This window comes from Streptomyces sp. NPDC058741, from assembly GCF_042746715.1.
GTDB lineage: Bacteria > Actinomycetota > Actinomycetes > Streptomycetales > Streptomycetaceae > Streptomyces.
Map to the genome: position 1 here is coordinate 18,589 of NZ_JBHYQH010000001.1, position 56,368 is coordinate 74,956.

50 protein-coding genes and 4 pseudogenes are annotated in these 56,368 nt (G+C 72.9%); 31 read left to right on the plus strand and 23 right to left on the minus strand.

Going from position 1 to position 56,368, the window contains the following annotated elements:
- Window positions 1-271 precede the first annotated feature (271 nt).
- Both ACFW6P_RS00080 and ACFW6P_RS00085 read right to left on the minus strand, forming a co-directional pair.
- A complete protein-coding gene (locus ACFW6P_RS00080) occupies window positions 272-1,072 on the minus strand; it encodes a DUF3097 domain-containing protein (RefSeq protein WP_386349987.1) in 801 nt (266 codons plus the stop codon).
- Between the two features lie 31 nt (window positions 1,073-1,103).
- The gene (locus ACFW6P_RS00085; RefSeq protein ID WP_386349990.1) at window positions 1,104-1,835 is read right to left on the minus strand and encodes an MBL fold metallo-hydrolase; all 732 of its coding nucleotides are present in this window, start codon (window positions 1,833-1,835) and stop codon (window positions 1,104-1,106) included.
- Between the two features lie 171 nt (window positions 1,836-2,006).
- Here ACFW6P_RS00085 and hrcA point away from each other — a divergent pair, with 171 nt between their 5' ends.
- From hrcA to ACFW6P_RS00135, 10 genes are all read left to right on the plus strand, one after another.
- Window positions 2,007-3,023: a heat-inducible transcriptional repressor HrcA gene (hrcA, locus tag ACFW6P_RS00090; RefSeq protein ID WP_386349993.1), complete on the plus strand. Its 1,017-nt coding sequence runs from the start codon at window positions 2,007-2,009 to the stop codon at window positions 3,021-3,023.
- Window positions 3,023-4,156: a molecular chaperone DnaJ gene (gene dnaJ, locus ACFW6P_RS00095; RefSeq protein WP_386349996.1), complete on the plus strand. Its 1,134-nt coding sequence runs from the start codon at window positions 3,023-3,025 to the stop codon at window positions 4,154-4,156. Before hrcA ends, dnaJ begins: the two co-directional genes overlap by 1 nt.
- Before the next feature lie 246 nt (window positions 4,157-4,402).
- On the plus strand, window positions 4,403-5,476 hold the full coding sequence (locus tag ACFW6P_RS00100) for a nitronate monooxygenase (RefSeq protein WP_386422415.1): 1,074 nt from the start codon (window positions 4,403-4,405) through the stop codon (window positions 5,474-5,476).
- Window positions 5,473-6,213, plus strand: coding sequence for a 16S rRNA (uracil(1498)-N(3))-methyltransferase (locus tag ACFW6P_RS00105; protein WP_386350001.1), 741 nt, complete (start codon window positions 5,473-5,475; stop codon window positions 6,211-6,213). The genes ACFW6P_RS00100 and ACFW6P_RS00105 overlap by 4 nt, the downstream gene beginning before the upstream one ends.
- Before the next feature lie 16 nt (window positions 6,214-6,229).
- Entirely contained in the window at window positions 6,230-6,622 is a 393-nt protein-coding gene (locus ACFW6P_RS00110; RefSeq protein ID WP_386422418.1) for a VOC family protein, read from the plus strand.
- A gap of 49 nt (window positions 6,623-6,671) precedes the next feature.
- Complete coding sequence (locus ACFW6P_RS00115; protein ID WP_386422421.1) at window positions 6,672-7,226, plus strand: hypothetical protein; 555 nt, start codon at window positions 6,672-6,674, stop codon at window positions 7,224-7,226.
- A 90-nt stretch (window positions 7,227-7,316) separates the two neighbouring features.
- Window positions 7,317-10,463 carry a S41 family peptidase gene (locus tag ACFW6P_RS00120; protein ID WP_386350347.1) on the plus strand — a complete coding sequence of 1,049 codons (3,147 nt, stop codon included), beginning with the start codon at window positions 7,317-7,319 and terminating at the stop codon, window positions 10,461-10,463.
- A 121-nt stretch (window positions 10,464-10,584) separates the two neighbouring features.
- The gene (locus tag ACFW6P_RS00125; RefSeq protein ID WP_386350009.1) at window positions 10,585-10,938 is read left to right on the plus strand and encodes a histidine triad nucleotide-binding protein; all 354 of its coding nucleotides are present in this window, start codon (window positions 10,585-10,587) and stop codon (window positions 10,936-10,938) included.
- A gap of 5 nt (window positions 10,939-10,943) precedes the next feature.
- Complete coding sequence (locus tag ACFW6P_RS00130) at window positions 10,944-11,876, plus strand: ribonuclease Z (protein WP_386350012.1); 933 nt, start codon at window positions 10,944-10,946, stop codon at window positions 11,874-11,876.
- Between the two features lie 20 nt (window positions 11,877-11,896).
- Window positions 11,897-12,889, plus strand: coding sequence for an adenosine deaminase (locus tag ACFW6P_RS00135; protein ID WP_386350015.1), 993 nt, complete (start codon window positions 11,897-11,899; stop codon window positions 12,887-12,889).
- Window positions 12,890-12,909: 20 nt separating this feature from the next.
- Here ACFW6P_RS00135 and ACFW6P_RS00140 read toward each other — a convergent pair.
- Window positions 12,910-13,278: pseudogene (locus tag ACFW6P_RS00140) on the minus strand (MFS transporter); the annotation flags it as partial.
- A 7-nt stretch (window positions 13,279-13,285) separates the two neighbouring features.
- Here ACFW6P_RS00140 and ACFW6P_RS00145 point away from each other — a divergent pair.
- The 7 genes and pseudogenes from ACFW6P_RS00145 to ACFW6P_RS00175 form a co-directional block, all read left to right on the plus strand.
- Window positions 13,286-13,648, plus strand: a pseudogene (locus ACFW6P_RS00145) (enolase C-terminal domain-like protein); the annotation flags it as partial.
- A gap of 172 nt (window positions 13,649-13,820) precedes the next feature.
- Window positions 13,821-14,960, plus strand: coding sequence for a carbohydrate kinase family protein (locus tag ACFW6P_RS00150; protein ID WP_386350018.1), 1,140 nt, complete (start codon window positions 13,821-13,823; stop codon window positions 14,958-14,960).
- Between the two features lie 155 nt (window positions 14,961-15,115).
- Entirely contained in the window at window positions 15,116-17,263 is a 2,148-nt protein-coding gene (locus ACFW6P_RS00155) for a PhoH family protein (RefSeq protein ID WP_386350021.1), read from the plus strand.
- Between the two features lie 14 nt (window positions 17,264-17,277).
- Complete coding sequence (gene ybeY, locus ACFW6P_RS00160; protein WP_386350024.1) at window positions 17,278-17,775, plus strand: rRNA maturation RNase YbeY; 498 nt, start codon at window positions 17,278-17,280, stop codon at window positions 17,773-17,775.
- A gap of 8 nt (window positions 17,776-17,783) precedes the next feature.
- Complete coding sequence (locus ACFW6P_RS00165; RefSeq protein WP_386350026.1) at window positions 17,784-19,088, plus strand: hemolysin family protein; 1,305 nt, start codon at window positions 17,784-17,786, stop codon at window positions 19,086-19,088.
- Window positions 19,085-19,444 (plus strand): MmcQ/YjbR family DNA-binding protein, encoded by a 360-nt coding sequence (locus ACFW6P_RS00170; protein WP_386350029.1) that lies wholly within the window; start codon window positions 19,085-19,087, stop codon window positions 19,442-19,444. Before ACFW6P_RS00165 ends, ACFW6P_RS00170 begins: the two co-directional genes overlap by 4 nt.
- A 20-nt stretch (window positions 19,445-19,464) precedes the next feature.
- Window positions 19,465-19,818 carry a cytidine deaminase gene (locus ACFW6P_RS00175; protein ID WP_386350032.1) on the plus strand — a complete coding sequence of 118 codons (354 nt, stop codon included), beginning with the start codon at window positions 19,465-19,467 and terminating at the stop codon, window positions 19,816-19,818.
- 86 nt (window positions 19,819-19,904) lie between these two features.
- On the opposite strand, the gene ACFW6P_RS00180 is transcribed toward ACFW6P_RS00175, so the two are convergent.
- The gene (locus tag ACFW6P_RS00180) at window positions 19,905-20,243 is read right to left on the minus strand and encodes a P-II family nitrogen regulator (RefSeq protein ID WP_386350035.1); all 339 of its coding nucleotides are present in this window, start codon (window positions 20,241-20,243) and stop codon (window positions 19,905-19,907) included.
- Entirely contained in the window at window positions 20,240-21,550 is a 1,311-nt protein-coding gene (locus tag ACFW6P_RS00185; RefSeq protein WP_386350037.1) for an ammonium transporter, read from the minus strand. The genes ACFW6P_RS00180 and ACFW6P_RS00185 overlap by 4 nt, the downstream gene beginning before the upstream one ends.
- Before the next feature lie 172 nt (window positions 21,551-21,722).
- On the opposite strand from ACFW6P_RS00185, the gene era reads away from it, so the two are divergent.
- Entirely contained in the window at window positions 21,723-22,682 is a 960-nt protein-coding gene (era, locus tag ACFW6P_RS00190) for a GTPase Era (RefSeq protein WP_386350040.1), read from the plus strand.
- A gap of 167 nt (window positions 22,683-22,849) precedes the next feature.
- On the opposite strand, the gene ACFW6P_RS00195 is transcribed toward era, so the two are convergent.
- The 4 genes from ACFW6P_RS00195 to ACFW6P_RS00210 form a co-directional block, all read right to left on the minus strand.
- Window positions 22,850-23,293 (minus strand): ATP-binding protein, encoded by a 444-nt coding sequence (locus ACFW6P_RS00195; protein ID WP_386350043.1) that lies wholly within the window; start codon window positions 23,291-23,293, stop codon window positions 22,850-22,852.
- Between the two features lie 213 nt (window positions 23,294-23,506).
- Complete coding sequence (locus ACFW6P_RS00200; RefSeq protein WP_386422423.1) at window positions 23,507-24,922, minus strand: family 1 glycosylhydrolase; 1,416 nt, start codon at window positions 24,920-24,922, stop codon at window positions 23,507-23,509.
- A 58-nt stretch (window positions 24,923-24,980) separates the two neighbouring features.
- Entirely contained in the window at window positions 24,981-25,247 is a 267-nt protein-coding gene (locus tag ACFW6P_RS00205; protein WP_386350048.1) for a protealysin inhibitor emfourin, read from the minus strand.
- 20 nt (window positions 25,248-25,267) lie between these two features.
- A complete protein-coding gene (locus ACFW6P_RS00210; RefSeq protein WP_386350050.1) occupies window positions 25,268-26,329 on the minus strand; it encodes a M4 family metallopeptidase in 1,062 nt (353 codons plus the stop codon).
- 320 nt (window positions 26,330-26,649) lie between these two features.
- On the opposite strand from ACFW6P_RS00210, the gene leuA reads away from it, so the two are divergent.
- On the plus strand, window positions 26,650-28,371 hold the full coding sequence (gene leuA, locus ACFW6P_RS00215) for a 2-isopropylmalate synthase (protein WP_386350053.1): 1,722 nt from the start codon (window positions 26,650-26,652) through the stop codon (window positions 28,369-28,371).
- 186 nt (window positions 28,372-28,557) lie between these two features.
- Window positions 28,558-29,256, plus strand: a complete 699-nt coding sequence (locus ACFW6P_RS00220) for a TerB family tellurite resistance protein (protein WP_386350056.1) — start codon at window positions 28,558-28,560, stop codon at window positions 29,254-29,256.
- 162 nt (window positions 29,257-29,418) lie between these two features.
- Here ACFW6P_RS00220 and ACFW6P_RS00225 read toward each other — a convergent pair whose 3' ends face one another.
- Complete coding sequence (locus tag ACFW6P_RS00225; protein WP_386422426.1) at window positions 29,419-30,600, minus strand: IS110 family transposase; 1,182 nt, start codon at window positions 30,598-30,600, stop codon at window positions 29,419-29,421.
- 231 nt (window positions 30,601-30,831) lie between these two features.
- Between ACFW6P_RS00225 and ACFW6P_RS00230 the strand changes: the two genes are divergently transcribed.
- Window positions 30,832-31,095, plus strand: a complete 264-nt coding sequence (locus ACFW6P_RS00230; protein ID WP_386350061.1) for a metal-sensitive transcriptional regulator — start codon at window positions 30,832-30,834, stop codon at window positions 31,093-31,095.
- A 152-nt stretch (window positions 31,096-31,247) separates the two neighbouring features.
- Here ACFW6P_RS00230 and ACFW6P_RS00235 read toward each other — a convergent pair whose 3' ends face one another.
- The 5 genes from ACFW6P_RS00235 to ACFW6P_RS00255 are packed head-to-tail and all read right to left on the minus strand — an operon-like array spanning window position 31,248 to window position 37,779.
- Entirely contained in the window at window positions 31,248-32,180 is a 933-nt protein-coding gene (locus ACFW6P_RS00235; protein ID WP_386350064.1) for a dihydrodipicolinate synthase family protein, read from the minus strand.
- On the minus strand, window positions 32,177-33,220 hold the full coding sequence (locus ACFW6P_RS00240; RefSeq protein ID WP_386422429.1) for an oligopeptide/dipeptide ABC transporter ATP-binding protein: 1,044 nt from the start codon (window positions 33,218-33,220) through the stop codon (window positions 32,177-32,179). The genes ACFW6P_RS00235 and ACFW6P_RS00240 overlap by 4 nt, the downstream gene beginning before the upstream one ends.
- The gene (locus tag ACFW6P_RS00245) at window positions 33,217-35,190 is read right to left on the minus strand and encodes a dipeptide/oligopeptide/nickel ABC transporter permease/ATP-binding protein (protein WP_386350069.1); all 1,974 of its coding nucleotides are present in this window, start codon (window positions 35,188-35,190) and stop codon (window positions 33,217-33,219) included. Before ACFW6P_RS00245 ends, ACFW6P_RS00240 begins: the two co-directional genes overlap by 4 nt.
- The gene (locus tag ACFW6P_RS00250; RefSeq protein WP_386350072.1) at window positions 35,187-36,149 is read right to left on the minus strand and encodes an ABC transporter permease; all 963 of its coding nucleotides are present in this window, start codon (window positions 36,147-36,149) and stop codon (window positions 35,187-35,189) included. Before ACFW6P_RS00250 ends, ACFW6P_RS00245 begins: the two co-directional genes overlap by 4 nt.
- Before the next feature lie 4 nt (window positions 36,150-36,153).
- Window positions 36,154-37,779: an ABC transporter substrate-binding protein gene (locus ACFW6P_RS00255; RefSeq protein WP_386350074.1), complete on the minus strand. Its 1,626-nt coding sequence runs from the start codon at window positions 37,777-37,779 to the stop codon at window positions 36,154-36,156.
- Window positions 37,780-37,994: 215 nt separating this feature from the next.
- On the opposite strand from ACFW6P_RS00255, the pseudogene ACFW6P_RS00260 reads away from it, so the two are divergent.
- From ACFW6P_RS00260 to ACFW6P_RS00275, 4 genes and pseudogenes are all read left to right on the plus strand, one after another.
- A pseudogene (locus ACFW6P_RS00260) lies at window positions 37,995-38,439 on the plus strand (protein phosphatase).
- 298 nt (window positions 38,440-38,737) lie between these two features.
- Complete coding sequence (locus ACFW6P_RS00265) at window positions 38,738-38,953, plus strand: hypothetical protein (protein WP_386350350.1); 216 nt, start codon at window positions 38,738-38,740, stop codon at window positions 38,951-38,953.
- Window positions 38,954-38,979: 26 nt separating this feature from the next.
- Entirely contained in the window at window positions 38,980-39,726 is a 747-nt protein-coding gene (gene recO / locus ACFW6P_RS00270) for a DNA repair protein RecO (protein ID WP_386422432.1), read from the plus strand.
- Window positions 39,727-39,767: 41 nt separating this feature from the next.
- The gene (locus ACFW6P_RS00275) at window positions 39,768-40,601 is read left to right on the plus strand and encodes an isoprenyl transferase (RefSeq protein WP_386422435.1); all 834 of its coding nucleotides are present in this window, start codon (window positions 39,768-39,770) and stop codon (window positions 40,599-40,601) included.
- A gap of 116 nt (window positions 40,602-40,717) precedes the next feature.
- On the opposite strand, the gene ACFW6P_RS00280 is transcribed toward ACFW6P_RS00275, so the two are convergent.
- Genes ACFW6P_RS00280 through ACFW6P_RS00295 form a run of 4 tightly spaced genes read right to left on the minus strand, consistent with a single transcriptional unit; the run spans window position 40,718 to window position 43,848 of the window.
- Window positions 40,718-41,137 carry a Fur family transcriptional regulator gene (locus ACFW6P_RS00280; RefSeq protein ID WP_386350085.1) on the minus strand — a complete coding sequence of 140 codons (420 nt, stop codon included), beginning with the start codon at window positions 41,135-41,137 and terminating at the stop codon, window positions 40,718-40,720.
- 58 nt (window positions 41,138-41,195) lie between these two features.
- Window positions 41,196-42,098 (minus strand): metal ABC transporter permease, encoded by a 903-nt coding sequence (locus tag ACFW6P_RS00285; RefSeq protein ID WP_386350087.1) that lies wholly within the window; start codon window positions 42,096-42,098, stop codon window positions 41,196-41,198.
- Complete coding sequence (locus ACFW6P_RS00290) at window positions 42,098-42,865, minus strand: metal ABC transporter ATP-binding protein (protein ID WP_386350090.1); 768 nt, start codon at window positions 42,863-42,865, stop codon at window positions 42,098-42,100. Before ACFW6P_RS00290 ends, ACFW6P_RS00285 begins: the two co-directional genes overlap by 1 nt.
- A gap of 20 nt (window positions 42,866-42,885) precedes the next feature.
- Window positions 42,886-43,848: a metal ABC transporter substrate-binding protein gene (locus ACFW6P_RS00295; protein WP_386350093.1), complete on the minus strand. Its 963-nt coding sequence runs from the start codon at window positions 43,846-43,848 to the stop codon at window positions 42,886-42,888.
- 236 nt (window positions 43,849-44,084) lie between these two features.
- Between ACFW6P_RS00295 and ACFW6P_RS00300 the strand changes: the two genes are divergently transcribed.
- The 4 genes from ACFW6P_RS00300 to ACFW6P_RS00315 all read left to right on the plus strand — a co-directional run bounded on the left by ACFW6P_RS00300 (window position 44,085) and on the right by ACFW6P_RS00315 (window position 47,936).
- Window positions 44,085-45,467, plus strand: coding sequence for a glycine--tRNA ligase (locus tag ACFW6P_RS00300; protein WP_386350096.1), 1,383 nt, complete (start codon window positions 44,085-44,087; stop codon window positions 45,465-45,467).
- A gap of 143 nt (window positions 45,468-45,610) precedes the next feature.
- Complete coding sequence (locus ACFW6P_RS00305) at window positions 45,611-46,228, plus strand: LysE family translocator (RefSeq protein WP_386350098.1); 618 nt, start codon at window positions 45,611-45,613, stop codon at window positions 46,226-46,228.
- A gap of 87 nt (window positions 46,229-46,315) precedes the next feature.
- Window positions 46,316-47,320 carry an aldo/keto reductase gene (locus tag ACFW6P_RS00310; RefSeq protein ID WP_386350101.1) on the plus strand — a complete coding sequence of 335 codons (1,005 nt, stop codon included), beginning with the start codon at window positions 46,316-46,318 and terminating at the stop codon, window positions 47,318-47,320.
- A 25-nt stretch (window positions 47,321-47,345) separates the two neighbouring features.
- Complete coding sequence (locus ACFW6P_RS00315) at window positions 47,346-47,936, plus strand: TetR family transcriptional regulator (RefSeq protein WP_386350104.1); 591 nt, start codon at window positions 47,346-47,348, stop codon at window positions 47,934-47,936.
- A 186-nt stretch (window positions 47,937-48,122) separates the two neighbouring features.
- Here ACFW6P_RS00315 and ACFW6P_RS00320 read toward each other — a convergent pair.
- Window positions 48,123-48,316 (minus strand): annotated as a pseudogene (locus ACFW6P_RS00320) (hypothetical protein); the annotation flags it as partial.
- Window positions 48,317-48,343: 27 nt separating this feature from the next.
- Between ACFW6P_RS00320 and dusB the strand changes: the two are divergent.
- Window positions 48,344-49,477, plus strand: coding sequence for a tRNA dihydrouridine synthase DusB (dusB, locus tag ACFW6P_RS00325; RefSeq protein ID WP_386350107.1), 1,134 nt, complete (start codon window positions 48,344-48,346; stop codon window positions 49,475-49,477).
- Here dusB and ACFW6P_RS00330 read toward each other — a convergent pair whose 3' ends face one another.
- The 3 genes from ACFW6P_RS00330 to ACFW6P_RS00340 all read right to left on the minus strand — a co-directional run bounded on the left by ACFW6P_RS00330 (window position 49,478) and on the right by ACFW6P_RS00340 (window position 54,834).
- Window positions 49,478-51,253, minus strand: a complete 1,776-nt coding sequence (locus ACFW6P_RS00330; protein ID WP_386350110.1) for a CDP-alcohol phosphatidyltransferase — start codon at window positions 51,251-51,253, stop codon at window positions 49,478-49,480.
- 201 nt (window positions 51,254-51,454) lie between these two features.
- A complete protein-coding gene (locus ACFW6P_RS00335) occupies window positions 51,455-53,392 on the minus strand; it encodes a glycogen debranching N-terminal domain-containing protein (RefSeq protein WP_386350113.1) in 1,938 nt (645 codons plus the stop codon).
- Entirely contained in the window at window positions 53,392-54,834 is a 1,443-nt protein-coding gene (locus tag ACFW6P_RS00340) for a hypothetical protein (protein ID WP_386350116.1), read from the minus strand. The genes ACFW6P_RS00335 and ACFW6P_RS00340 overlap by 1 nt, the downstream gene beginning before the upstream one ends.
- A gap of 120 nt (window positions 54,835-54,954) precedes the next feature.
- Here ACFW6P_RS00340 and ACFW6P_RS00345 point away from each other — a divergent pair, with 120 nt between their 5' ends.
- On the plus strand, window positions 54,955-56,181 hold the full coding sequence (locus ACFW6P_RS00345) for an ROK family protein (protein WP_386350120.1): 1,227 nt from the start codon (window positions 54,955-54,957) through the stop codon (window positions 56,179-56,181).
- Window positions 56,182-56,368 lie beyond the last annotated feature (187 nt).

The window sequence follows — 56,368 nt, forward strand, 5'->3', positions numbered from 1 at the left end:
GGCAGCTGCGCCCGGGGGCGGGTGGTTCACGCCGGGCGGCGTGGTTGCCGGGGCCGGGGTGTCGCGGAGCCCGGCGGAGCGGGGTGCCGCTGCGCCCACTCGTGCCGCACCTGGCGGCAGCTGCGCCCGGGGGCGGGTGGTTCACGCCGGGCGGCGTGGTTGCCGGGGCCGGGGTGTCGCGGAGCCCGGCGGAGCGGGGTGCCGCTGCGCTCACCCGTGCCGCACCTGGCGGCACGATCGCCCGCAGCTGCGTCCGGGGGACGCCTGGGGCTCACGCCGTCACGAAGTCGATCAGTTCCTCCACGCGCCCCAGCAGCTCCGGCTCCAGGTCCTTGTAGGACCGCACCCCGGAGAGGATCCGCTGCCAGGCGGCGCCCGTGTTATCCGGCCAGCCCAGGGCCCTGCACACGCCCGTCTTCCAGTCCTGGCCGCGGGGGACCCGGGGCCAGGACTCGATGCCCACGGAGGCCGGTTTCACCGCTTCCCAGATGTCGATGTAGGGGTGCCCGACCACCAGGGCGTGGTCGCTGGTCACCGACTGGGCGATCCGCCACTCCTTGCTGCCGGGGACCAGGTGGTCGACCAGGACCCCGAGGCGGGCGTCGGGGCCGGGGGCGAAGGAGCCGACGATCGAGGGCAGGTCGTCGACGCCCTCCAGGTACTCCACGACCACGCCCTCGATGCGCAGGTCGTCGCCCCACACCTTCTCGACCAGCTCGGCATCGTGCCGGCCCTCGACGTAGATCCGGCCGGCGCGGGCGACGCGGGCGCGTGCGCCGGGGACGGCCACCGAGCCGGAGGCGGTGCGGGTGGGGCGTGCCGGGCCGCCGGACGAGGGACGGACCAGCGTCACGGCCCTGCCCTCCAGCAGGAAACCGCGCGGCTCCATCGGGAACACCCGGTGCTTGCCGAAGCGGTCCTCCAGCGTGACCGTGCCCGCCTCGCAGCGGATCACCGCGCCGCAGAAGCCCGTCCCGGACTCCTCGACCACCAGGCCCGGATCCGCAGGGACCTCGGGGACCGGCGTCGGCTTCTTCCACGGCGGGGTCAGGTCCGGAGAGTACTGGCGCATTCGGATGACGATAGGAGAAGCGGCGGGGCGATCACGGAGACACGCCGAAACGGGCCGCCAGCGCGTCCCGCTGGGCCCGGACGAACGCCGCGTCCACCACCGCTCCGTGACCGGGCACGTACACCGCGTCCTCGCCGCCCAGGGCGAGCAGCCGGTCCAGCGCGTCCGGCCACCGCGACGGCACGGCGTCCGGGCCCGCCTGCGGCTCGCCGGACTCCTCGACCAGATCGCCGCAGAACACCACCTCGGGATCGCCCGGCACCAGCACCGCCAGGTCGTACGGGGTGTGGCCCGGGCCCACGTTCGCCAGCAGCACCCGGCATCCCGCGCCCAGGTCGAGGGTCCACTCGCCGGAGACCGGATGGCGGGGCGCGGCCAGCCGCTCGGCCGCCTCCCGCGCCACGTCCGCCGCCAGGCCGTGGCGTACCGCGTCCGCGCGCAGCTCCTCGCGGTCGCGGGGTCCCGTCAGCGCCGCGGCCGCGCCCACCGCCGCGAACACCTCCGCCTCCGGGAAGGCCGCAGCCCCGAAGACATGATCGAAGTGGGGGTGCGTCAGAGCGAGATGTGTCACACGGCGGCCGGTGAGCGACCGGGCCTGCTCCCGCAGCCGCGCCCCCTCGGCCGGGCTGGATCCCGCGTCGATCAGCAGGACCGCGTCCGCACCGGAGACCAGCCCCGCCGTGCAGTCCCACACCGGCAGCCTGCACCGCCCGACCCCGGCGGCCACGCGCTCCCACCCGAGCTCTTCCCAAGTCACCGTCATACCGCGACGCTAGCGGTGACCCCCGCCGCGGGCGCGGCGCCGCACGACCAGCCTTGCCGACGGTGTACCCCACCGCCGTACACTGGGCCGGGGAACGCTGGCACTCGCCTGCGCAGAGTGCCAGGCCGCCAACGGCGGGCAACGGGCGGACGACTTCTGGAGGTGTGCGCGATGCTCAGTGAACGCAGACTGCAAGTGCTACGCGCCATCGTCCAGGACTACGTCGGCACCGAGGAGCCGGTCGGTTCCAAGGCCCTCACCGAGCGGCACAACCTCGGCGTCTCCCCGGCGACCGTCCGCAACGACATGTCGGCCCTCGAGGACGAGGGGTACATCGCCCAGCCGCACACCAGCGCCGGGCGCATCCCCACCGACAAGGGCTACCGCCTGTTCGTGGACAAGCTCGCCGGCGTCAAGCCCATGACCGCGCCCGAGCGGCGCGCCATCCAGAACTTCCTGGAGGGCGCCGTCGACCTCGACGACGTCGTGGCGCGCACGGTGCGGCTGCTGGCGCAGCTCACCCGCCAGGTCGCCGTCGTGCAGTACCCGTCGCTGACCCGGTCCACCGTGCGGCACGTGGAGCTGCTCTCCCTGGCGCCCGCGCGCGTGATGCTCGTGCTGATCACGGACACCGGGCGCGTCGAGCAGCGGGTGGTCGACTGCCCGGCCCCCTTCGGCGAGGCCTCGCTCGCGGATCTGCGCGCGCGCCTCAACAGCCGTGTGGCGAACCGCCGTTTCGCGGATGTGCCGAGTCTGGTGGAAGATCTCCCGGAGGCGTTCGAGCACGAGGACCGGGGTACGGTCTCCACGGTGCTCTCCACACTCCTGGAGACGCTCGTCGAGGAGAACGAGGAGCGGCTGATGATCGGCGGCACCGCCAACCTGACGCGCTTCGGTCATGACTTCCCCCTCACGATCCGGCCGGTGCTGGAGGCGCTCGAGGAGCAGGTCGTGCTCCTCAAGCTGCTCGGTGAGGCGAAGGATCCGGGCGTGACCGTCCGTATCGGTCACGAGAACGCCCACGAAGGACTCAACTCCACGTCCGTCGTGTCGGTCGGCTACGGTTCGGGCGGCGAGGCAGTAGCCAAGCTCGGCGTGGTCGGACCGACCCGCATGGACTACCCGGGAACGATGGGAGCGGTACGCGCAGTGGCACGGTACGTCGGACAGATCCTGGCGGAGTCGTAGTGGCCACGGACTACTACGCCGTACTCGGCGTGCGCCGCGACGCGTCGCAGGAAGAGATCAAGAAGGCCTTCCGGCGGCTCGCCCGCGAGCTGCACCCGGACGTCAATCCGGATCCGAAGACCCAGGAGCGGTTCAAGGAGATCAACGCCGCCTACGAGGTGCTGTCGGACCCGCAGAAGAAGCAGGTCTACGACCTCGGCGGCGACCCCCTCTCGCAGGCAGGAGGCGGCGCGGGCGGCTTCGGGGCCGGTGGCTTCGGCAACTTCTCGGACATCATGGACGCCTTCTTCGGCACGGCGTCGCAGCGCGGACCGCGCTCACGCACCCGCCGCGGCCAGGACGCCATGATCCGCATCGAGGTGGAGCTCGACGAGGCTGCCTTCGGCACCACGAAGGACATCCAGGTCGACACGGCCGTCGTCTGCAACACCTGCAACGGCGAGGGCGCCGCGCCGGGCACCTCCGCGCAGACGTGCGACATGTGCCGCGGCCGCGGTGAGGTGTCGCAGGTGACCCGGTCCTTCCTGGGCCAGGTCATGACGTCCCGCCCGTGCCCGCAGTGCCAGGGCTTCGGCACGGTCGTGCCGACGCCCTGCCCGGAGTGCGCCGGTGACGGCCGCGTGCGGTCCCGCCGTACGCTCACGGTCAAGATCCCGGCCGGTGTCGACAACGGCACGCGCATCCAGCTCGCCGGCGAGGGCGAGGTCGGCCCCGGCGGCGGTCCGGCCGGCGACCTCTACGTCGAGATCCACGAGCTGCCGCACGCCACCTTCCAGCGGCGGGGCGACGACCTGCACTGCACGGTGACGATCCCCATGACGGCGGCGGCCCTGGGCACGAAGGTGCCGCTGGAGACGCTCGACGGCATGGAGGAGGTCGACATCCGCCCGGGCACCCAGTCCGGCCAGTCGATCCCGCTGCACGGCCGGGGCGTCACGCACCTGCGCGGCGGCGGACGCGGCGACCTCATCGTCCACGTCGAGGTGCAGACCCCGACCAAGCTCGACCCCGAGCAGGAGCGGCTGCTGCGCGAGCTGTCGAAACTGCGCGGCGAGGAGCGCCCCACGGGGCAGTTCCAGCCGGGGCAGCAGGGGTTGTTCTCGCGGTTGAAGGATGCGTTCAACGGGCGCTGACGGGGGCGGTCCGGTCTCTGCCGGGGGTCCGGGGGTCGTCTCTCGGGCGGGCGCGGTCAGCCGGGGCAGCAGGGGTTGTTCTCGCGGTTGAAGGATGCGTTCAACGGGCGCTGACGGGGGCCGTCCGGAGGCGCTTCGAGGCGCCCCGGGCGTGCCGTCCGGCCAAGAGGAAGGGCATGTTCCTCTGGTCTATGCCGCCGGAAGGCCGGATTCGGACTCGTGCGGAGGACGTGACACCATGCCGTCATGTCCTCCGCACTGACCGATCTGTTCCCCCTGCCGATCGTGCAGGCGCCCATGGCGGGCGGCGTCTCGGTGCCGCAGCTCGCGGCGGCCGTGTGCGAGGCGGGCGGGCTCGGGTTCCTCGCCGCCGGTTACAAGACCGCCGACGGGATGTACCAGGAGATCAAGCAGATCCGGAGCCTCACCACCAGGCCCTTCGGCGTCAACGTCTTCCTGCCCCAGCCGGAGTACGCCGACCCCGCTGCCGTCGACGTCTACGCCCACCAGCTGGCCGGCGAGGCCACCTGGTACGAGACCGAGCTCGGTGATCCGGAGAGCGGCCGCGACGACGGCTTCGAGGCGAAGCTCGTGGTGCTGCGCGACAACCCCGTTCCGGTGGTCTCCTTCCACTTCGGCGTGCCGAGCCGTGAGGTGGTCGACGCGCTGCACCGCGTCGGCACCTTCGTCCTGGCCGCCGCGACCACCCCCGACGAGGCCCGGGCCGTCGAGCGGGCCGGGGCGGACGCGGTCATCGCGCAGGGCGTCGAGGCGGGCGGCCATCAGGGCACGCACCGGGACGTCCCCGAGACGGACGGTTCCGGCCTCGGGCTGCTGTCGCTGGTCGCCCAGGTGCGCGAGGCCGTCGGCATCCCGATCGTCGCCACGGGCGGCATCATGCGCGGCGGCCAGATCGCCGCGGTGCTCGCCGCGGGCGCGAGCGCGGCCCAGCTGGGCACCGCGTTCCTCGCCACGCACGAGTCGGGCGCGCACGCCCTGCACAAGCAGGCGCTGACCAACCCCCTGTTCGTCCGGACGGAACTGACCCGGGCGTTCTCGGGCCGGCCCGCGCGCGGCCTCGTCAACCGCTTCCTGCGCGAGCACGGTCCCTACGCGCCCTCCGCGTATCCCGAGCTCCACCACCTCACCGCTCCGCTGCGCAAGGCCGCCGCCAAGGCGGGTGACGCGCAGGGCATGGCGCTGTGGGCCGGGCAGGGCCACCGGATGGCGCGGGAGCTGCCGGCCGGACAGCTGGTGGAGGTCCTCGCGGGCGAACTGGCGACGGCCCGGGCGATGCTGGCCGGTGGGGGTGCGCGGTGACCGCGCCGGTGTTCGTCGTCGGGCACTTCGACGCGGGCGGCGCCGGACGGTACGTCCTCGACGGGCCGGAAGGGCGGCACGCCGTCTCCGTGAAGCGGCTCAAGCCCGGTGAGGACGTCGTGCTCACGGACGGCGCCGGTCGCTGGGCGGACTGCGTGGTGCTCGGCACCGAGGGCAAGGACCGGCTGATCGTCCAGCTGGACTCGGTCGCCGAGGAACCGCCGGAGCGGCCGCGGGTGACCGTCGTGCAGGCGCTGCCCAAGGGCGACCGCGGGGAGCTGGCCGTCGAGACCATGACCGAGGTCGGCGTCGACGCGGTCGTGCCGTGGGCGGCGGCCCGTTGCATCACGCAGTGGAAGGGCGACCGCGGGGCGAAGGCGCTCGCCAAGTGGCGGGCCACCGCCCGGGAGGCCGGCAAGCAGTCGCGCCGGGTGCGCTTCCCGGAGGTCGCCGACCTGGCCACGACCAAGCAGGTCGCCGCGCTGCTGCGGGACGCCGACTTCGCCGCCGTGCTCCACGAGAGCGGCGAACTCCCCCTGGCGACGGCCGCGTTGCCGTCCGCCGGCGAGATCGTCCTGGTCGTGGGGCCCGAAGGGGGAGTGGCGCCGCAGGAACTGGCGCTCTTCGAGGAAGCGGGGGCCGAGGCGTACCGCCTCGGGCGCAGTGTGCTGCGCACATCGACCGCCGGGACCGCTGCCGCGGCCGTGCTCCTGGCCCGCACCGGCCGCTGGTCCTGACCCCGCTGGAGGCACCGTGGAACTCGCCCAAGTCCGTCTGCTCGTGTCCGACTTCTCCGCCTGCTACCGGTTCTACGGCGAGGTCCTCGGCCTCAAGCCGCAGTCGGGGGCGGCGGACGGGCCGTACGAGAAGTTCAGCCCCGCCGTCGGCTCCGCCGGGATCGCCCTGCAGGACCGGTCGGTGATGGCCGGGGTGCTCGGCGAACTGGGGGACGCGGCGGCCGGGCACCGCTCCCTGGTCGTGCTGCGGGTGGACGGACTGGACGCGTACTGCGAGGAGATCACCCTGCGCGGCGCCTCGGTCCTGCACGGCCCGGCCCCGATGACGGACCGCATGCGCGTCGCCCATCTCAAGGACCCCGAGGGCAACGTGGTGGAACTCCAGGAGTGGCTGCTGTTGCGCGCCTGACGCCTTTGCGCCCTACCGCGCGGCCCCCGTCGGTGGCAGGCTGCCCTCCATGGGGGTTCTGAGGAGGGTCCGGACCGGGCCGCGCGGCCGGCGGGTGGCGGTCGCCGCGGTGTTCGCGGTCGTCGCCGTCGCGGGTGCCGCCGCCTGCGAGCCGGGCGACGGCATCAGCTCCGTGGCCGTCGCCTACACCACCGACAAGGTCGTCACCAAGGAGCTCGACCGCCAGAAGGCCGGTGTGCGCTGGCTCAGCTGCACCGCCTCCTACGGCAGCGGCGGCAAGGCCACCAAGCCGTCGCCCTCGGCGAGCGAGCGGACCGTCGCGACCGTCGACTGCAAGGGGCAGACCGACGACGGCGAGGACATCACCGTCGACGGCAAGGTGACCCACGCCGTGGACGGCGCCTGTGTGCGCGGGAACATCACCGCCAAGGTGGACGGCAAGGTCTGGTTCCAGGTCGACGGACTCGGCGACTGCGACGCCACCCCGTCACCGGTGGGCGGCGGGAAAGGCGACGGGCGGCCCGGACCCGCCGTGACCGTGACCGTCACCCAGACCATCTGGTGCGACCGGTACCCGGACTGCCGCCCTGTCGAGGGCAAGTGATCCGAACCCCGCCCGCGCGGCGCCCTCCCTGCATAGGGTGATCAGGTGACTTCGCCTGCTTACCTCCGGTTCCCTCATGTGCGCGGCGACCTGGTCGCCTTCACCGCCGAGGACGACGTGTGGCTCGCGCCGCTGGACGGCGGCCGGGCCTGGCGGGTCAGCGCCGACAACGTGCCGGTGACCCAGCCCCGCATCTCGCCCGACGCCACCACCGTCGCCTGGACCTCCACCCGCGACGGCGCCTCCGAGGTCTACGTCGCGCCGGTCGACGGCGGACCCGCCAAGCGCCTGACCCACTGGGGCAGTTCGAAGACCCAGGTGCGCGGCTGGACCCCGGACGGAGAGGTCCTGGCCATCAGCACCCAGGGCCAGGCGAGCCTGCGCCGCACCTGGGCGCGTGCCGTGCCCCTGGACGGCGGCCCCGCCGCGACCCTGCCGTACGGGCCCGTCGGCGACGTCGCGTTCGGGCCGCACACCGTGCTGCTGTCCGCGCCGATGGGGCGTGAGGCCGCCTGGTGGAAGCGGTACCGGGGCGGCACGGCCGGGAAGTTGTGGATCGACCCCGGGGACGACGGGGAGTTCGTGCGGCTCCACGAGGACCTCGACGGCAACATCGAGTACCCGCTGTGGGTCGGCGACCGGATCGCGTTCCTCTCCGACCACGAGGGCACCGGCGCGCTCTACTCCTCCCTCGCCGACGGCTCCGACCTCCGCCGGCACACCCCCCTCGGCGGTTTCTACGCCCGGCACGCCGCGACCGACGGCAGCCGTGTCGTCTACGCCGCCGCCGGCGAGCTGTGGACGCTGGACGACCTGGACGGGGCCGAACCGCGCCGCCTCGACGTGCGCCTGGGCGGCCAGCGCGTCGACCTCCAGCCGTTCCCGGTGAACGCCTCGCGCTGGTTCGGGTCGGCCTCCCCCGACCACACCGCGCGGGGCAGCGCCGTCTGCGTCCGGGGCTCCGTCCACTGGGTCACCCACCGCTCGGGACCGGCCCGCGCGCTGGCCGCGACCCCCGGCGTCCGGGCCCGGCTGCCGCGCACGTTCCGCGCCGACGGCGAGGAGTGGGCGGTGTGGGTGACGGACGCCGAGGGAGACGACGCCCTGGAGTTCGCGCCCGCCACCGGCCTCGCCCCGGGGGCGACCCCGCGCCGGCTCGCCGCCGGGCGGCTCGGCCGGGTGCTGGACCTCGCGATGGCCCCCGACGGCAGCCGGGCCGCCGTCGCCTCGCACGACGGGCGCCTGCTGCTCGTGGAGCGCGAGACCGGCGAGGTCCGCGAGGTGGACCGCAGCGAGGACGGCGACGTCTCGGGCCTGGTCTTCTCGCCCGACTCGGCCTGGCTGGCCTGGTCCCACCCCGGCCCCCGCCCCCTGTCCCAGCTGAAACTCGCCAACACCACCGACCTGTCGGTCACCGAGGCGACCCCGCTGCGCTTCCAGGACTACGCGCCCGCCTTCACCGCGGACGGCAAGCACCTCGCGTTCCTGTCGACCCGCTCCTTCGACCCCGTCTACGACGAGCACGTCTTCGACCTGGCCTTCGTCGAGGGAGCCCGGCCACACCTGATCACCCTCGCGGCGACCACCCCGTCCCCGTTCGGCCCGCAGCGGCACGGCCGCTCCTTCGAGACGCCCGACCGCGAGGAGACCCCCGACAGCGAGGGCACCCCCACCACCCGCATCGACCTCGAAGGCCTCGCCGACCGCATCGTGCCCTTCCCGGTGGAGGCCGCCCGCTACTCCCACCTGCGCGCCGCCAAGGACGGGGTGCTGTGGCTGCGCCACCCGGTCGCCGGCGTGCTCGGCGCGTCCCGGGCCACCCCGGACGACCCCGAGCCCAAGACCGAGCTGGAGCGCTACGACCTCGCCCAGCAGCGCCTCGAGCATCTCGCCGTGGACGCCGACCACTTCGCCGTCAGCGGCGACGGCAGGCGGGTGCTGCTGTGGACGGACGGACGGCTGAAGGTCGTCCCCAGCGACCGGCGCGCCTCCGGCGACGACGACAGCGACTCCAACATCACCGTCGACCTGGGCCGTGTCCGCCAGTTCGTCGACCCGGCCGCCGAGTGGCGGCAGATGTTCGACGAGGCCGGCCGCATCATGCGCGACCACTTCTGGCGGCCGGACATGGGCGGCGTCGACTGGACCGGCGTCCTCGACCGCTACCGCCCGGTCGTGGAGCGCTGCGCCACCCACGACGACCTCGTCGACCTGCTGTGGGAGGTCCAGGGCGAACTCGGAACCTCGCACGCCTACGTCACCCCGCGCGGCGGCCACGGCGGCGGCGCCCGCCAGGGGCTGCTCGGCGCCGACCTCTCCCGCCACGAGGACGGCACCTGGCGGGTCGACCGCATCCTGCCCTCCGAGACCTCCGACCCCGACGCGCGCAGCCCGCTGGCCGCCCCCGGCGTCGCCGTACGCCCCGGGGACGCCGTCCTCGCGGTCGCGGGACAGCCGGTCGACCCGGTCACCGGCCCCGGCCCGCTCCTGGTCGGCACGGCGGGCAAGCCGGTGGAGCTGACCGTCTCCCCGTCCGGCGGCGGCGACCCCCGGCACGCCGTCGTCGTCCCCCTCGCCGACGAGGAGCCCCTGCGCTACCACGCCTGGGTCGCCGACCGCCGCGCCTACGTCCACGAGAAGTCCGGCGGCCGCCTCGGCTATCTGCACGTCCCCGACATGCAGGCGCCCGGCTGGGCCCAGATCCACCGCGACCTGCGCGTCGAGGTCGCCCGTGAGGGCCTGGTCGTCGACGTCCGCGAGAACCGCGGCGGCCACACCTCCCAGCTCGTCGTGGAGAAACTGGCCCGGCGCGTCGTCGGCTGGGACCTGCCCCGGGGCATGCGCGCCGAGAGCTACCCGCGTGACGCGCCGCGCGGCCCGGTCGTCGCCGTGGCCAACGAGTTCTCCGGCTCCGACGGCGACATCGTCAACGCCGCGATCAAGGCCCTCGGTATCGGCCCGGTGGTCGGCACCCGCACCTGGGGCGGCGTCATCGGCATCGACAGCCGCTACCGCCTGGTCGACGGCACCCTGGTCACCCAGCCGAAGTACGCCTTCTGGCTGGAGGGTTACGGCTGGGGCGTGGAGAACCACGGGGTGGATCCGGACGTGGAGGTCGTGCAGCGCCCCCAGGACCACGCGGCGGGCAGGGACCCCCAGCTGGACGAGGCGATCCGGCTGGCGCTGGAGAGTCTCGAGACGGCACCGGCGAAAACGCCTCCGGGCCTGCCCACGTGAGGGGCGCGGGGCTGAGTCCGTGTGCGGCTCCGCCGCGTGGGCGCGACCAGCCCCGCCGCACCCGCGCCCGACGGCGATACGATGCGCGGCAAGACCGATCTCGGCTCACCCCGGAGGGACCATGGCAGGGGAACCCCAGGACGACTGCCTCTTCTGCAAGATCGTCGCGGGCACCATCCCGGCGACCGTCGTGCGGGAGACGGAGACGACCGTCGCGTTCCGCGACATCAACCCCCAGGCCCCCACCCATGTGCTGGTCATCCCCAAGGCGCACTACCGCGACGCCGCCGCCCTCGCCGCCGCCGACCCGGCGCTCACCGCCGACGTGCTGCGCGAGGCCCAGGCCGCCGCGGACGAGGACAAGCTGGACAGCTTCCGCCTCGTCTTCAACACCGGCGCCGGCGCCGGCCAGACGGTCTGGCACGTGCACGCCCACGTCCTCGGCGGCCGCGGCCTCGAATGGCCTCCCGGGTAGGCGCCGTGTCCGTACGCGAACTCGTCGTCCTCGGGACCGCCAGCCAGGTCCCGACCCGGCACCGCAACCACAACGGCTACCTGCTCCGCTGGGACGGCGAGGGCATCCTGTTCGACCCCGGCGAGGGCACGCAGCGCCAGATGCTGCGCGCCGGTGTCGCCGCGCACGACCTGAACCGGATCTGCGTCACGCACTTCCACGGCGACCACTCGCTCGGTCTCGCCGGGGTCATCCAGCGGATCAACCTCGACCAGGTGCCCCACGAGGTCACCGCCCACTACCCGCGCTCCGGGCAGCGCTTCTTCGACCGGCTCCGGTACGCCACCGCCTATCGGGAGACCGTCGACCTCGTCCAGGCTCCGGTGGCCGCCGACGGCACCCTGGCCCGCACGGACGGCTACACGCTCCAGGCCCGCAAGCTGTCCCACCCCGTGGAGTCCTACGGCTACCGGCTCGTCGAGCCCGACGGCCGGCGCATGCTGCCCGAGCGGCTCGCCGCGCACGGCATCACGGGACCGGACGTCGGCAGGATCCAGCGGGAGGGCTCACTCGGCGGGGTCGCCCTGGAGGACGTCAGCGAGGTGCGGCGCGGACAGCGGTTCGCGTTCGTCATGGACACCCGGCTGTGCGACGGCGTGCACGCGCTGGCCGAAGGCTGCGACCTGCTCGTCATCGAGTCGACCTTCCTCGACGAGGACGAGCAACTCGCCGTGGAGCACGGGCACCTGACCGCCTCTCAGGCCGCCCGGGTGGCCCGGGACGGCGGGGTGCGGCACCTGGTGCTCACGCACTTCAGCCAGCGCTACACCGACCCTGGGGGTACCTCCCGGACGGAGTCCGGGGGAGAGTTCGAGCGGCAGGCCCGGGCCGCCGGGTACGAGGGCGAGCTGACCGTGGCGCACGATCTGCTGAGGGTGCCGGTTCCGAAGCGTCGGTGAAACGGCCGTACGATGAATTGATGTCCCTCCCCAAGGCCGAACTGCACCTTCACATCGAAGGCACCCTGGAACCTGAGCTCACCTTCGAGCTCGCCGCGCGCAACGGCGTCACCCTGCCGTACGCCGACACCGGCGAGCTGCGCGAGGCGTACCGGTTCGAGGACCTCCGGTCGTTCCTGAACCTGTACTACGAGCTCATGGCCGTGCTGCGCACCGAGCGGGACTTCGAGGACCTGGCGAACGCCTATCTCGCCCGCGCCGCGGCGCAGGGCGTGCGGCACGCGGAGATCTTCTTCGACCCGCAGGCCCACACCGCCCGCGGTCTGGAGCTGGGAACGGTCGTCGAGGGCCTGTGGCGGGCGCTGGGGAGCAGCGAGGCGCACCACGGTGTCTCCACCCGGCTGATCCTGTGCTTCCTGCGCGACGAGTCCGCCGAGTCGGCCCTGGCGACCCTGCAGGCGGCCCGGCCCCATCTGGACCGGATCACCGGCGTCGGCCTGGACTCGGCCGAGGTCGGGCACCCGCCGGCGAAGTTCCGCGAGGTCTTCGAGGCCGCCGCGGCACTCGGCCTGCGCCGGGTCGCCCACGCGGGCGAGGAGGGCCCGCCCGAGTACATCACCGAGGCGCTGGACGTCCTCGGGGTCGAGCGGGTCGACCACGGGCTGCGCTGTACGGAGGACCCGGCGCTGGTGGAGCGGCTGGTGCGCGACCGGGTGCCGCTGACGCTGTGCCCGCTGTCCAACGTCCGGCTGCGGACCGTCGACACCCTCGCCGACCACCCGCTGCCCGCCATGCTGGACGCCGGGCTGCTGTGCACGGTGAACTCCGACGACCCGGCCTACTTCGGCGGCTACGCCGGTGACAACTTCGACGCCGTGCGGCGGGCCCTCGGCCTGGGCGAGGAGCGGCTGCGCGAGCTCGCCCGCAACTCCTTCCTCGCCTCGTTCCTGGAGGACGACGAGGAGCTGCGGGCGCGGTACCTCGCCGAGGTCGAGGCCTACACCTTCGCGTAGGCCCCGGCCGCGGACCGGCCTCAGAGGACCTCCGACCCCGCCTTGCCGTAGGCGCGCCGGGCGGGGACGGCGGGGGTCCCCAGCGGGATCTCGACGACCGGCTGCTCCGGGGCGCCGATCTCGGGCACCGCGCCGGTCGGGGTGCCGGTGGCGGCGGCGACCAGGGCGGCCGGGTGGCCGCCGCGCCGGCGGATCGCGCCGGGCGGCAGCGGGCGCCCGCCGGTGTGCAGGGCGACGGCGGTCATCGGCAGGGCGATCACCAGCAGCCCGGCGCCGAGGACCACGCCCCTGGCCGGGAAGCCGGCCTGCGCGGACAGCACGCTGCCGGTCAGCGGCCCGGCGGCCGTGCCCAGCGAGGACGCCGAGCCCACCAGCACCGCCCAGCGCCCGATCTCCCCCGAGCGGTACGGCTTCACCTCCTTCAAGCTCAGGGGCGGCGTCCTCCCGCCCGACGAGGAGGTCGCCGCCGTCAGGGCGCTGGCCGAGGCCTCCCCCGGGCGGCCGCTGCGGCTGGACCCCAACGGCGCCTGGCCGGTGGAGACCTCGCCGCGGGTGGCCGAGGAGCTCGGCGGGGTCCCCGAGTACCTGGAGGACCCCACCCTCGGCACACCCGGCAAGGCCGAGGTCGCCACCAACATGTGCGTGACCACGTTCGCCGGGATCGAGGAGGCCTTCACCCGCCGCGCCGTGCCGGCCGTGCTGTGCGACCACCACTACTGGGGAGGGCGCCGCGGGACCGCGACGACGCCGCGGCCATGCGTGTCGCCGACCCGCGGTGGGTGGCGCCCCCGGTGCACCGCTGGCAACGGCCGGGCGGGGGCGCGCGGGGCCTCGCGCGCTGACGGGACGGACGGGTCCGGCGTGATCGGCGTCACGTCGCCGGTGATGTGGTGCAGACTGGCCTGGTCCGCACCACGTCAGGGAGCGCATCGTGACCGCCTCCACCGCCCCGGCCGGAAAGGGCCCGGCCGGAAAGGGACCGCACCGCCGGACCCAGGTCGACCCCCTCGCGCCGCTGCGCACGCCGGACGACCCGCCCTGGGACGTCTACCTCACCGGGACCGTCTTCCTCGACATCGTCTTCACCGGGCTCGACTCCGCCCCGGTGCGCGGGACCGAGTCCTGGGCGCGCGGGATGGGCTCCAGCCCCGGCGGCGTCGCCAACATGGCCACCGCCCTGGCCCGTCTGGGCCTGCGCACGTCCCTCGCGGCGGCCTTCGGCGACGACCACTACGGCGACTACTGCTGGGACGCCCTGGAGCACGGCGAGGGCATCGACCTCTCCCCCTCGCGCACGGTGCCCGGCTGGCACTCCCCGGTCACCGTCTCCATGGCCTACGAGGGCGAGCGCACGATGGTCTCGCACGGCCACGAGCCGCCCCCGGAGGAACCGGCCCCGCAGTGCCCGCCCCGCACGCGGGCCGCCGTCGCCTCCCTCGCCCCCGGCGTGAGCGCGTCCTGGATCGCCGAGGCCGCGAGCAGGGGCACCCGGGTCTTCGGCGACGTCGGCTGGGACGACACCGGCGCCTGGGACCTCGCGGGCCTGCCCGACCTGCGGCACTGCGAGGCGTTCCTGCCGAACGCCGAGGAGGCCATGCGCTACACCCGCACCGACTGCCCCCGGGCGGCCGCGCACGCCCTCACCGCGTACGTGCCGCTCGCCGTGGTCACCCTCGGGGCCGACGGGGCGTACGCGGTGGACGGGCGTACGGGCGAGACGGCGGAGGTCCCGGCGATCGAGGTCGAGGCGCTCGATCCGACCGGGGCCGGGGACGTGTTCGTCGCCGGGTTCGTCGCCGGGACGCTGGCGGACTGGCCGCTGGCCGACCGGCTGGCCTTCGCGGGGCTGACGGCCGCGCTGTCGGTGCAGGAGTTCGGCGGGTCGCTCTCGGCGCCGGGGTGGTCGGAGGTCGCGGCGTGGTGGCGCCGGGTGCAGTCGGTGCGGGGACAGTCGCCGCAGGCGCTCGGGCGGTACGGGTTCCTCGCGGAGCTCGTGCCGGAGGAGGAGCTGGTCAGGCCCTGGCCGCTGCGGCGGGCCGTACCGACGATCGGGTTCCGCCGCCCGGCGTGACCCGGCCGGGCCACGGGCCCCGCGAGGGGTTTCCGGCCCCGCCCCCCAAAACCCCTACGGCGTTGTCACCGCCCCGTCGTACCCTGGGGATTGCGAGGCCGCCCTCAGCTACGCGGCCGTGACGAGGAGGAACCGCAGGCCTTCAGCGCCGGCCCATGACTCAGACATCCACAGCTCACACCTCCGCGCAGGAGCAGGCGAGAGCACAGTTCACCGTCCCCGCCCAGCACCCCATGGTGACCGTCCTGGGGTCCGGCGACTCCCTTCTGCGCGTGATCGAGAAGGCCTTCCCGGCGGCCGACATCCATGTCCGGGGCAACGAGATCAGCGCGGTCGGCGACCCGAAGGACGTCGCCCTCATCGCGCGCGTGTTCGACGAGATGATGCTGGTGCTCCGCACCGGGCAGCCGATGACGGAGGACGCAGTGGAACGCTCGATCGCCATGCTGAAGGCGAGCGAGAACGGGGAGAGCGACGGCCAGGAGACCCCGGCCGAGGTGCTCACGCAGAACATCCTGTCCTCGCGAGGCCGCACGATCCGCCCCAAGACGCTCAACCAGAAGCGCTACGTGGACGCGATCGACAAGCACACGATCGTCTTCGGCATCGGCCCCGCGGGCACCGGCAAGACGTACCTGGCGATGGCCAAGGCGGTGCAGGCCCTGCAGTCCAAGCAGGTCAACCGCATCATCCTGACCCGCCCCGCGGTCGAGGCCGGCGAGCGCCTCGGCTTCCTCCCGGGCACGCTCTACGAGAAGATCGACCCCTACCTGCGCCCGCTGTACGACGCGCTGCACGACATGCTCGACCCGGACTCGATCCCGAAGCTGATGGCGGCGGGGACCATCGAGGTGGCGCCGCTGGCCTACATGCGCGGCCGCGCGCAACCGGTCTTCACCAAGGTCCTCACACCGGACGGCTGGCGTCCCATCGGGGACCTCCAGGTCGGCGACCTGGTCATCGGATCCAACGGCGAGCCGACACCGGTCCTCGGCGTCTATCCGCAGGGCGAGCGGGACATCTACCGCGTCACGGCCCAGGACGGCGCCTGGACGCTGTGCTGCGGCGAGCATCTGTGGACGGTCCGCACGGCCGCCGACAAGCGCCGCGACAAGCCGTGGAGGGTCCTGGAGACCCGGGAGATGATCGGCAATCTGCGGGCGGCCCACGCTCGCCGGTACGAACTGCCGATGCTCACCGCGCCCGTCCGTCTGCCGGAGCGAGAGGTCCCCATGGACCCCTACGCGCTGGGACTGCTGCTCGGTGACGGGTGCCTCACGGGTTCCACCACTCCCTCCTTCGCCACCGACGATCCGGAACTGGCCGAGGCGCTGGAGGCCTCGCTGCCCGGTGTCGCAGTGCGGCACGGGAGCGGACCGGACTACGTCCTCAACCGGATCAAGTCCCCCGGCGACGTCATCACCCTGGAGAACCCCGTCACAGGTGTCCTCCGTGAACTGGACCTGCTGCGCACTCGCTCGCACTCCAAGTTCGTTCCGGACGACTACCTGCACAACTCGGCCGAGGTACGGCTGGCGGTCCTCCAGGGGCTGCTCGACTCCGACGGCGGCCCGGTCACGCAGAAAGACCGCACCTGCCGGATCCAGTACACGACGACGTCGGCCCTGCTCCGCGACGACGTGATCGCCCTGGTGCAGTCGCTGGGCGGTGTCGCGTACACCCGCCGCAGGGCCGCCGAGGGCCGCAAGCCCGGGCTCGCGAAGGGGCGCGCGGTCCACTACCGGTACGACACTCACGTCATCGACATCCGCCTCCCCGAGGGCATCGAGCCGTTCCGCCTGCCCCGCAAGCGCGACAAGTACCTCGCTGCCGGAGGCGGCGGGCGCCCGATGCGGTTCATCGACAGCATCGAGCCCGCCGGCCGGGAGGAGACCGTCTGTATCCAGGTGGCGGCCGAGGACTCGCTGTACGTCACGCAGGACCACCTGCTGACGCACAACACCCTCAATGACGCCTTCATCATCCTGGACGAGGCCCAGAACACCAGCCCCGAGCAGATGAAGATGTTCCTCACCCGCCTCGGCTTCGACTCGAAGATCGTGATCACGGGTGACGTGACACAGGTCGACCTCCCCGACGGGACGAAGAGCGGTCTGCGCCAGGTCCAGGAGATCCTGGAGGGCGTCGACGACGTGCACTTCTCCCGGCTGTCGTCGCAGGACGTGGTCCGGCACAAGCTGGTGGGCCGTATCGTCGACGCGTACGAGAAGTACGACACCGAGCACGGCACCAGCAACGGCTCGCACAAGAGCCGCGGCAAGTCCGCGCACAAGGGGAAGTAGACAAGCACAACACCATGTCGATCGACGTCAACAACGAGTCCGGAACCGAGGTCGACGAGCAGGCGATCCTCGACATCGCCCGCTACGCGCTCGCGCGGATGCGCATCCACCCGCTCTCCGAACTGTCGGTGATCGTCGTGGACGCCGGCGCCATGGAGCAGCTCCACCTCCAGTGGATGGACCTGCCGGGCCCGACGGATGTCATGTCCTTCCCCATGGACGAGCTGCGCCCGCCGTCCAAGGACGACGCCGAGCCGCCGCAGGGGCTGCTCGGCGACATCGTGCTGTGCCCCGAGGTCGCCGCCAAGCAGGGGGCCGACGCGCCCACGCAGCACTCCATGGACGAGGAGCTCCAGCTGCTCACCGTCCACGGCGTGCTGCACCTGCTGGGCTACGACCACGAGGAACCGGACGAGAAGGCCGAGATGTTCGGCCTGCAGGCCGCCATCGTGGACGGCTGGCGCACGGAGCGGGGCCTGACCGGCCCGTCGCCGGCGCCGACGGTCGCGTAGCGCCGCCGATGAGTCCGCAACTGGCTCTGGGAGCCGTCGCCCTGGTCGTCGTGGCCTGGCTCGCCGCCTGTGCGGAGGCGGGCCTCGCGCGCGTCTCCAGCTTCCGCGCCGAGGAGGCCGTGCGCTCCGGCCGCCGCGGCAGCGCCAAGCTCGCCCAGGTCGCCGCCGACCCGACCCGCTACCTCAACGTGGCGCTGCTGGTCCGCGTCGCCTGCGAGATGGCCGCCGCAGCGCTGATCACCTACGGCTGCCTGCAGGCGTTCGACGGCACGACCGAGGCCCTGCTCGTCGCCATCGCGGTGATGGTCCTGGTGTCCTACGTCGCCGTCGGCGTCTCCCCGCGCACCATCGGCCGCCAGCACCCGATGAACACGGCGACGGTCTCGGCCTACGTCCTGGTGCCGCTGGCCCGTGTCATGGGGCCCATCCCGTCGCTGCTGATCCTCATCGGCAACGCGCTCACCCCCGGCAAGGGCTTCCGCCGCGGCCCGTTCGCCTCCGAGGCGGAGCTGCGGGCCATGGTCGACCTCGCCGAGAAGGAGTCGCTCATCGAGGACGAGGAGCGCCGCATGGTGCACTCGGTCTTCGAGCTGGGCGACACCCTGGTGCGCGAGGTGATGGTCCCGCGCACGGACCTGGTGGTCATCGAGCGCTTCAAGACCATCCGCCAGGCCCTCACCCTCGCCCTGCGCTCCGGTTTCTCGCGCATCCCGGTGACCGGTGAGAGCGAGGACGACATCGTCGGCATCGTGTACCTGAAGGACCTGGTCCGCAGGACCCACATCAGCCGCGAGGCCGAGTCCGAGCAGGTGTCCACGGCCATGCGCCCGGCGTTCTTCGTCCCCGACACCAAGAACGCGGGCGACCTGCTGCGCGAGATGCAGAAGGAACGCAACCACGTCGCCGTCGTCATCGACGAGTACGGCGGCACGGCCGGCATCGTCACCATCGAGGACATCCTCGAGGAGATCGTCGGCGAGATCACCGACGAGTACGACCGCGAGCTCCCGCCCGTCGAGGAGCTCGGCGACGACCGCTTCCGCGTCACCGCCCGCCTCGACATCGGCGACCTGGGAGAGCTCTACGGCCTGGAGGCCTTCGACGACGAGGACGTCGAGACGGTCGGCGGCCTGCTCGCCAAGGCCCTCGGCCGGGTGCCCATCGCGGGTGCCTCGTCCGTGGTCGACCTGCCCGACGGCCGGGAGCTGCGCCTGACCGCGGAGGCGGCGGCCGGCCGCCGGAACAAGATCGTGACGGTGCTCGCGGAGCCGGTGGCACCCCAGGACCCCCCGGAGGAGGAGAAGCCGGAGTGACCCCGCGGGAGCTGCGCGCGTTCTGCCTGTCCTTCGAGGCGGCGGTGGAGGACTTCCCCTTCGGCCCGGAGACCACGGTCTTCAAGGTGCGGGGCAGGCTCTTCGCCCTGTCGCACCTCGACGCGCGCCCCCTGAAGGTCAACCTCAAGTGCGACCCGGACGACGCGATCCGCCTGCGCCGCGAGCACGAGGGGCTCGTCGTGCCGGGCTGGCACATGAACAAGCGCCACTGGAACACCGTCACGGCCGACGGCGCCCTGCCCGACCTGCTCGTGCGCGAACTCGTCGAGGACTCCTACGACCTGGTCGTCGCGGGCCTGCCCCGGGCGGACCGCCTGCTCCTCGACCGCCCCTGACCCTTCCGTATGCTCGGATCATGACCGACAGCAGCGCGCTCGACCCCGAGGACCGCAAGATCGTCACCCTGGCCCGCTCCGCCCGGGCCCGCAACGGTGTGCCCGAGGGGGCGGCCGTACGGGACGAGACCGGACGGACCTACGTCGCGAGCACCGTGGACCTCGACTCCCTGAAGCTCAGCGCCCTGCGCACGGCGGTGGCGATGGCGGTGGCCTCGGGCGCGCGGTCGCTGGAGGCGGCGGCGCTGGTGACCGAGGCGGAGACCGTGTCCGCGGAGGACCGGGCGGCGGTGCGGGACCTCGGCGGCGCGGGGACGCCGGTGCTGGTGGCGGGGATCGACGGGACCGTCCGGCTCACGGTCCGGGCGGGCTGAGGCGTCCGGCCGCCGCGCCGGATCCGGTGGCCGCGCCGCCGGGCCCGTTCGTGCCCGGCCGGTACCGCGGCGACCCGGCGCCCGCGTCAGAGCGCGTCGGGGCCGCGCTCGCCCGTGCGCACCCGCACGACCGTGTCCACGGGCAGCGCCCACACCTTGCCGTCGCCGATCTTGCCGGTGTGCGCGGCCTTCACGACCGCGTCGATGACGGCCTCGGCGTCCGCGTCCTCGACGACGACCTCGATGCGCACCTTGGGCACCAGGTCGACCCGGTACTCGGCGCCGCGGTACACCTCGGTGTGGCCGCGCTGCCGGCCGTAGCCGCTGGCCTCGCTCACGGTCAGGCCGTGCACGCCGAGTCCCTGCAGGGCGTTCTTGACCACGTCCAGTCGGTACGGCTTGACGATCGCGGTGATGAGCTTCATGCCTGGCGGGTGACCTTCTGGGCGGGGGAGACGACGGAGGAGGAGACCGGGGCGCCGTGGCCCAGGACCCCGTGATCGTAGGCGGTCTCGGCGTGCACCGTAAGGTCCAGACCGGTCTGTTCCTGCTCCTCGCTCGCACGGAAGCCCATCGTGGCGTCGATCAGCCTGCCGATCCCGTACGTCACGCCGAACGCGTACGCCGCCACCACGACCACGGCCACCAGTTGCCTGCCGAGCTGTCCGAGCCCGCCGCCGTACAGCAGGCCCTCGGCGCCGCCGGTCATCGACTCGACCGCGAAGACGCCGATGAGGAGCGTGCCGATGACCCCCCCGACCAGGTGGACGCCGACGACGTCCAGGGAGTCGTCGTAGTTCAGCCTGAACTTCCAGCCCACGGCGTACGAGCAGACCGTGCCGGCGGCGAGGCCGACGACCAGGGCGCCCAGCAGGGAGACCGAGCCGCAGGACGGGGTGATGGCGACCAGGCCCGCGACGGCGCCGGAGGCGGCGCCCAGGGTCGTGGGGTGGCCGTCGCGCTTCTGCTCGACGAAGAGCCAGCCGAGCAGGCCGGTGCAGCCCGCGGCGAGGGTGTTGAGGAACGCGGCGGCCGCGAGGCCGTTGGCGCCGAGCGCGGAACCGGCGTTGAAGCCGAACCAGCCGAACCAGAGCAGACCGGCGCCCAGCATCACCATGGGCAGGTTGTGCGGGCGCATGGCCTCCTTCCTGAAGCCCAGGCGCGGGCCCAGCACCAGGCACAGCGCCAGCCCCGAGGCGCCGGAGACGATCTCCACGGGCAGCCCGCCCGCGAAGTCCAGGGCACCCAGCCGCTCCAGGATCCAGCCACCCGGGCCCCACACCCAGTGGGCGACGGGAACGTATACCAGCAGCGCCCAGACCGGCACGAAGACCAGCCAGGCCCCGAACTTCGCCCGGTCGGCGACGGCGCCGCTGACCAGCGCCGCCGTGATGATCGCGAAGGTGAGCTGGAAGGTGGCGAACAGGACCGTGGGAACCGTGCCCTGGACGCTGTCCGGGCCGAGGCCGCTCATCCCGGCGTGGTCGAGCCCGCCGATGAGACCTCCGGCGGCGTCCTCGCCGAAGGCCAGCGAGTAGCCGGCCGCCAGCCACACCACCGTCACCAGGGCGATCGCGACGAAGCTCATCATCAGCATGTTGAGCACGCTCTTCGTGCGGACCATGCCGCCGTAGAACAGGGCCAGACCCGGGGTCATCAGCAGGACGAGGGCGGTGGCGGCGAGCAGCCAGGCGGTGTCGCCGGTGTCGGCTTGTGCGGCGGCCAGGGGCACGGTGTCTCCGACGAGGTGGGGCTCCGGGGGCTCGTCAGAGGTTCACCGGCGTGCGTTTCCGGCCGGGCACGGCTGTGTTTCCGCGGTGTTTCGTCACGTGAGGGTTTCGGAGAGCTCACCGGGCGGGAGGTGTGCGGGCCACTGTGCGGCGGGGCCTCGTGGATCAGGGACAATGGGCGCCATGAGCGTTCGCAGTAAGTCATCCGAGCCGTCCGAGGCACCCCACCGCGCGGGATTCGCCTGCTTCGTGGGCCGCCCCAACGCGGGCAAGTCCACGCTGACGAACGCTCTGGTCGGGCAGAAGGTGGCGATCACCGCGAACCAGCCGCAGACCACACGGCACACCGTGCGGGGCATCGTGCACCGGCCCGACGCCCAGCTGATCCTGGTGGACACCCCGGGTCTGCACAAGCCGCGCACGCTCCTGGGCGAGCGCCTGAACGACGTCGTGCGCACCACCTGGGCCGAGGTCGACGTGATCGGCTTCTGCCTGCCCGCGAACGAGAGGCTCGGGCCCGGTGACCGGTTCATCGCGAAGGAACTGGCGTCGATCAAGAAGACGCCGAAGATCGCGATCGTCACCAAGACCGACCTGGTGGACGGCAAGAGACTGGCCGAGCAGCTGATCGCGATCGACCAGCTCGGCACGGAACTGGGCTTCGAGTGGGCGGAGATCGTCCCCGTCTCGGCGGTCGGGGACAAGCAGGTGGACCTGCTGGCCGACCTGATCGTCCCGCTCCTGCCGGAGGGCCCCGCCCTCTATCCGGAGGGCGACCTCACCGACGAGCCCGAGCAGGTCATGATCGCCGAGCTCATCCGCGAGGCCGCCCTGGAGGGCGTCCGCGACGAGCTCCCGCACTCCATCGCCGTCGTGGTGGAGGAGATGCTGCCCCGCGAGGACCGCCCCGCCGACAAGCCCCTCCTCGACATCCACGCCTTCGTCTACATCGAGCGCCCCAGCCAGAAGGGCATCATCATCGGCCCCAAGGGCAAGCGCCTGAAGGAGGTCGGGATCAAGTCCCGCAAGCAGATCGAGGCGCTGCTCGGGACCCCCGTCTTCCTGGACCTGCACGTGAAGGTGGCGAAGGACTGGCAGCGGGATCCCAAGCAGTTGCGGCGACTGGGGTTCTGAGCCCGGGGCCGGCCGCGACGCGGTCGGACGCCCACTGCTCGGCGCGGCCGGCCCGCACGGTGCCAGGGGCGCCGAGCGGGCGCTCCAGACCGGCCGTCATCGCGCCCTTCGCCCGCCGCGTGGTGGGCGACGCCGTCTCGACGCCGCTCCAGAAGCACGGGCCGCTCTCACCGGGTTCCCAGGCTCGCCCAGACCGCGTTGCCGCCCGTCAGGGAGGAGCGGACGACTCCCCAGCTGTCGGCCAGCTCCCGTACGAGCAGCAGTCCGCGCCCGTTCTCGTCGTCCGGGCCGGGGCGCCGGTCGGGGATGCCGCGGCGCGCCAGGTCGCCGTCGTGCACCTCCAGCCGGCAGCGCGCGCTCGTCATCAGCCCGACGCCGCACAGGATCCGCTCGCTGAAGGTGTGCAGAACGGCGTTGGTCACCAGCTCGGACACGAGCAGGACGGCGTTCGCGCACAGCTCTTCCGGAAGCTGCCAGGAGTCCAGCCGGGCCCGGGTGGCGTGCCGCGCGGCTCTGGCGCTGGTCCGGTGCGGAGGCAGCTCCAGCCAGTGGATCCGGCCCGGGCGCAGCGCGTCCAGGAACCGGGAGGTGGAAGTCGTGTGGGGGGACACGGCGGTCGCCTTCCGTGGGGGATGGGCGAGGCGGGCAACAGCCGGAAGGGGGAAGCCGGGGCTTCCGGTGCTCTGGCCGCACCAGTAATCATGCTGGCATCGCAGTTCACGCTGCAACCATCTTCCTGATGATTTCGTACGGAACCTTTCGCCCCCACCCGTCTCCCTCCGGAAGCGTCAAGTCCGCTGTGCTGAGGCGAGGTTGACGAGACATCAGAGACCATGGCGCGGCGTGAACGACGCAATATCGGCCCGCTCCCTCGGCGGCCTGCGGCTGCTCGACCCGGGCGTCAGGGCCTCAGGGCGACGGCCCCGGGCCGCCTGTGCCCGCAGCAGCTCCCGGAACCAGCGGTAGGAGGCCTTGGGGGTCCGCTCCAGGGTGTCGAAGTCGACGTGGACCAGGCCGAAGCGGAGTGCGTAGCCCTCGGCCCACTCGAAGTTGTCGAGCAGCGACCAGACGAAGTAGCCGCGCACGTCGACGCCCGCGTCCACCGCCCGGTGCAGGGCCCGGACGTGGCCGTCCAGGTAGGCGATGCGCTCCTGGTCGTCCACGCCCGGGTACGAGCAGCCGTTCTCGGTGATCACCACGGGCGGCAGGCGGTCGCCATAGCGGTCGCGGAAGCCGGTCAGGAGCTCGGTCAGTCCCTCGGGGACGACCGGCCGGCCGAAGTCGGTCACCGGGCGCCCCTCGATCTCCCGCACGGAGAAGGGGAGTTCGGCGGGCATGGTGACCCCGCCGAACTCGATCTCCGAACCCTGGGGGGCACCCACCCGCGTCGGCGCGTAGTAGTTGACGCCGTACCAGTCCAGCGGCTCGGCGATCACCTTCAGGTCCGCCTCGACGTCCCCGGGCATCAGCTCGCCGATGCCGTCCGGGTACCGGCCCAGCAGCGGCGGTTCCGCGAACAGGCGGTTGAGCACCAGGTCGTAGAAGCCGGCCGCCTCCACGTCCGCCGCCTCGGCCGACGCCGCCCAGGTCGGACCGTGAAAGTTGGCGACGCCGATGTCCCCGGCGCCCGCGGCGCGCAGGGCCCGTACGGCCAGGCCGTGGGCGAGCAGCTGGTGGTGGGCGGCCGGCAGCGCGTCGAACAGCAGCCGCCCGCCCGGCGCGTGCACGCCCAGGGCGTGGCCCAGCAGGGTGTGCTCGGCGGGCTCGTTGACGGTGATCCACTTCGTCACGCGGTCGCCGAGGCGGCCTGCGACCGCGGACACGTAGGTGGCGAAGCGCTCGGCCGTGTCCCGCCGGAGCCAGTCCAGGTCCGCCGGCAGGTCCCCGTGGAACAGCGTCGGCACCGGCCGGATTCCCGCCGCGCACAGGTCGTCCACCAGCCGGTCGTAGAAGTCCAGCCCCTTTCCGGACCGCACCCGCGGCCAGGAGACCGAGAAGCGGTACGCGTTCACGCCCAGGTCCGCCAGCAGGGCCACGTCCTCGCGGTGGCGGTGGTAGTGGTCGCAGGCCACCGCCGCCGTCGAGCCGTCCCTGACCCGCCCGGGCCCGGCCGCGAAGACGTCCCACACGGACGGCCCGCGCTCGTCGGCCGCGCCCTCGATCTGATGGGCCGCGGTCGACACGCCCCACAGGAAGCCGGCCGGGAAACGGGGGATCTCGGTGCCCGCGTCAGTCGCCATGCGCCGGATCATCCGTACCGGCGGTAACGGAAGTCGACAGGCCGTCCGGCCGGACCGGTCAGGCCCCTTCCTTCAGGACCCGTGAGATCAGCTTCCGCTGCGCGTCGGTCAGCCGCGGGTCCGACGCGTAGACCGTCTTCCCGTCCACGGTGATCTGGTAGCTGAACCCGTCCGGGACGCCGATCGGCGGTGTGCCCCGGCCGTCGGCGACCGCGTTCTCGGCCAGGGCCCGCCACTCGGCGGCGTCGGGACGGCCCGAGGTGTCCACCTCGGCATGCCGCTCGATGCCGGCGAACCCGCCCGTACGCCTCACCAGAATCCGCATGGCACCTGTCTAGTACGGAACTACGGGGTCCGCACCCCGACCCGCTCCCAGGCCTTCGAGACGGCGTCTCGCTCCTCCCCGTCGCCGAAGCGCTCCCGGGCGGCCTTGACGGTGAGCGCGGCGAAGTCGGCGAACAGCGCCTGCTGCCGCAGCTCCCCGCCGGTCAGCACGTCGTACCAGATCTGCCCGGCGCGCTCCCAGGCGGGGCCGCCCAGGGCCGTGGCCGCGAGGTAGAAGGCGTGGTTGGGGATGCCCGAGTTGATGTGGACGCCGCCGTTGTCCCGGCCGGTGCGCACGAAGCCGTCCATCGTCGCGGGCTGCGGGTCCTTGCCGAGCACGTCGTCGTCGTACGCCGTGCCCGGCGCCTTCATCGAGCGCAGCGCCTCGCCCGTCACCCGCGGGGCGAGCAGGCCCGCGCCGATCAGCCAGTCGGCCTCGGCGGCGGTCTGGCCGAGCGTGTACTGCTTGATCAGCGCGCCGAAGACGTCCGACAGGGACTCGTTGAGGGCGCCCGGCTGGCCGAAGTAGGTGAGGTTCGCGGTGTACTGGGTCACGCCGTGGGCGAGTTCGTGGCCGATCACGTCGACCGGGATGGTGAAGTCGAGGAAGATCTCGCCGTCCCCGTCGCCGAACACCATCTGCTCGCCGTTCCAGAACGCGTTGTTGTAGTCGCGCTCGTAGTGCACGGTCGCGTTCAGCGGCAGGCCGTCGCCGTCGATCGAGTCCCGCCCGTACGCCTGCAACAGCAGCTCGAAGGTGGCGCCGAGGCCGGCGTAGGCGCGGTTCACGGTGGCGTCCGCGCCGGGCTTGTCGCCCTCGCCGCGGACCTGGTGGCCGGGCAGGTCGGTGCCGTGCCGGGCGTCGTGGACGGTGCGCCGCGGCCTGCCGCCGGCGGCCGCGGGGGCGGCCGCGGCGCCGAGGACGGTGGTCAGGCGGCGCTGGGTGCGCTCGTAGGCGTCGCGCTGCAGGGTGCGGCGGGCGGGACCGGCGAGTGCGGGGTCCTCGGCCTGGGCGAGCCGGTCGAGGACGTGGGGCGGGACGATGGTGCAGAAGACGGGCTCGAAGCCCCCGTGAGTCGTCATGTTCCGCACCTTTGCACTGCGTGACGAGCCTGTCACGAGGAGGCACCATGATGGGGGGAATGCCAGGAAGGGCGCCCTCGCGTTCCGCGACGAAGTGGTATGGCGCACTTTCGTCCCGTATGGGCGCCCGGTCCCGCATACTGATACGAACCCACGCGCAGGGCAGAGGCTCGGCTAGCATGCTGCGCATCATGCGTTTCGGGCTGCTTCTCCTTAGCTGCCGCGGCGAGGGCCTGTAGTCGAGGCCGACTCCCTCCCCGCGGAGCTTGGTGCTGCGTCGTCGGCCGTCCTTCCGGACACCCCTGAGGAGCCCCCGCATCATGGCGAACCGCCAGCAGCCCAGTTCCATGCCGATCCACAAGTACGGCCGCTACGAGCAGGTCGACATCCCGGACCGCACCTGGCCGGACCAGCGCATCACCACCGCCCCCCGCTGGCTCTCCACCGACCTGCGCGACGGCAACCAGGCCCTGATCGACCCCATGTCGCCCGCCCGCAAGCGCGCGATGTTCGACCTGCTGGTCACGATGGGCTACAAGGAGATCGAGGTCGGCTTCCCGGCCTCCGGCCAGACCGACTTCGACTTCGTGCGCTCCATCATCGAGGAACCGGGCGCCATCCCCGACGACGTCACCGTCTCCGTACTGACCCAGGCCCGCGAGGACCTGATCGAGCGGACGGTGGAGTCGCTGAAGGGCGCCAAGCGCGCGACCGTCCACCTGTACAACGCCACCGCGCCGGTCTTCCGCCGGGTCGTCTTCCGCGGCTCCAGGGACGACATCAAGCAGATCGCCGTCGACGGCACCCGCCTCGTCATGGAGTACGCCGAGAAGCTGCTGGGCCCCGAGACCCACTTCGGCTACCAGTACAGCCCGGAGATCTTCACCGACACCGAGCTGGACTTCGCGCTGGAGGTCTGCGAGGCGGTCATGGACGTCTGGCGGCCCGGCCCGGGCCGCGAGATCATCCTGAACCTGCCCGCCACCGTCGAGCGCTCCACGCCCTCCACGCACGCCGACCGCTTCGAGTGGATGGGCCGCAACCTCTCCCGCCGCGAGCACGTCTGCCTGTCGATCCACCCGCACAACGACCGCGGCACCGCCGTAGCCGCCGCCGAACTGGCCCTGATGGCCGGCGCCGACCGCGTCGAGGGCTGCCTGTTCGGCCAGGGCGAGCGCACCGGCAACGTCGACCTGGTCACCCTGGGCATGAACCTCTTCTCCCAGGGCGTCGACCCGCAGATCGACTTCTCCGACATCGACGAGATCCGTCGCACGTGGGAGTACTGCAACCAGATGGAGGTCCACCCGCGCCACCCGTACGTGGGCGACCTGGTCTACACGTCCTTCTCCGGCTCCCACCAGGACGCCATCAAGAAGGGCTTCGACGCCATGGAGGCCGACGCCGCGGCCAAGGGAGTCACGGTCGACGACATCGAGTGGGCGGTGCCGTACCTGCCGATCGACCCCAAGGACGTCGGCCGCTCCTACGAGGCGGTCATCCGGGTCAACTCGCAGTCCGGCAAGGGCGGTATCGCCTACGTCCTGAAGAACGACCACAAGCTGGAACTGCCCCGCCGGATGCAGATCGAGTTCTCGAAGATCATCCAGGCGAAGACGGACGCCGAGGGCGGTGAGGTCACGCCGAAGGACATCTGGGCCGTCTTCCAGGACGAGTACCTGCCCAACCCCGAGAACCCCTGGGGCCGGATCCAGGTCAAGAACGGGCAGTCCACCACCGACCGCGACGGCGTCGACACCCTCACCGTCGAGGCCTCCGTGGACGGCCGGGACACCGTGCTGAGCGGCACCGGCAACGGCCCGATCTCCGCCTTCTTCGACGCGCTGCAGTCCGTGGGCATCGACGTGCGCCTGCTGGACTACCAGGAGCACACGATGAGCGAGGGCGCCTCCGCGCAGGCCGCCTCCTACATCGAGTGCGCCATCGGCGACAAGGTCCTGTGGGGGATCGGAATCGACGCGAACACGACGCGGGCCTCGCTGAAGGCGGTCGTCTCGGCCGTCAACCGCGCGGCTCGCTGACCAGCCGCAGCGGGGGTTTACGGGCTCCGCCCGCCGGACACCGGCGGGCGGAGCCCCGTCATTTACCGGCCAATCCCTGTGCGGGTCACGGAAAGGTCTCCTCCGGGGTGCTGACTCCTCCTCGTGAATGTGGCTAACATCACGCAAGCGCGGCGACGCTGCCGTGCGGCGTGACGGAGGTGCGACGTGCTGCCAGGACGGGGACGAAACGGCCATGCCGCCAGGCTTTCCCGCGTCCTGGGCACCCGTACCGCGTGGACGGCCGTCGGCGACGGGGAGTTCTTCTGCCCCGGCTGCGGCGGCGACCGCAACTACCAGCGGCTGACGGGCCGGCGGCGCTTCACGCTGCTCGGGGTGCCCGTGCTGCCGCGCGGCGAGACCGGCCCGGTCGTGGAGTGCGCCGCCTGCGGCCGCCACTTCGGCACGGACGTCCTCGACCATCCGACCACCACCCGCTTCTCCGCGATGCTCCGCGACGCGGTGCACACCGTCGCTCTCGCCGTGCTGGCCGCGGGCGGCGCCGGGTCCCGTACGGCCCTGGAGTCCGCCGTGCTCGCCGTGCGCGCGGCCGGCTTCGACGACTGCACGGAGGAGCAGCTGGCCGCCCTGGTCGAGGCCCTGGAGGCGGACACCGGGCGGATCACCGGCGAACCCTGCGGCGCCGGACTGGCCATAGAGCTCCACGAGGCCCTCGACCCGCTCGCCTCGCACCTCGCCACCGTCGGCCGCGAGTCGATCCTGCTCCAGGGCGCGCGCATCGCCCTCGCGGACGGGCCGTACACCCCGGCCGAACGGGACGTCCTCGCCACGGTCGGGTCGGCGCTCACCCTCTGCTCCGACGACGTGACCCGCCTGCTGGCGGCGGCCGCGCGCACGCCCTCCTAGGAGTCCTCCGCCGGCCCCGGCGACGGGTGTGGTGCGGCCTTTCGCCCGGGCCGGGACCGCGGCAGCCCGGCGGGAGCCCCGGCGGAAGGCCGCCCAGAGTGCCGGCCGGTGACCGCAGCCGGGTCTCCGGCCGGCCCCGTGAGAGGAATCTCAATGATCGTGTCAAGCCGCCTGCGTGACCGGCGGGGCGGAGGTGAACAGCCTCTTGTCACGCACCATCGCCCACAGGACGTCGACCCGTCGGCGGGCGAGCGCGAGCAGGGCTCGGGTGTGCAGGAGCCCTTCAGATCGCTTCTTGAGGTGGTAGTCCCGGGACGGGCCGGGCCGCATCATCGCGGTCTGGGCGGCCAGGTAGAGGATGTGCCGCAGGCGCCGGTTGTAACGCTTGGGCGGGTGGTGGTTGCCGGTGCGGCGGCCGGAATCGCGGGCGACCGGGGCCGGGCCGGCGTGCGAGGCGAGGCGGCCCGCGTCGCGGTAGCCGGACAGGTCGCCGACGATGGTGACGAACTCGGCGCCCAGGACGGGACCCATACCGGGCATCGACTCGATGATCTCGGCGCGGTCGTGGGCACGGAACGTCTCGCGGATCTCCCGGTCGTTGTCCTTGATCCGCTCGTCCAGGGCCAGCAGCTGGTGGGCGAGGTCGCAGACCAGCTTGGCGGCCCGCTTCTCGCCGGGCAGCGCGGTCATCCGGGACTGGGCCGCCTCCACCGCTTTGGCGGCGATGGTGTCGGCGCCGCGGACCTTTCGGCGCTCGAGCCAGGTCGTCAGCCGCTTGACGCCGATCCGGCGCAGGGCGGCCGGGGTCTGATAGTCCGTCAGCATCACCACCGGTCCCTTGGCCGCGGAGTGGTCGAAGGCCCGCTCCAGCGCGGGGCAGATCCCCACCAGCAGGTCGCGGAGCCGTTTGATCAGCCGTACCCGGTCGGCGATCAGGTCGGCCCGGTTGTTGGTCAGCACCTGGAACGTGGTGACCAGCTCCGCGGGCGTGCTCAGCGGGGTGAAGTCCTTCGGGTGCATGCGGGCGTGGTCGGCGATGACACGGGCGTCCTTGGCGTCGGTCCTGCCCTCGCCTTTGTAGGCGCCGGACATGCGGTTGACCGTCCGGCCGGGCACGTAGACGACCTGCTGGCCGTACGCGATCAGGGCCGGCAACAGGGTGGCGGCACGGCCGGAGATGTCCACCGTCCACCGCACCTCGTCAGCCCGCTCGCGGGCGGTCTCGATGAGTGTGAGGATCTGGGCTTCGTCGTGGATCACCTTCGTCGAGAACAGCGTCTCGCCGTCGGCGTCGACAGCGGCTGCCCGGTGATGTCCCTTGCCGGCGTCGGTGCCGACCCACATCCGCGCGTGAGGCGTGCTCGAGCCCGTCGCTCCGTTCCACCGTGACCAGCACTTCCATGGCCCGAGGAACACTTTGCCGACAGGTCCCTAACCAGCGATGACCGCAGTTCTCAATCAGTGGTCGGAGCGTCCCGGAGGACCGGGCGGCCATTCCTTCCGAGCCATCGACGGCAAACACCCATCAGCCATACCCGGTCCTCCCGGACCGGCCGACATTCTTAGGGAACACCCATGGTCCAGCTCCCCGCCGACCGGGTGCGGTCGGCCGCCAACCGGCTCAAGCGCGCCCAGGAACAGCTCGCCGTCGTGCGCATGCTCGAAGAGGGCCGCGACGGCGAGGAGGTCGTCACCCGGCTCGCCGCGGTCAACCGTGCGCTGGACCGGGCCGGCTTCGCGATCGTCGCCAGCGGCCTCAAGGAGTGCCTGACCCAGGAGGGCGGCGCGGACGGCCTCGGCACCAAGAAGAGGGAGGAGCTCCTCCTCTCCCTCTCCTGAGCCCCTCGCTCGCCGATCCGGGGCTCACCCGGTGATCCACCGGGCCGCGAGGAGCCCCGACGCGGCCGTGAGCCGGCGCACCCCGGCACCGCGACGGCCTCTGGCCCCGGCGCCCGCTCGCCACCGGCCCGGTGTACCGCCGTGGTGCGTCCCTACAGCAGCCCGGCTGCCACCAGGTACGTCCGGACCCGGGCCACCTCGTCCGGTGACAGCGGCACCTGCGGCCGGGCCGTGACCGGGCAGTCGATCACGCCCCGCAGGTGCAGCGCGGCCTTGAAGCCGCCGATCGCCGAGGAGCCGGGGCCCATGCGGGCCGGGTCGCCCACGGACACCAGGCCGAACAGGGCGCAGAGCCGCTCCTGTTCGGCCCGGGCCTCCTTCCACTCCCCGGCACGGCACAGGCCGTCCAGGCGGACGTAGCCGTGCGGGTCGACGTTGCCGAGGCCGGGCACCGTGCCGTCCGCGCCGATCGCGAGGGCCGCGTCGACGATCAGCTCCGAACCCGTCAGCACGCTGAAGCCCGTGACGTCCTCGTGGTCCCGGACGGCGGTCACGACCTCGCGGAAGGCGGCCAGGTCGCCGCTGGAGTCCTTGAGCCCGGCCAGGACGCCGTCGGCGGCCAGCTCCAGGAGCACGTCCGGGGGGAGCTTGGTGTGGACGGCGACCGGGATGTCGTAGGCGATGACCGGGACCGGGCTCGCGGCGGCGACCGCGCGGTAGTGGCCGGCGATCTCCGCGGGGTGGGTGCGGGCGTAGAACGGGGCGGTGACGACCACGGCGTCCGCGCCGGCCGCCGACACCGACGCGACATGGTCCAGGACCCGCGGAGTGGTCATGTCGATCGCCCCGGCCAGCACGGGCAGCTGCCCGCCCACGTGCTTGGTGACCGCCTCGACCACCGACCTGCGCTGCCCGTCCGTCAGATACGCCGCCTCCGAGGTCGAGCCGAGCACGAACAGCCCGTGCACCCCGCCGGACACCAGATGGCCGACCAGCCTGAGCAGCGAGGGGACGTCCACCTCGCGGTCCGGTGTCAGGGGCGTGCAGACGGGCGGGATGACGCCGGTCAGCGGGGTGAACGTCATGAAGCCTCCATCGGGTCGCTCCGGGGGACGAGGCCGCGGGTCGACTCGTCCTCCCGGACAGGATGGTGGCAGCGGAAGCGGTGCGCGGGCGCCGACGCGGCGGAGAAGCCCGGCATCTCGTCCGCGCAGACCCCGTCCGCCTTCCAGCAGCGGGTGCGGAAGGGGCAGCCGCTCGGCGGGCGGGTCGCCGAGGGGACCGGTCCGGCGAGCGGGATCGGGTCGAGCGGGTGGAGCAGGCCGGGCGTGGCGGAGAACAGGGCGCGGGTGTACGGGTGCCGGGCCCGGTCGGTGACCAGGCCGGCCGGGGACTCCTCCACGATCCGGCCCAGGTACATCGTGATCACACGGTGGCTCATCCGCCGGACCGTCTGGATGTCGTGCGAGACGAACACCAGGGCCAGACCGAGCCGTTCCCTCAAGTCCAGCAGGAGGTTGAGGATCTGGGCCCGGACCGACATGTCCAGGGCGCTGGTCGGCTCGTCCGCCACGACCAGGTCCGGGTCCAGGGCCAGCGCCCGGGCGATCGCGACGCGCTGCCGCTGCCCGCCGGACAGCTGCCCCGGCAGGGCGTCGGCCAGAGCCCGGGGCAGACCGACGAGGGACATCAGCTCCCGGACCCGGTCCTCGCGTTCGGCCCTCGTGCCGCGCTCGTGCACGTCCAGCGGGTCGCGCAGGATCCGCCGGACGGGCAACCGGCGGTTCAGGGCCGTCGACGGGTCCTGGAAGATCATGCCGGTGCTGCTGCCGACGGCGCGTCTGCGCTCACCGGCGGGCATCGCCCACAGGTCGCGCCCCCGGAAGGACACCGTCCCGCGCGTCGGCCGCTCCACCCCCACCAGCAGCTTCGCCAGCGTCGACTTGCCGCAGCCCGACTCGCCGACCACGCCGACGGTCTCCCCGGGCGCGATCGCCAGGTCGGCGCCGGTCAGGGCGTACACCCGGTCGCGGCCGAACAGGCCGCCGCTCCGGGCCCTGTGGACGACGTGCGCGTCGGACAGTTCCACCAGGGCGGGCGAGGGCCGCCGTGCCGGTTCGCTCATGACACCGCCTCGCTCCCGCTGTCCGACAGCTCGGTGACCGGGTGGTGGCAGGCCGCCGAGTGCGCCGGCGTACCGGCCAGCACCGGGGCCGTCGTGCGGCACACGCCGCTCGCGCGGGGACACCGGTCGGCGAAGCGGCAGCCCGCCGGGAAGTCCGCCGGGGACGGCACCACGCCCCTGATCTGCGTCATCCGCTCCCGCGCCGACTCCAGTGACAGCACACTGCCGAGCAGCCCGCGCGTGTAGGGGTGCGCCGGGGCCTCCACCAGGTCGGCGGTGACCCCCGTCTCCACGATCCGACCGCCGTACATCACCGCCACCCGGTCGGTGACGTCCGCGACCAGCGCCAGGTCGTGCGAGACGAGGACCAGCGCGAAGCCCAGCTCCGCGCGCAGCCGCAGCAGCAGCTCCATGACCTGCGCCTGCACGGTCACGTCCAGGGCGGTCGTCGGCTCGTCGGCGACGATCAGGGCCGGGTCGCGCGACAGGGCCATGGCGATGAGGACGCGCTGGCGCTGACCGCCGGACAGCTCGTGGGGGTAGCTGCGCAGGGTGCGTTCGGCGTCGAGCCCGACCAGCGTCAGCAGCTCGGCCGGGCCGCGCCGCCCGCCCCGCCGCACGAGCTGCCGCAGCTGGGCGCGGACCGTCATCGCCGGGTTCAGCGAGGAGAGGGCGTCCTGGTGGACCATCGCCATCTCGTGGCCGAGCAGCCTGCGCCGTACCCGCATCGGCTCGGCGAGCAGGTCCCGCCGGTGGAAGCGCACCCGGCCCCGCACACGCGTCCCCCGCGGCAGGAGGCCCATGATCGTCAGCGCCGTCAGGGACTTGCCGCAGCCCGACTCGCCGACCAGCCCCAGCACCTCACCGGGATGCACGTCGAAGGAGACGCCGTCCACGATGTCCACACCGCCGTGCCGATCGCCGAAGCCGAGGGCGAGGTTCTCCACCGCCAGCACCGGCTGCCCGTCCCGGGGCACGTGCCGGGCCCGGGCCCGCAGCCGCCGGGCCGCCTCGGCGAGGCCGGGCAGGGGGACGGCGTCCCCGCCGCCGGGCTCCGGCGCCCGCAGCCGGTCGTCGTCGGAGGCGTCCACCTCGCGGGCCGGCGGGGCCGCCCACGCGTCGGACACACCCTCGGACAGGATGTTCAGCGACAGCACGGTGACCAGCATCAGCAGCCCCGGGAACACGGTCGCCCACCAGCCGCCGGTCAGCACCATGTTCCTGCCGTCGGCGATGACACCGCCCCAGGACGGGTCGGGCGGCCGAACCCCCGCCCCGATGAAGGACAGCGACGCCTCGAACACGATCGCCTCGGCGACCTGGACCGTGCAGAACACCAGCACCGGCGCGGCGCAGTTGACCGCCACGTGCCGGAGCACGATGTGCCCGGTGCGGGCGCCGATCACCCGCTCCGCGGTCACGTAGTCCTCGCCGTACTGGTCGAGGACGTTCGCCCGCACGACCCGCGCCACCGGCGGGGTGAACAGGAACGCGATCGCGCAGATCAGCACCGTGACGCCCCCGCCGAACACCGCCACCAGCACGGCGGCCAGCGCGATGCCCGGGAACGCCATCACGACGTCCAGGCAGCGCATCAGCGTCTCGTCGACCGCCTTGCGGGAGGTCGCCGCGACCGCCCCGAGCAGCGCGCCCGCCAGCAGGGCCAGGCCGGTCGCCCCGAGCCCGATCGCCAGCGACCAGCGTGCCCCGTGCATCAGCCGGCTGAGGATGTCCCGGCCGAGGCTGTCCTGTCCCATCCAGTGCACGGCGGACGGGTGCCCGGTGCCGCCGGCGGGCGGCTGCTGGTCGAGCGGGTCGTGCGGGGCGAGGAGCGGCGCGAGCAGCGCCATGAGGACGACGACCACCAGGAAGCAGACGGCGGCCTTCGACGGCGGCGGCAGCCGCCGCAGGCCCCGCAACCGGACGCCGGGCCGGGACATCGCCTCGGCGAGGCCTGCGCGAGTGATCATGTGCTCGCATCCCTCAGTCGCGGGTTGACCAGCAGATGGAGGAGGTCGATGACGAGGTTCACGACCACGAACCCGGCCGCCGTGGTGAGGACGACGCCCTGGACGACGGCCGGATCGCCGTTCTTCACGGCGTCGATCATCAGCTTGCCCATGCCGGGCAGCGAGAAGATCGTCTCGATGACGACGGCGCCGCCCAGCAGGTAGCCGACGCGCAGGCCGAGCACGGTGAGCGGGTTGATGAGGGCGTTGCGCAGGACGTTGCGGCCCACGACCACCCGGGGCGGCAGCCCGCTGCCGATCGCCGTGCGCACGTAGTCCTTGTCCAGCTCCTCCACCACGGCCGTCCGCACGACCCGGGTCAGCTGCGCCGCCACCGGCAGGGACAGGGCGAGGGCGGGCAGCGTCATCGTCCGCAGCCAGCCGGTGAACGAGTCGGCCGGGTTGACGTACCCGCCGGTCGGGAACCGGCCCAGGTCGACCGCCAGGTACTGGATCATCAGCAGCGCCAGCCAGAAGCCGGGCGCGGCCACCCCGGTCAGGGACACGACCCGGATGACCTGGTCGGGCAGCCGGTCCCGGTGGATCGCCGCGGTCACGCCGCCCACGAGGGACAGCACCACGGCGATGCCCAGCCCCAGGAACGTCAGCTGCAGGGTGAGCGGCAGCGCGGTGGCGACCTGGTCGGCGACCGGCTCCCGGGTCAGCGCGCTGGTGCCCAGGTCCCCGTGCAGCAGGTCGGCGACGAAGCCGGCGTAGCGCACGGGCAGCGGGTCGAGCAGGCCGTGTTCCTCGCGGAAGTCGTGCAGTTGCCGCTCGGTCGGGTTGGCGCCCTGGAAGAACGCGGACGCCGGGTCGACGTCCGAGAACCGCATCACCAGGAACACGAACAGCACGATGCCGAGCAGCAGCGGCACGAGCAGGGCGACCCGGCGGAGCAGGATGCGCAGAACGGCCGTCATGCCGTCAGGCCCACGTGGCCCGGAGCAGGTTGATGCCCGGGTAGGGCTGCGCCCTGATGCCGCCGAGCCGTTCCGGGTCCCAGGCCGTCATCAGCTCGTTGTGGACGACCGGGTAGAGCACGGCCTGCTCGGCGACGACGTCGATGTAGTCCTGGACCATCGCCCGCTTCCGCGCCGGGTCGGGTTCCCGGGTGGCCCGGTCCATGTCCTTGAAGAGCCGCCGGGCGACGGGGTCGGCGGCCCAGCGCGTGTACTGCATCCAGAGGTTCCCGGGCCCGTAGTTGTAGTGCATGATCAGGTCGGCGTCGAGGCCGAACTGGTTGGGGTTCGAGGCGGCGGCGACCACCTGGTAGTCCCGCTTCTGGTCCAGCTTCGTGAAGACGGCGGTGGTCTCCTGCGGGGCCAGGGTCGTGCGCACCCCGATCGCGTCCCAGGAGGCCTTGACGGTCGGCAGGCAGTCCGCGATCCAGCTGACGTTCACGGCCAGGAGTTCGACGCTCAGCTCCCTGACCCCGGCCTCCTCCAGCAGCGCCCTCGCCCGCTCGGGGTCGTGGTCGTAGACGGTCTTCGCCCGGCGGTAGGACGGGTTGGCCTCGTCCAGGAAGGAACTGGACGGCCTGCCGTGGCCCTTGAGGGCGACCTCCACCATCTTCCCGGTGTCGATGGCGTAGTGCAGGGCCTGGCGCACGCGCACGTCGTCGAACGGCTTGTGCCGCGTGTTGAACATCAGGAACAGGTTGTTCATCCCGGCCGCGCCGGCCACCGTCAGCCCGCCGTCCTCCAGCCGGCCGATCGCGGCGTACGGGATGTTGTCGGCGATCTGCGCGCCCGCGCTCGCCCCGGAGATCTTCGCGACCCGGGGCGCCGCGTCCACGATCGTCAGCCAGTTCATCCTTCGGAACGCCGGCTTGCGGGGGCCGTTGTAGCCGTCGAAGGCCTCGAAGGCCGTGTTCGACTTCGGGTGGTGCGCGGTCTGCCGGTACGGGCCCGAGCCGATCGCCTTGCCCCTGACGGCGTCCTCCCAGGCGCCCGGCCGGGAGAACACGTGCCGGGGCATGACCTTGGCGAGCGTCAGCCGCGAAAGCCCCTCGGGGAAAGGGAACTTGAGCACCAGCTCCACGGACCGCGCGTCGATCTTCCGGACCTCCTCCAGCCAGCTCGCGAAGAAGCCCTTGGCGAGGGTCTGGGTGTCCGGGTCGAGGATCCGCTGGAAGACGAACACGACGTCGTCGGCGGTCACCGGCTCGCCGTCGTGGAAGGTCGCGCCGGTCCGCAGCGTGAACCGCCACGAGGTGCTGTCCGGGTCCTTCGGCACCTCGGTCGCCAGGGCCGCGTACGGCTCCCGGGAGATGGGGTCCGTGTCCAGCAGGCCCTCGTAGATGTGGTGGTTGGCGGCCATGCAGAACGCGGACGCCGTCTGGGTCGGGTCCCAGCTGCCGTCGTTGCCGTAGCCGATCACCGCGGTGAGCGTCCGGTCCCCGCCGCCCGAACCGGTGTCGTCGGTGGACTCGGGCCCGGCCGAACAGGCCGGCAGCGACGCGGAGACGGCGGCGGCCGCGCCCAGCGCGCCGGTGTACTTCAGGAACGACCGGCGGTGCGGCGCCGGCACGTCGGGGGTCACGTCGCGCACGGGTCCTCCAGCGGAAGGTCTGGGGAGGTCTGGGGAGAGGGGGACGGCTCCGGAGGTGGGACGTCCTACGTCCTGCGGTCAGCGCGACCATAGGAGGGGGCCGGGAGGCGGTCAAGGGATCGCGCACGAATGGCGCGTCCACCGGAGAACGGGCCGACGGCGCCCGGCCTGACGCAGGGTGACGGTTCGTCAGTCGCGCTCGGGGGACGCGGAGCATGACGAGGCGGGTGAGCGATCTGTGGAACGAGAGTGACACCGGCGTCCTGCGACTGCCGTCCGGCCGCCTGGTCCGGGGCCGGGGCCTGCGCCACCCCCTGGACGCCGCCGCGCCCGGCCCACGGCCTCTACCTGCTGGGCCGCACACCCCTCGGGGTCCCCTGGGAGTCCGCCTGGATCCGCTGGCCCGACTTCCGCCTCCCAGTGGACCGGGAGGCGGCCCGCGCGCTGCTGACCCGGGCGTGGGAACGGGCCGCCGGCGAACGGGTGGAGATCGCCTGCTGGAGCGGCCGGGGCCGTACGGGCACCGCCCTGGCCTGCCTGGCGGTCCTGGACGGCGTCCCGCCCGGGCAGGCCGTGGCGTACGTCCGTGCGCGCGACGACCGGCGCGCGGTGGAGACGCCCTGGCAGCGCCGCTGGGTCGCCCGCTTCGCCGGGGCCTGACCTTCCGCACCGTGCAGGTGCCCACCCTCCGTGTACCGCCGATGGACCAGCGGATTTCGGCCGGTCGCCGCCGAACCCCTCCCCGCCGGGCCGCAGTTGTACAGCTGTGGTTCCCCCGCCCTCAGACGCGGAGCGTCACCACCCCGACGCGTGGAGTGAAACCGCGTGCGGGAGGGGAGCACGGTGGAGGCACGACACCCGGCGCTCCGCGCCGGAGAGAGCGGAGGACGCGGTGCAGGAATCAGGGGCGGAGATCGCCGATGCCGGAAGGGGCCGGACGACGTCGGGGGGCGAGGCGGTGAAGCCGCCGGTCGGCGCGCACGTCGTGGACACCCGCAGTGGACGCCTCGGGATCGTCATGGGACACGAGGGGCCCTACGTCCAGCTGAGGCCGTACGGGGGCGGCAGGGAGTGGGACGCCGAGCCCGGCGCCGTCCGGCAGGCCACCCCGGCCGAGCGGCTGCGGGCGGCCACGGCGTACGCCGATGCGCGCGGCAGGGGCGAGCTCCCCTGACGCGGTGACCCTGCGAGAATGGCCCCATGAGTCTGTTCCGCGACGACGGCATCGTGCTGCGCACCCAGAAGCTGGGTGAGGCGGACCGGATCATCACGCTGCTCACGCGCGGTCACGGCCGGGTCCGGGCGGTGGCCCGGGGCGTGCGCCGGACCAAGTCGAAGTTCGGTGCGCGCCTCGAACCGTTCTCCCACGTCGACGTGCAGTTCTTCGCCAAGGGCAGCGAGCTCGTCGGGCGCGGCCTGCCGCTGTGCACCCAGAGCGAGACCATCGCACCGTACGGCGGCGGCATCGTGAGCGACTACGCGCGGTACACGGCCGGCACCGCGATGCTCGAGACCGCCGAGCGGTTCACCGACCACGAGGGGGAGCCGGCCGTGCAGCAGTACCTGCTGCTCGTCGGCGCCCTGCGCACCCTCGCCCGGGGCGAGCACGCCCCGCACCTCGTGCTCGACGCCTTCCTGCTCCGGTCCCTCGCAGTCAACGGCTACGCCCCGAGCTTCACCGACTGCGCCAAGTGCGGCATGCCCGGACCCAACCGCTTCTTCTCGGTCGCCTCGGGCGGATCCGTCTGCGTGGACTGCCGGGTGCCCGGCAGCGTCGTACCCTCACCCCAGGCCCTGGAACTCCTCGGTGCGCTCCTTACGGGAGACTGGGAGACCGCGGACGCCTGCGAGGCGCGGTACGTCCGGGAGGGCAGCGGGCTGGTGTCCGCGTATCTGCACTGGCACATGGAGCGCGGCCTGCGCTCCCTGCGCTACGTCGAGAAGTAGAGCAGCGTAGAAGCAAGCGAGCACGAGGAGACGAGACACACATGGCCGTACGCGGGATCCTGGGGCGCCAGCGCCGGGAGTACAGGACGCCGGAGCCGCACCCGTCCGGCGCGCGGCCGCCGAAGCTCCCGGGCGAGCTCGTCCCGCGGCATGTGGCGATCGTCATGGACGGCAACGGGCGCTGGGCCAAGGACCGGGGGCTGCCGCGCACCGAGGGGCACAAGGTCGGCGCCGAACGCGTGCTGGACGTGCTGCAGGGCGCGATCGAGATGGGCGTCGGAGCCATCTCCCTGTACGCCTTCTCCACCGAGAACTGGAAGCGGTCGCCGGACGAGGTGCGTTTCCTGATGAACTTCAACCGCGACTTCATCCGCAGGACCCGGGACCAGCTGGACGAGCTGGGCATCCGGGTGCGCTGGGTCGGGCGGATGCCGAAGCTGTGGCGGTCGGTCGCCAAGGAACTGCAGATCGCCCAGGAGCAGACCAAGGGCAACGACCGCCTGACCCTGTACTTCTGCATGAACTACGGCGGCCGGGCCGAGATCGCCGACGCCGCGCAGGCGCTCGCGCAGGACGTGAGGAGCGGCAGGCTCGACCCGTCCAAGGTCAACGAGAAGACCTTCGCCAAGTACATGTACTACCCGGACATGCCGGACGTGGACCTGTTCCTGCGGCCGAGCGGCGAGCAGCGCACCTCCAACTACCTGCTCTGGCAGAGCGCCTACGCCGAGATGGTCTTCCAGGACGTGCTGTGGCCGGACTTCGACCGGCGCGACCTGTGGCGGGCGTGCCTGGAGTTCGCCTCCCGCGACCGCCGCTTCGGCGGGGCCATCCCCAACGAGGAACTCCTGGCGATGGAGGGCAGACAGCAGTAACGGGCAACGGTGTCGCAGTTCCCCCCACCCCAGGGGCGCGGGGAACTGCGCGACCAGCCACCCCCCACCCGCAGCAGCCCGCGCATCCTCACCCCCACGGCGAGGAGAGGGACCGCTCAGTTGCCGGAGGCCCCCGCGCAGTCCGCGCACGTCCCGAAGATCTCCACCGTGTGGGCCACGTTGACGTAGCCGTGCTCGGCGGCGATGGCCTCGGCCCACTTCTCCACGGCCGGGCCCTCGACCTCCACGGCCTTGCCGCAGCTCCGGCAGACGAGGTGGTGGTGATGGTCGTCGGTGGAGCAGCGGCGGTAGACGGACTCGCCGTCGGCGGTGCGCAGGACGTCGACCTCACCGGCGTCGGCGAGGGACTGCAGGGTGCGGTAGACCGTGGTGAGCCCGACCGAGTCGCCCTTGTGCTTGAGCATGTCGTGCAGTTCCTGCGCGCTGCGGAACTCGTCGACCTCCTGCAGGGCCGCCGCCACGGCGGCACGCTGCCTGGTGGCGCGGCCCTTCACGGACGGTCCAGCGGTCGTCACCGTTGCCTCCTCACGTCTGCCTTGCCCGGGCCATTGTGCCAGCCCGGGGCGGGGCCGGTCAGACGCCGACTTCGTCGGCCGCCCCCCGGCTGCCCGGAATCGTGCACCCGGAGGGGTCGGCGGCGTCCCGCGAAGCCGCCTGCGCGCGGGCGCGGCGGCGGGCCAGCGGGGTCGCGAGCGCCGTCAGCACGATGAACGCGCCGATGGTCAGCAGCACGATCGTCGCCCCGGGCGGCACGTCCTGGTAGTACGAGGTGACGGTGCCGCCGATCGTCACGCTCACGCCGATGGCCACGGCGATCGCGAAGGTCGCGGCGAAGCTGCGCCCGATCTGCTGCGCGGCGGCGACGGGCACCACCATCAGCGCGCTCACCAGCAGCAGCCCCACCACGCGCATCGCCACCGTGACGGTGACGGCCGCGGTGATCGCCGTCAGCAGGTTCAGGGCGCGCACCGGCAGGCCCGTGACCCGGGCGAACTCCTCGTCCTGGCTGACCGCGAACAGCTGCCGGCGCAGGCCGAGGGTGACCAGCACGACGAAGGCGGCCAGGACGCAGATCGCCGTGACGTCCGCGTCGGACACCGTCGACAGCGAGCCGAACAGGTACGACGTCAGGTTGGCGTTGGAGCCCGTCGGCGCGAGGTTGATGAACATCACACCGCCGGCCATGCCGCCGTAGAACAGCATCGCGAGGGCGATGTCGCCGCGGGTCCTGCCGTACCAGCGGATCAGCTCCATGAGGACCGCGCCGAGCACGGAGACCAGGGTCGCCATCCACACCGGGGACCAGGTCAGCAGGAAACCGAGGCCGACGCCGGTCATCGCCACGTGGCCGATGCCGTCGCCCATCAGGGCCTGGCGGCGCTGCACCAGGTAGATGCCGACGGCCGGAGCGGTGATGCCGACGAGGACGGCGGCGAGCAGCGCCCGCTGCATGAAGGCGTAGTCGAGGAAGTCCATCAGCTCAGCAGTCCCGTGCGCATCGGTTCGGCGCCCGCGGGTGCGTGCGGGTGCACGTGGTCGTGGCCGGGCAGGGCGTGCTGCCCGACCGCCTTCGGGGGCGGGCCGTCGTGGACGACGCAGCCGTCGCGCAGCACCACCGCCCGGTCGATCAGGGGCTCCAGGGGGCCCAGTTCGTGCAGTACCAGCAGCACGGTCGTGCCCCGGGAGACCTGTTCGCGCAGCGTGTGCGCGAGCACCTCCTGGCTGGCCAGGTCCACGCCCGCCATCGGCTCGTCCATGATCAGCAGCTCCGGCTCGGAGGCCAGGGCGCGGGCGATCAGCACGCGCTGGTGCTGGCCGCCGGACAGGGCGTCGACCGGGTCCTTGGCCCGGTCCGCCATGCCGACGAGCTCCAGCGCGGTCCGCACGGCCGCGTGGTCGGCCTTGCGTAGCACGCCGAAGCGGGTCCGCGACAGCCGGCCCGAGGAGACCACCTCGGTCACCGTGGCGGGCACGCCCGACGCGGCCGTGGTGCGCTGCGGGACGTAGCCCACGCGGTGCCAGTCGCGGAACCGCCTGCGGTCCGTGCCGAACAGCCGGATCTCGCCGGCGCCGGTCTGCACCTGGCCGATGACGGTGCGCACGGCCGTCGACTTGCCCGAGCCGTTCGCGCCGAGCAGCGCGACGACCTCGCCGCGGCGCACGGTGAGGTCGATGCCGCGCAGGACGGGGCGGGATCCCAGGTCCGCGCGGACGCCGCGCAGGGATACGACGGGCTCGCTCATGCCGTCCTCCGATGGGTCGGTCACTTGGCTCCCAGGGCCGTCCGCAGGGCCTTGAGGTTGGACTCCATGACCTGGAAGTAGTCGTCACCACGGGACTTGTCGGTGATGCCCTCGAGCGGGTCGAGGACGTCCGTCTTCAGGTTCGCGTCCCGGGCGAGGGTCTTCGCGGTCTTGTCGGACACCAGTGTCTCGTAGAACACGGTGGTGACGCCGTCGGCCCTGGCCTCCTGCTGGAGCTCCTTGACCCGGGCGGCGCTGGGCTCGCTCTCGGGGTCCATGCCGGAGATGGCCTCCTGGGTGAGGCCGTAGCGCTCGGCGAGGTAGCCGAAGGCGGCGTGGTTGGTGAAGAAGACCTTGCTCTTCGTGTTCTTCAGGCCGTTCTCGAAGTCGCCGTCGAGGGCGTTCAGCTTCTTCACCAGGGCCGCGGTGTTCTTCTCGTAGTCGGCCGCGTGGTCCGGGTCGGCCTTCTCGAAGGCCTTGCCGACGCCGCGGGCGATCTCGGCGTACTTCACCGGGTCGAGCCACACGTGCGGGTCGCGGGCGTGCTCCTCCTCGTCGGCGTGCTCCTCCTCGGCGTGGCCCTCCTCGCCCTCGTGGGTGTGGCCACCGGTGCCGTGGTCCTCCAGGCGGGTCAGGCCGGCCGCGTCGATCTTCGTCTCGATGCCGGTCTGCGCGACGGCCTCGTCGACGGCGGGCTGCAGCCCCTTGAGGAAGAGCGCCGCGTCGGCCTCCTCCAGCCGGGCCCGCTGCTGGGTGCTGATCTCCAGGTCGTGGGGCTCCTGGCCGGGTTCGGTCAGGCTGGTGACGTTCACGTGGTCGCCGCCGATCTGCTCGGCGAGGAACGCCATCGGGTAGAAGGAGGCGACGACGTCGAACTTGTCCGTGTTGCCCGTCGCCGCGCTGTCGCTGGAGCAGGCGGTGAGGGCGCCGAGGCCGAGAGCGGAGGCCAGGGCGGCGGGTATGAGGCGTCGTCGTACGTTCATGACACTCATTTTCAACTAATATGGAAACCGTTGTCAACAAACGGCCTGAACTGGGGTTCGGCGGGGTCGGGCGGTCGTTGAACGGGGAGCGATTTGATTGAGGGGGCGCCCCCGCCGGTAATCTGAGGCATTCGCTGGAAGCATCTCGCTCCGCCCGCCCGTCTCCCGACCACCACCCCTCATCGAGGCGCTCCGCGCCACCCGTCAGTATTCGTCGTCGTAATGAAGAGAGCACCGTGGCCGCCGACAAGATCGACACCATCGTCAGCCTGAGCAAGCGCCGTGGCTTCGTATTCCCCTGTAGTGAGATCTACGGCGGCCAGCGCGCCGCTTGGGACTACGGCCCGCTCGGTGTCGAGCTCAAGGAGAACCTCAAGCGCCAGTGGTGGCGCTACATGGTGACGTCGCGCGAGGACGTCGTGGGTATCGACTCGTCCGTGATCCTGGCCCCCGAGGTATGGGTCGCCTCCGGTCACGTCGCCACCTTCACGGACCCGCTGACCGAGTGCACCTCCTGCCACAAGCGGTTCCGCGCGGACCACCTGGAGGAGGCCTACGAGGCCAAGCACCACCGCCTGCCGGAGAACGGCCTGGCCGACGTCAACTGCCCCAACTGCGGAAACAAGGGCCAGTTCACCGAGCCCAAGCAGTTCTCGGGCCTGCTGTCCACCCACCTCGGCCCGACGCAGGACTCCGGTTCGATCGCCTACCTGCGCCCCGAGACCGCGCAGGGCATCTTCACCAACTTCTCCCAGGTGCAGACCACTTCGCGCCGCAAGCCGCCGTTCGGCATCGCCCAGATGGGCAAGTCCTTCCGCAACGAGATCACGCCCGGCAACTTCATCTTCCGCACCCGCGAGTTCGAGCAGATGGAGATGGAGTTCTTCGTCAAGCCGGGCGAGGACGAGAGGTGGCAGGAGTACTGGATGGAGCAGCGCTGGAACTGGTACACCGGCCTGGGGCTCCGCGAGGAGAACATGCGGTGGTACGAGCACCCCAAGGAGAAGCTCTCCCACTACTCCAAGCGCACCGCCGACATCGAGTACCGCTTCCAGTTCGGCGGCAGCGAGTGGGGTGAGCTGGAGGGCGTGGCCAACCGCACCGACTACGACCTCGGCGCCCACTCCAAGGCCTCCGGCCAAGACCTCACCTACTTCGACCAGGAGGCCGGCGAGCGCTGGACCCCGTACGTCATCGAGCCCGCGGCCGGTGTCGGCCGCGCGATGCTGGCGTTCCTGCTCGACGCGTACATCGAGGACGAGGCGCCCAACGCCAAGGGCAAGATGGAGAAGCGCACCGTGCTGCGCCTCGACCACCGCCTCGCCCCGGTGAAGGTCGCGGTGCTGCCGCTGTCCCGCAACCCGGAGCTGTCCCCGAAGGCCAAGGGCCTCGCCCAGGCGCTGCGCCGGCACTGGAACATCGAGTTCGACGACGCGGGCGCCATCGGCCGCCGCTACCGCCGCCAGGACGAGATCGGCACGCCGTTCTGCGTCACGGTCGACTTCGACACGCTGGACGACGACGCGGTGACGGTGCGCGAGCGCGACACCATGAAGCAGGAGCGCGTCTCCCTCGACCAGATCGAGGGCTACCTGGCCTCCCGCCTGATCGGCTGCTGACCGCTCCACGTCCCACGACGGTGCCGGGTCCCCCTCGGGGCCCGGCACCGTCGCGTTCCGCGGTGCCCGCCGGGGAATTGGTCCTTTAGCGCCGGTGGCGATTGGTCCTGTGACCCGAAGCGGGGCGGGACCAGGGTGAGGGCATGAGCATCGCCTTCCTGCTGACCACCCTGGTCGTCGTCGCGACGCCGGGCACCGGCGTCGTCTACACCCTCGCCGCCGCGCTGTCCCGGGGGCGCCGGGCCGGTGTCGTCGCGGCCGTCGGCTGCACGCTCGGGATCGTGCCGCATCTGCTGGCCACGGTCACCGGGGTGGCGGCCCTGCTGCACGCGAGCGCCACCGCCTTCCAGGCCCTGAAGTACGCCGGGGTGGCCTATCTGCTGTACATGGCCTGGGCGACGGTGCGGGACAAGGAGGCGCTCGTGGTGGAGGAGCGCACGCCCGCGGCGCCGGTGCCGGCCCGGCAGGTGATCGTGCGGGGCATCCTGATCAACATCCTCAACCCCAAGCTGACGATCTTCTTCTTCGCGTTCCTGCCGCAGTTCGTGAGCCCGGGGGAGCCCCACGCGCTGCCGCTGATGGTGGGGCTGGGAGGGGTGTTCATGCTGGCCACGTTCCTCGTGTTCGCCGCGTACGGGGTGCTGGCCGCGTCGGTGCGCAGCCGGGTGATCGGCAGGCCGCGGGTGACGGCGTGGCTGCGGCGGGGGTTCGCGGGGTCGTTCGTGGCGCTCGGGGCGAAGCTGGCGTTCACGGCGCGCTAGCTGGCCGGGGGCTTCGATCGAGGATTGATGACAAGTGTTGAATGACAGATGCTGAAATATGTCATCCGTTAGGGCAGGGTGGGTGCCATGACGATGCGAACCCGCTCCCTCGGAACCACCGGCCCCCAGGCCTCCGCCCTCGGTCTCGGCTGCATGGGCATGTCCGCGCTGTACGGCGAGACGGACCGGGCCGAGTCCATCGCGACGATCCACGCGGCGCTCGAAGCCGGCGTCACCCTGCTGGACACCGGCGACTTCTACGGCATGGGCCACAACGAGCTGCTGATCGGCGAGGCCCTGCGCGCCGCCCCCGCCGCACGCCGCGAACAGGCCCTGGTCAGCGTGAAGTTCGGCGCCCTGCGCGGTCCGGACGGCAGCTGGCTGGGCTACGACGGGCGGCCCGCCGCCGTGCGGAACTTCGCCGCCTACTCCCTCCAGCGGCTCGGCGTCGACCACATCGACGTCTACCGCATCGCCCGGCTCGACCCGGACGTGCCGGTCGAGGAGACGGTCGGCGCGATCGCGGAGCTCGTCGAGAAGGGCCATGTACGGCACATCGGCCTCAGCGAGGTCGGCGCCGACACCGTCCGCCGGGCCGCCGCCACCGCCCCGATCTCCGACCTCCAGATCGAGTACTCCCTCCTCTCGCGCGGCATCGAGGACGCGATCCTGCCGGCCGCGCGCGAGCTGGGCGTCGGCGTCACGGCGTACGGCGTCCTCTCCCGCGGCCTGATCTCCGGCCACTTCACCGCGGACCGGCAGCTCGGCGCGAACGACTTCCGGGCGATGTCGCCGCGCTTCCAGGGCGAGAACCTCCGGCACAACCTGACCCTCGTCGAGGCCCTGCGGAAGATCGCCGAACAGAAGGGCGTCAGCGTCGCGCAGATCGCCATCGCCTGGGTGCTCTCCCGCGGAGAGGACATCGTGCCCCTGGTCGGCGCCCGCCGCCGCGACCGGCTCACCGAGGCGCTCGGCGCGCTGGACGTCACGCTCGACGCGGCCGACCTCGCCGCCGTCGAGGAGGCCGTACCGGCCGGTGCCGCCGCCGGCGAGCGCTATCCGGCGGCCCAGATGGCGCACCTCGAGAGCTGAACCGGGCTCCGGGTACGGTCAGGGCATGGCACCGACCAGCGAGCCCCTGACCGCCGAGCGCATCCTCGAGGCGACCGAGGACGTGCTGCGCCGCCACGGACCGGCCAAGGCCACCGTGGTGGACGTGGCCCGTGCGCTCGGCGTCAGCCACGGCAGCGTCTACCGGCACTTCCGGACGAAGGCCGCGCTGCGCGAGGCGGTCACCAAGCGCTGGCTCGACCGCACGTCCGGCGAGCTGTCCGGGATCGCCGCCGCCGACCGCGATCCGGAGGCCCGTCTGCGGGACTGGCTCGCCGCGCTGTTCACCGCCAAGCGCCGCAAGGCGGGCGAGGATCCGGAGCTGTTCGCCACGTACACGGTCCTCACCGGCGAGAACGGCACGGTGGTGCGCGAGCACCTCGCCGACCTGACGTCCCAGCTGACGGGGATCGTCGAGGCGGGCGTCGACACCGGCGTCTTCGCCGCCACCGACCCCGGCGCGACGGCCCGCGCCCTCTTCCAGGCCACGGGCCGCTTCCACGACCCCTGTCACGCCAGGGAGTGGGAGGAGCCGGACGCCGAGGCCGACCTCGAGGCCCTCGTCGGCCTGCTGGTGCGGGGACTGCGGCGTACCTAGCTCTGTCGTCGCCCTCCCGCCGTCGCCCTGAGGGCGGCCGCGTGCTCCCGGTGTGCCGGGCGGACGTCCTCGTACGGGCGTCCTCGGGCTCTCGCCCGGTGCGGCGAGTGGGGGTCCTCTGCTCGAAGAACCCGGGGGAGCGCAGGGCGCCGCGGGGCGGACGGGGAGGGGTGACGGCAGTGGTCGGGCCGCCCTCGGGTCCACGGTGGCCTGGTGCGCCTCCAGCAGGTGTTCCTCCGCCTTCAGCCAGGGCAGGAACTGGGCGTCCCGGTGCCAGCCGCAGGTGCCCATCCGATCGTGCGCTGCGCACCCGTGCGCCACACCCGGACCACGTGCTCCCGGCCGTGCCGGTCCCAGCGGCTGACCTTGCTGGTGTCGATCGTCTCGGTGCACGGCACAATGGGGGAATGCCCACGCCCCTCCAGATCGGTCCGCACGCCGTCCGCCCGCCCGTCGTCCTGGCCCCCATGGCCGGGATCACCAACGCGCCCTTCCGCACCCTGTGCAGGGAGTTCAGCGGCGGCAAAGGGCTGTTCGTCAGCGAGATGATCACCACCAGGGCCCTGGTCGAGCGCAACGAGAAGACCATGCAGCTCATTCACTTCGACGCGAGTGAGCGGCCCCGGTCCATCCAGCTGTACGGAGTGGACCCGGCCACCGTCGGCAAGGCCGTCCGCATGATCGCGGAGGAGGACCTCGCCGACCACATCGACCTGAACTTCGGCTGCCCCGTGCCCAAGGTCACCCGCAAGGGCGGCGGCTCCGCGCTGCCGTACAAGCGGAACCTGCTGCGGGCGATCCTGCGCGAGGCCGTCAGCGGCGCCGGCGACCTGCCCGTGACGATGAAGATGCGCAAGGGCATCGACGACGACCACATCACCTACCTCGACGCCGGCCGCATCGCCGTCGAGGAGGGCGTCACCGCCATCGCCCTGCACGGCCGCACCGCCGCCCAGCACTACGGTGGCACCGCCGACTGGGACGCCGTCGCCCGGCTGAAGGAGCACGTCCCGGAGATCCCGGTGCTCGGCAACGGCGACATCTGGTCCGCCGAGGACGCCCTGCGCATGGTGCGCGAGACCGGCTGCGACGGGGTGGTCGTCGGGCGCGGCTGCCTCGGGAGGCCGTGGCTGTTCGCGGACCTGGTCGCCGCCTTCGAGGGCCGCACCGGGGACATGGCCCGGCCCGCGCTGCGCGAGGTCGCCGAGGTCATGGTCCGGCACGCCACCCTGCTCGGGGAGTGGATCGGCGACGAGTCCCGGGGCGTGATCGACTTCCGCAAGCACGTCGCCTGGTACCTCAAGGGCTTCGCGGTCGGCTCGGAGATGCGCCGGCGCCTCGCCGTCACCTCGTCCCTGGAGGAGCTGCGCTCCGGCCTGGACGAGCTGGACCTCGACCAGCCCTGGCCCGCCGGCGCCGACGGGCCCCGCGGCCGTACGTCCGGCAACAACCGGGTGGTGCTGCCGGACGGCTGGCTCAAGGACCCGTACGACTGCGCCTGGATCGGCGAGGACGCCGAACTGGACACCTCCGGCGGCTGATCAGCCCGTGGAGGGGTGCGGTGTGGAGCCGTACGCCGTCAGGAACCGGTCGCGGAACGAGCTCATCCTCCACACCGGCGCGTCCCGGCCGGGCCTCAGCCCCTCGGTCCAGTGCCAGCCGGCGATCCGGTCCAGCACCTTCGGGTCCTTGGCGACGATCGACACCGGCACGTCCCGGGAGGCGCGGACGCCGCTGACCCGGGCGATGGGCTGGTGGTCGCCGAGGAAGACCAGGACGGTGTCGTCGGTGCCGTAGCGCTGGAGCCACTGGGTGAGGCTGGTCACCGAGTACTGGATCGACTTGCCGTACTCCTCGCGGGAGCGGGTGGTGTCCGTGATGATGTCCGCCGGCTCGTTGCCGGACTTCTGGATGGCGTCGAAGACGGAGCCGTCGCCGAGTTCGTCCCAGCCGACCGTCTTCGGGATCGGCGCCCAGGGCTGGTGGCTTGAGGTCAGGATGACGAAGGACATCAGCGGCCTGTCGCGCTCGACCCCGTGCACCCGGCGCTGGAACGCCTCCAGGGCGTACTGGTCGGGCATCGTCGACCAGCTGAACTTCGGCCCCCGGTAGCCCAGGTCGAACGCGTCGTAGACCCGGTCGAGGCCGTACCACTTCTCCTCCGGCCAGCCCTTCCGCACGCCCGGCATGACACCGACGGTGTCCCAGGCGCCGGTCTTGCGGAACGCCTTGGTGAGGGTGAGGTGGTCGCCCGCGGTGACCGTGCGGTAGCGCCGCTGGTTGTCGATCCACAGGCCGGACATGGTCGTGGAGTGGCCGAGCCAGCTGCTGCCGCCGTAGGTCGCCGAGGTCAGCCAGCCGCTGCGGGCGGCGTAACCCGCCTTCTCCAGGGCCCTGGTGCTCGCGTCCAGGGTCCGGCCGACGCCGGGCGCCATGACCGGGTCCTCGATGGCGCTGCGGCCGTAGCTCTCGATGAACGCGAAGACGACGTCCTTGCCGCGCAGGTCCGTCAGCAGCTGGTCGGGCGGTGTGGCGCCGAAGGTGTCCGCGCGGGCCTCCTTGGCGAAGGCGGCCTCGTCGCGCAGGGACTCCACCGTCCGCTGCGCGTGCACGCGCAGGGCACCGGCGCCCCGCTCGGAGGCGATCGGCCCGCCGGACAGGGTGAGGCCGAGCGCGGAGCAGGTGACCCAGACCGTCCCGGCGAGCAGGGCCCCCTTCGTCGCCCGGCCCCGGTGGCGGGCCAGCACGCCGGCCAGCCGGACGCACGCCGCGACCATGACGGCCGCGACGAGCAGCACCAGCACGACCGCTCCGACGGCGGCGGCCGTCGCGACGCCGGAGCCCAGTGTGTCCCCGACGTACGCCTGGGCGTCGGGCAGCAGGTCCCAGTCGAGCGCGGCGTTGAAGCCCCGGCCCAGGTACTCGTTGAACCCCATGTCGAGCAGGTTCAGGGCCGTCAGCACGGTGAGGCCCAGCCCGTACAGCACCGCCGCGGCCAGCCGGGGCCGGCGTGGCAGCGCCAGCAGCACGACGGCCCCCGCGACCGCCTCCGCCGGGATCTTCAGGAAGCTGTACGCCGTGAGGGCGGGCAGCGTGTCCGGCATCAGCAGCGCGCCCAGCACCAGGGCCGCGCCGAGGACGGTGGTGCCCTGGCGGAGGGCGCGAGCGGGGCCCGGGTGCCGGGTGCGCCAGCCGCGGAGGTGGGCGAGGCGGCGTCCGGCGGGCGTCGGCGCGGAGGCCTCGCGCGCCGACGCCCTCTCGTTCTCCCCCGTGCCCCCGCTCTCCTCGACCTCCCTCTCGCTCTCGGCCTCTGACACGCGGTCACCCGGCTGTGGTGACGCGCTGGAGCGTGTGAAGACAGGCACCCGGAGGTCCTTCCCGTGCGAAACCCGGTGGTGGGGCGGACCCGCATGGGGGTACGGGTCCGCCGCAGTTCCGTACGGGGCGGTCCGCGGGTGTGTTCAGCCCGGTGGGCCAGGGCTCGGCAAACACCCGGCAAACGCCGGGCCAACCGGGGCTCAGACGCCGCCGACCGCCGTGAGCAGCGCCAACGGGGCCGCCGCCGACCGGGATTCACGGACGCACGCGTGCGGGTACGGCACCGGCTCCGGGTGGGTGTCGCGGCCGTAGCCCGCGAGGACCTCCGGCAGCCGGTTCCCGGTCGTTGTGGCCGCGTCGACCAGGCCGCCCGCGACGGCACGGGCCTCGTCGTGCAGCCCGTAGCGGGCCAGGCCCAGGGCGATCAGCGCGTTGTCGTGCGGCCAGACCGAGCCGCGGTGGTAGGAGAGCGGGTGGTAGGCCGGCTGCCCGGCGGCCAGCGTGCGCACGCCCCAGCCGGAGAAGAAGTCCGGTTCGAGCAGACGCCGGCCGACCTGCTCGCCGTACTCCTTGTCCAGCAGCCCCGACCACAGCAGGTGCCCGGCGTCGGAGGCGAGCGCGTCGACCCGGTCGCCGCGGCCGTCGAGGGCGAGCGCCGGGAAGGAGTGCTCCGGCATCCAGAAGTCCCGCTGGAAGCGGTCGCGCAGATCACCGGCCGCCTGCTCCAGCAGATCGGCGTAGGTGGCGTCCTGCCAGACCGTGCGCGCGAGCCCGGCCGTGCGGCGCAGCGCGTCGTAGGCGTAGCCCTGGGCGCCCGCGGCCGTCACCGGGCCGTGCGGGCGGATGCCCTCGGCGGAGCAGATCGCGCCGGGGGAGTCCTTCCAGTTCTGGTTGGCGAGGCCGCCCTGGTCGGCGCGGTAGACGAGGTAGCCGCGGGAGGTGAGCCCGCCGTGGTCCAGCATCCAGCCGACGGCGGCGCGGGCGTGGGACTCCAGGCGGCGGGCCAGGGCCGTGTCGCCGGTGTGCTCGGTGTACGCGCCGAGCAGGACGAGGAACAGGGGCGTGGCGTCGACCGAGCCGTAGTAGCGGCCGTAGGGGACCTGGCCGAAGTGGGCCAGTTCGCCGTGGCGCACCTCGTGCACGATCTTGCCGGGCTGGGCGATCTCGTCGGCGGCCGGCCCGGTGGCCTGGGTGGCGGCGAGCGCGGGCAGCGTGGCGGCGGCCAGCCGCGGCCGGTAGGGCAGGGCGAACAGGGACGTCAGCAGGGCGTCGCGGCCCAGCAGGGTGAGGAACCAGGGGGCGCCGGCGGCCGGGACGCGCAGTTCCTCGCCGTCCGGGCCGGTCGCCGGGACCTGGAGCGCGGCGAGGTCGGCGAGGCCCCGGGCGCAGGCCGCGGCCAGCTGCGGCCAGCCGGTGGGGAAGGCCACGCCCTGCGCGAACTCGTTCTCCCCGCACCGCAGCCGGTGCCGGGCGGCGGCGGGGGAGCGGGGCACGCGCAGGGCGCGCCTCTCGCCGTGCGGACGGGCCATGACGCGCAGGACCAGCTCGGCGGTGCCGTGCGGTTCCAGGTCCAGCGTCCACACCAGGCGGCGGGCGCCGGTGCCGGTCTCCTCGACGGTGTCCGGCCGCGGTTCGGCGGTCACGCTCGTCACCGACCGCCACTCGCCGCGCCGGTAGACGAACTCCACGCCGTGGCCGAGGACCTGGCGGGAGCGGACGGCGCCGGTCTTCGTGTAGGTGCGGTGGTCGGAGCGCAGCTCGAACTGGTCGGCGAAGTCGGCGTCGGCGGTGACCGCGAGCAGGACCGTCGTCGGCACCGGCCGGTTGCTGGTGACGCGCAGGCACTCCACGAACGAGGAGTCCCCGACGGCCTGTTCACGGAAGAGCGTGTACCCGGGCGGCTCGTCGCGCCCGCCGCGCGGCACGAGGACGCAGGCCGCGGTGGACCCGTCGGCCACCGGTGTCAGCGTCTCCGGCACGGCGCCGTCGACGGTGAGCTGCCACCGGCTCAGGTGCCGCGCGTCCCGTACGAACAGGCCGTCCGGGGCGCTGCCGCCCCGGTAGCCGCTGATGTCGCCGCGGTCGCCCACGGCGGCGAACGTCTGGCCGTGCACGAGCAGATGATGCCGGTCCGTCATCACCGGTCCCCTCCCTTGGTTGCCGTGAGGCCGCGCCGGTCGGCGGGCCCCGCGGGCCGGTCGTGCAGCAGGTCGAGCGTGAGCGCGGCGGTCCAGCCGAAGCCGGCGGCGCCGCAGGGCTGTCCGGTGTACGGGTCGACGTACTCCGCGAAGCCGGAGGCGCCGGCGGTGCGCAGCAGCCCCCTGCGCAGGGCGTCGGCACGGCCGCGCTCGCCGTGCAGGCGCAGCCCCCGCTCCAGCAGCCAGTTGGTGTTGAACCAGGCCGGGCCGCGCCAGTAGCGGTGCGGGTCGAAGGCCTCGCCCAGCAGGTCGTAGCTGGGCACCAGGCGGGTCGTGCCGCCGAGGCCGAAGTGCGGACCGCAGACCGTGCGGACCAGGGTGGCGGCGAGGTCGCGCGGCAGGGCCGGCAGCAGCAGCGGGACGAGCCCGGAGACACCGCGCTCGGGGATCGGTTCCCCGGTGCGCACGTCCCGGCACAGGAACATCCCCGCCGCCGGATCCCACAGCCCCTCCAGCAGGGCCGCCGTCAGCCGCTCCGCGCGCGCCGGGCGGGCCGGGCCGTCCGCGCCCAGTTCGCGCTCGATCCCGGCCAGGGCGTACTCGGAGGCGATCAGCAGGGCGTTGAACGCCGGGTCCTCGACGGCGAAGCCGCCGGATCGGCCGCCGCTTCCCGCCCCGCGCGGCTCGTCGGCGTACCCGCGGTCCCGGTAGTCGGCCGCCAGCCGCACGTAGCGCCCGTAGTCCAGGTCCGTCGGCCGGTCCGCGGGCGAGCCGTGGTCGAGGTCGGCGCGGCGGAAGGAGCGGGCCGGGGCGGGGGCGATCCGGGACAGCGGGCGGTCCCAGCAGGGGCTGTTGTCCATACCCTGTTCCCAGGGGTGCACCACGGACACCAGGCCCGCGCCGCCCAGGTCGCGCCGGTGCAGCAGGTACCGGTGCCAGGCCGCGAGCCGGGGGGCGACCCGGGTGAGGAAGCCGCGCGCCCGCGACAGGCCGGGGTCGGCCAGGTGCACCAGCCACGCGGCCAGCGCGTGCACCGGTGGCTGCACGATCCCCGAGGTCTGTACGGTGCGCGGGGCGCCCGCCGCGCGCCCCGCGGTGGAGGAGCGCCAGAAGTCGGGGCTCGGGAAGTAGGCGTCGAGCGGCACGGAGGGGTTGAAGACGATGTGCGGGATCCGCCCGTCGGCCCACTGCGCCGCCAGCAGCGTCTCCAGCTCCGTCTGGGCCCGTACCGGCGACAGGTGCCGCAGGCCGATCGCGATGAACGCCGAGTCCCACGACCACTGGTGCGGATACAGACTGCGCGAGGGCACCGTGGACGACCCCGTCCAGCCGGCCTCCAGCACGGCGGCGGCCCTGTCGTGCAGGGAGGGCGGGGCATCTGACGGGTCGTATGCGACGGTGCGTCCCGCGGGACGAGGGGCGCGTCGGGCGGTGCGGTCCACTCGGGGCTCTCCGGAAGACGTCCGGCCGCCCGGTTCGGCAGCGGCGACAGGGTGGTTACGTCTGCTTAACACGCAAAACCCACTATGTAAGGCAAGGTTGAGAAACACAAGGGGGTGTGCATGACCGGACAGGCCGGAAGAAGCGGACGAGGCGCGGGCCCGGCGAGCGCCGGCGATCTGCTCGCGCTGGTGCGCAGTCGCCGCGCCACGACCCGGGGGGCCCTGCAACAGGCGACCGGCCTGTCCCGGGCCACCGTCGGGCAGCGGCTGGACCGGCTCTTCCGCGCGGGCTGGCTGCGCGAGGGCGCCGGCGGAACGGTGGACTCCCCGCAGGGCGGACGCCCCTCCATCACGCTGGAGTTCGACGACGAGCACGCGGTCGTGCTGGCCGCCGACCTCGACACCCGGCACGCGCGGGCGGCCGTGCTGTCGCTGAGCGGCGAGATCCTCGCGGAGCACTCGGGCATCCTGGCCGTCGAGGACGGCCCGGACGCGGTGCTGGGCGAACTCGGACGCTGGTTCGCCGAGTTGCTGGTGAAGGCCGGGCGCGGGGCGGAGACGGTGTGCGGGGTCGGGCTGGCCGTGCCCGGCCCGGTCGACATCGGGACCGGCCGCGTCGTCCAGCCGCCGATCATGCCCGGCTGGGACGGCTACGACATCAGGACCCGGCTCGCCCGGGCGCTCGACGAGCACACCGGCGCCGGCGCGGTGCCCGTGCTGGTGGACAACGACGCCAACCTGATGGCCTACGGCGAGCAGCGCACCGGCTACCCCGACTGCTCCGCCTTCGTCCTGGTCAAGGTCTCCACCGGCATCGGCGCCGGGGTCGTGGTCGACGGCTCGGTGTTCCGGGGCATCGACGGCGGCGCCGGAGACATCGGGCACATCCGGGTGCCGGAGGGCGCCCGGGCGCTGTGCCGGTGCGGCTCCTACGGCTGTCTCGCCGCCGTCGCCAGCGGCCGCGCGGTGGCGCGGAGGCTGGCCGAGGCCGGGGTGCCGGCCGCCTCCGGGTCGGACGTGCGGGACCTGCTGGCGTCCGGGCACCCGGATGCCGTCGGGCTCGCCCGGGAGGCCGGGCGGCGCGTCGGGGACGTCCTCGCCACGGTCGTGACCCTGCTGAACCCCGGCGTGCTGATGATCGCCGGAGATCTGGCCGGAACCGCCTTCCTGACGGGGGTGCGCGAGCTGCTGTACCAGCGGGCCCTGCCCCGTTCCACGGCCCGCCTCGACGTGGTGACCTCACGGCTGGGCGAGCGAGCGGGCCTGGTGGGAGCGGGGGCGATGGTCGTGGAGCACCTCTACGCGCCCGAGCGGGTCGAGGAGCGGCTGCGCGCGCTCGGCGTGTGACGGCGCCGTTTCGGCCCCGGGTCGCGTCCGCATGGTGAAATCCGGTCGGCTGTGGCAGCGTGATTCTCGCCACCTCTGATAAGGGTTGCGCTCAGATGAGCGGATCGTGAGCGGCTGCACTTCTCCAAAGGGTGGCACTCAGTGCCACCCTTTGATCGTTCATCGAGCGAAATCAAGCGTGCGGTAA

Bases quoted from the DNA above. Each gene is read 5' to 3' on its own strand.
- ACFW6P_RS00245 (WP_386350069.1), bottom strand. From the start codon at position 35,190: ATGATCACTCGCGCAGGCCTCGCCGAGGCGATGTCCCGGCCCGGCGTC.
- ACFW6P_RS00085 (WP_386349990.1), bottom strand. From the start codon at position 1,835: ATGACGGTGACTTGGGAAGAGCTCGGGTGGGAGCGCGTGGCCGCCGGG.
- ACFW6P_RS00345 (WP_386350120.1), top strand. From the start codon at position 54,955: ATGACCGGACAGGCCGGAAGAAGCGGACGAGGCGCGGGCCCGGCGAGC.
- ACFW6P_RS00135 (WP_386350015.1), top strand. From the start codon at position 11,897: ATGTCCCTCCCCAAGGCCGAACTGCACCTTCACATCGAAGGCACCCTG.
- ACFW6P_RS00335 (WP_386350113.1), bottom strand. From the start codon at position 53,392: ATGACGGACCGGCATCATCTGCTCGTGCACGGCCAGACGTTCGCCGCC.
- ACFW6P_RS00155 (WP_386350021.1), top strand. From the start codon at position 15,116: ATGACTCAGACATCCACAGCTCACACCTCCGCGCAGGAGCAGGCGAGA.
- ACFW6P_RS00310 (WP_386350101.1), top strand. From the start codon at position 46,316: ATGACGATGCGAACCCGCTCCCTCGGAACCACCGGCCCCCAGGCCTCC.
- ACFW6P_RS00225 (WP_386422426.1), bottom strand. From the start codon at position 30,600: ATGTGGGTCGGCACCGACGCCGGCAAGGGACATCACCGGGCAGCCGCT.
- ACFW6P_RS00175 (WP_386350032.1), top strand. From the start codon at position 19,465: ATGACCGACAGCAGCGCGCTCGACCCCGAGGACCGCAAGATCGTCACC.
- ybeY (WP_386350024.1), top strand. From the start codon at position 17,278: ATGTCGATCGACGTCAACAACGAGTCCGGAACCGAGGTCGACGAGCAG.
- ACFW6P_RS00205 (WP_386350048.1), bottom strand. From the start codon at position 25,247: ATGCGGATTCTGGTGAGGCGTACGGGCGGGTTCGCCGGCATCGAGCGG.
- hrcA (WP_386349993.1), top strand. From the start codon at position 2,007: ATGCTCAGTGAACGCAGACTGCAAGTGCTACGCGCCATCGTCCAGGAC.
- ACFW6P_RS00115 (WP_386422421.1), top strand. From the start codon at position 6,672: ATGGGGGTTCTGAGGAGGGTCCGGACCGGGCCGCGCGGCCGGCGGGTG.
- ACFW6P_RS00100 (WP_386422415.1), top strand. From the start codon at position 4,403: ATGTCCTCCGCACTGACCGATCTGTTCCCCCTGCCGATCGTGCAGGCG.
- ACFW6P_RS00235 (WP_386350064.1), bottom strand. From the start codon at position 32,180: ATGACGTTCACCCCGCTGACCGGCGTCATCCCGCCCGTCTGCACGCCC.
- ACFW6P_RS00230 (WP_386350061.1), top strand. From the start codon at position 30,832: ATGGTCCAGCTCCCCGCCGACCGGGTGCGGTCGGCCGCCAACCGGCTC.
- ACFW6P_RS00315 (WP_386350104.1), top strand. From the start codon at position 47,346: ATGGCACCGACCAGCGAGCCCCTGACCGCCGAGCGCATCCTCGAGGCG.
- ACFW6P_RS00200 (WP_386422423.1), bottom strand. From the start codon at position 24,922: ATGGCGACTGACGCGGGCACCGAGATCCCCCGTTTCCCGGCCGGCTTC.
- ACFW6P_RS00080 (WP_386349987.1), bottom strand. From the start codon at position 1,072: ATGCGCCAGTACTCTCCGGACCTGACCCCGCCGTGGAAGAAGCCGACG.
- ACFW6P_RS00285 (WP_386350087.1), bottom strand. From the start codon at position 42,098: ATGGACTTCCTCGACTACGCCTTCATGCAGCGGGCGCTGCTCGCCGCC.
- ACFW6P_RS00210 (WP_386350050.1), bottom strand. From the start codon at position 26,329: ATGACGACTCACGGGGGCTTCGAGCCCGTCTTCTGCACCATCGTCCCG.
- ACFW6P_RS00180 (WP_386350035.1), bottom strand. From the start codon at position 20,243: ATGAAGCTCATCACCGCGATCGTCAAGCCGTACCGACTGGACGTGGTC.
- leuA (WP_386350053.1), top strand. From the start codon at position 26,650: ATGGCGAACCGCCAGCAGCCCAGTTCCATGCCGATCCACAAGTACGGC.
- recO (WP_386422432.1), top strand. From the start codon at position 38,980: ATGAGTCTGTTCCGCGACGACGGCATCGTGCTGCGCACCCAGAAGCTG.
- dusB (WP_386350107.1), top strand. From the start codon at position 48,344: ATGCCCACGCCCCTCCAGATCGGTCCGCACGCCGTCCGCCCGCCCGTC.
- ACFW6P_RS00240 (WP_386422429.1), bottom strand. From the start codon at position 33,220: ATGAGCGAACCGGCACGGCGGCCCTCGCCCGCCCTGGTGGAACTGTCC.
- ACFW6P_RS00305 (WP_386350098.1), top strand. From the start codon at position 45,611: ATGAGCATCGCCTTCCTGCTGACCACCCTGGTCGTCGTCGCGACGCCG.
- ACFW6P_RS00165 (WP_386350026.1), top strand. From the start codon at position 17,784: ATGAGTCCGCAACTGGCTCTGGGAGCCGTCGCCCTGGTCGTCGTGGCC.
- ACFW6P_RS00250 (WP_386350072.1), bottom strand. From the start codon at position 36,149: ATGACGGCCGTTCTGCGCATCCTGCTCCGCCGGGTCGCCCTGCTCGTG.
- ACFW6P_RS00290 (WP_386350090.1), bottom strand. From the start codon at position 42,865: ATGAGCGAGCCCGTCGTATCCCTGCGCGGCGTCCGCGCGGACCTGGGA.
- ACFW6P_RS00125 (WP_386350009.1), top strand. From the start codon at position 10,585: ATGGCAGGGGAACCCCAGGACGACTGCCTCTTCTGCAAGATCGTCGCG.
- era (WP_386350040.1), top strand. From the start codon at position 21,723: ATGGGCGCCATGAGCGTTCGCAGTAAGTCATCCGAGCCGTCCGAGGCA.
- ACFW6P_RS00275 (WP_386422435.1), top strand. From the start codon at position 39,768: ATGGCCGTACGCGGGATCCTGGGGCGCCAGCGCCGGGAGTACAGGACG.
- ACFW6P_RS00295 (WP_386350093.1), bottom strand. From the start codon at position 43,848: ATGAACGTACGACGACGCCTCATACCCGCCGCCCTGGCCTCCGCTCTC.